The organism is Paenibacillus sp. IHBB 10380 (assembly GCF_000949425.1).
Classification (GTDB): Bacteria; Bacillota; Bacilli; order Paenibacillales; family Paenibacillaceae; genus Paenibacillus_AQ.
Map to the genome: position 1 here is coordinate 2883569 of NZ_CP010976.1, position 57671 is coordinate 2941239.

Genomic DNA, 57671 nt, shown 5'->3' on the forward strand with positions numbered 1-57671 from the left:
CATGTTTAGACCTTTTCCTGTTTTCTCCATGTTGTCAGTAAGAAGCTTTAACTGATTACGAAGCTCGACCAATTCATTCCTGAGTTCAGGCAAGACACCTACTTCAATAATAGTCACTGTAGACATCGTATTTCCAATCGTTCTTGCAACCGCTCTCTCACCAGCCTGAATGCAACCACCCACGATAAGCCCCTTTGTTCCTTTACAAATAACATTTTTACCTGCTCTAATATTGGAATGCATAATGCTTTGAGATACGAGCACATCTTCTCCAGCTATAACATTTCCATCCTGTATAAAGGAACTTTTAACGTTATGGCCTGCCTTCACGTATCCTTTGTGATACCCAATAATGCCACTTGAGATCTCAATAGACCCGTCGGCTTCGAGTTCAGCTCCTTCTACTCCACCGATTACACGAATGTCACCTGCTGCCTTGATCCGAAATCCACTCAAGACATTACCACGGATAACTACAGTTCCTACGAAGTCAATATTCCCTGTACTATAATCTACATCGCCATTAATTTCATATATTGGAAATACATTAATTTTATTTTTGTCTGTTGTTGTAATCATACCATCAATTGCCGCATACATTGCTGTTTGTTCCGCATTAACAAGGACGTTTTTGCCTACTTTGAAGTATACTTCTTTTCCCGGTTTAAAGGGGATCTCTTCATTGTGTACGGACATCCCATTTTTCCCTATCTCCGGTGGTCTACGCTGTGCAATCAACTGTCCTTTGCGCACGTTATTCAGACTAATGATTTCCTTATAATCTACATGTCCTTTTTCATTCTCTAACGGTCGGCGAGTCTTATCTTGTCCAATTTTAAAAGAAAACTCGATGAAACCATCTATTCCAGAAACAGCTGACACGCCAATAGCAATTGGAGTCTTACTATAATAGTATTCACCTGGATGATTAGCAATGCGATCGATCATTTGATATTCAATTCCATATTGAATTTTATGACTACGAATAAATTTTTCCAGCTCTTCTGGGGTGAATTTCAATTCATCATCTAGGCTAGAGAACTGGAGGTATGCCGTAGTTTTGTCATCAGAAAACGTAACATTCAGATATTTATCTAATGCTCCATGTTCTACCAAGCTTACTCCCCCTCTTTTCACGGTACCCACATACGGAACATTTTCACTAAGTAACCTGCTTTAATCCGTTTGCAACAATAGATCCTTATTCTTCTCCAATGTTCCTCTTAATCTCAAAATAGCCTTAGAGTGAAGCTGTGAGATTCGAGACGGAGAAAGTGACATGACCTCTGCAATTTCACTTAGTGATAGATCTTCATAATATAAAAGTGATACAACAATGCGTTCCTTTTCAGTCAACTTTTCAATGCCCTTTACTAGACATTCCTGCATATAGAACTCATTAATCTTATAATCTGGGTTTTTGGCCTTATCATCTATTAACATGCTCAAGCGAGTCTCGGATTCTTCTTCACGGATCGGGTCTTCTAAGGAACATAAAGTCATAACCGCAACTTCCTGTAGCATTTGCTGATATTCCTTTTCAGAGATTTCTAAATATTGACTCATTTCAGAATCACTGACAGAGCGTAAATATTTTTGCTCAAGTTGCTGGTATGCCTCTTCTATTTTTTTGGACTTCTCTCGCACTGAACGAGGAACCCAGTCACCTTGCCGTAATGAGTCTAGGATAGCCCCTCTAACACGCCATGAGCCGTAGGTTTCAAATTGAAGCCCACGTTTATAGTCAAATTTATCAATAGCATCGATCAAGCCCATAACTCCATTGCTCGACAAATCATCCTTCGATACATTTTTAGGAAGCCCAATAGCCAAACGACTAGAAACATAATCCACAATGTGAAGATAGTTCTCAATGAGCTTCTTTTTCGCTTCTGTATTTCCATGTTCTTTCCATTCTTGCCAGAGTTCGATATGATTCAGTAGAGTTACCTTCTGCTCGTTCAATAGCTTTCGCCCTCCTTATTTTTCTGTCAGGTGACGAACGGCCTTGACCAATTGTTCAGTATCTTGGGTAGAAACCAACTTAGGTGGGCTTAGAGGTTCGAATCCATTGTTGTCTTGATCTCTTACTTCAGATGTTGACTTCAAAGAATCATTTCCCCCTTCACTGTCAGCGGGTAGTGTCAAGTCAAACCGTGTTCCGCGCTCTTCCTGCGGTTCTAGTGAATCACCATCATGCCATGTATCTTTAGAAGAACCAGAGCTTATAACACCTAATACCCATCTTCCCGCACATGCAAGAACAAACCATATAACGAATGCAATTAAAGCTCTAGTAAGACTCGTCATCCAAAGATTATTTACTACTGAAGATAGTAAAGTAACAATAAAACCAAGAACACCTATAAGTAGACTAAACCATATATTTCTATTCATCGCTACAATTCCTTTGCACCCATTTGTACACTTCTTATGAATAGTACTCCTGTACTACATTCCAATTCTATCGTACGACCATAGTTCCCACCGGAATCTTCTGCTAAGAGCGGAATACCTAGTTCCAGCAACTTAGCTTTACACGATTCAGTATTTCTTGGGCCAATTCTCATGGTGTCGTTCTTCCCACCAAAAGCAAACATTTGCGATCCACCAGCCATCTTGGCCACTAAACGTGATCTTGAGGCTCCCATTGCCAACAATCTAGCTAACAATTCGGGTATGGCAGTATCCGCATATTTAGCGATATTAAGTTGTCCTTCACGGGCAATATCAGAAGTTGGAAGCATTACATGCGCCATTCCTGCAATTTTAAGTGAAGGTTCATAGAGGGTGACACCTACACAAGATCCTAGACCAGTAGTACGAATCAGGCCAGATTCACTAATAACATTTAAATCTGCCATTCCTACTTTCACAATTTTTTGCTCAATCATTCTCGAGAGGCACTCCTAGAGATTCGAATATTTTTGCGAACGATGCAGGATCTGGAATTAGAAAGAACTGTCCCTCTATTTCCTGAGTTCCTTCTAAAAATTTAGTATCAATCAGTAATGCATCATCTCCCATCTCGCCATATTGCAGGAGACCATAGCTTAAAATAGCCCCTGCCATATCGATCGCTAAGGAAGGTACCGTTGGAGACATAGACAACTTCGTGAAATCAGCAAGTGAGGACAGATACGAACCTGCAAGTATGTTGCCTATTTCGTTCAGAGCTGATATTTCCATTTCATTAAATGAATCATTTTGACCGATATCGATGCCTTTGAGACGTCTCAAAAGATTTTTAGCTGCTTCCGGGTTTAAGATGAAAAACAAGTTTCCTGGAGCCTCTCCTTCAACTCTCAAGAATATAGCAACAACAATTTGCTCTGCTCCACCTACGATATCTGCTACTTGTTCAAAAGGTAGGATTTCCACTTTGGGAACGCCCATATCAATTGGTTTATCAAGCAATCGAGAGAGAGCCGTAGCAGCGTTTCCTGCTCCTATGTTACCAACTTCCTTCAGCACATCCATTTTGAATTCCTTAAAATACCTAAAGGCATCCATAAGCTTATCCCTCTATACTTTCAAGTTGAATAATCTCATTCTTATTGAGCACTTCAACTAGATCTAACATAATTAAAAGCCGCTCATCGCTGATCTTAGCTACACCTTGTAAGTATTTGGCCTTGATGCCTCCCACTACTTCTGGCGGCGACTCAATTTGCCCAATGTTCAAATCAATAACATCATTAGCTGAATCGACAATGAAGCCTACTTCCATATCATTAACGACAACAATAATGATCCTTGTATTCTCTGTATATTCTACTTCCGGAAGGGCAAATCGTCCTCGTAAATCAATAATAGGTATTACTATTCCCCGCAGATTCACAACACCTTTGACAAAAGTATATGTTTTAGGCACACGGGTTACAGGCATCATACGTTCAATCGTCTGAACTTTATCTACTTCAATACCGTATTCTTCTTCTCCTAATTTAAACACGATAACTTTAATATCTTCTTCCATGTCAAAAACCTCCTAATTGATTGCAACTCTATGTCGATTCCATTATTACTTGATAAATGCATTCGGATCGAGAATCAAAGCAACCTGTCCATCTCCAAGAATAGTAGCACCCGAAAAACCCTGTATTTGCGGTAAATACGCACCCAATGACTTTAAGACAATTTCACTTTGCCCAATAAATTCATCAATTGCCAGCGCAGCAAGTCGTTCTCCTTTGCGGATAACAATAATTTCAGTCTCTTGTTCCTGTGACTCATCAAAATCAGGTATGTCAAACAGACGACTTAAGGATATAAGAGGAATGTGAGAACCTCGGAATTCTATCATTTTGTTACCATGAACCGTCCGAACTTGATTGTTCTGAAGAATCGCAGTCTCAACGATAGACGCCAATGGGATTGCATACTTTTCAGATCCGATTTTAACTAGCATTGCAGCAATGATAGATAGAGTTAAAGGTAACTGAACAGAGAAATTAGTTCCTTTACCTGGTGTTGAAATAATCGTTACATGTCCACCAAGTGATGTAATTTTTGCCTTTACTACATCCAGCCCTACACCACGTCCTGAAACGTCTGAAATCTTCTCAGCCGTACTAAATCCTGGGGCGAATAGCAGTTGAAATACTTCTTCATCAGACATGTTCGCAGCCTGCGCCTCAGTCACAACTCCCTTTTTGAAAGCTGATTTAAGCACGTTCTCTCGATAGATCCCACGTCCATCTTCTTCAATTTCTATGAACACATGGTTACCACTATGAAAAGCACGTAGATTGACGACTCCAACTTCTGGTTTACCTGCGGCCAATCGATCTGCAACAGGTTCAATTCCATGGTCCACTGCATTACGAATTAAGTGAACTAGTGGATCCCCAATCTCATCAATTACAGTACGATCAAGCTCTGTATCTGCTCCTGTGATTACTAAATCGATCTTTTTATCTAATGATTTCGCTAAATCACGTACCATGCGTGGGAATCGGTTAAAGACAGTATCTACAGGAACCATTCGAAGCTTCAGGACGATATTTTGCAAATCAGAGCTGACGCGGCTCATATGCTCTACAGTTTCAGTTAATGCTGTATTGCGTGCCTCACTTGCTAACTGTTCCAAACGAACACGGTCAATCAATAATTCGCTAAATAAATTCATGAGCACATCCAAGCGCTCAATATCAACACGAATTGTTCGAGATGGTGTACCAACATTTACTTTACCAGGTTCTTTAGGAGCAGCTGACTTTACATCTGGTGTAGGTGTAGGCATAGGTTTAGGATCTACGGAGACTACTTCAGAAGTTACGGCTACCTCAGCTATACCAGCAGCCATCTCACTCATAAGCTTCAATGACTCTTGATCCATTTCGATTACTTTCACTTTATCCATTTCAGATAAATTCAGTATCCTCTGTCTTAATTCTTCAGGATCCTCTTGTGTTATGTAATAAAGTGAAATGCCTTGTTCAAATTCTCCTTGCTCAATATCTTGAACAGAAGGATTCGACTTTATAATCTCACCTGATCTTTCTAATAGATCAAAAGCCATGTACGCACGTACGGCTTTTAACTGACAATCTTCACGAATGAAAATTTCAATGTAGAGAACACGATGGCCTTCTGCAATAGATTGATCAAGTACAGAATACTGAAATTCATCCAATTGGATATCGTTATTAGCCGTGGCACTAGCTTCAGACTCGCTGGTAGAAGTCACATTAGTAGATAAATTTTCTCCTCGTACAATAGCTTGCAGTGAGGTTACGATAGCAGATACATCTGCTTTACCACTGCCACCATCCGTAATGTCCTGAACCATAGATTCCAGAGCATCCAAACTTTTGAAGAGTGTATCAAATATAAAATCCTGCATTGCTAGCTTCTCGTTGCGTACCAAATCCAGAACATTCTCCATTTGATGGGTCAGTGAGGCAAGATCCTCGTACCCCATAGTTGCTGCCATTCCCTTAAGTGTATGTGCTGATCTAAAAATGACTTGGACAATACTCAGGTCACTTGGGCTAGCTTCTAATTCAAGCATTTTTTCGTTGAGAGATTGCAGATGATCATTCGATTCATCTATAAACATGGATAGGTATTGGTTCATATCCATTAGGGATACACCTCCTTCATAAGTTCACGAAATGTTATTTCAGCATTCGCACAATTTTGTTTGGAATTTCCTTCAGAGGTAAAATATGAGTCACACACTTTAATTCTACTGCAGAACGAGGCATTCCATATACAATGCATGTTTCTTCACTTTCTGCATATGTGTCTATCACACCCGAATCATAGAGTTTCTTCATAGTTCTAGCCCCATCACTTCCCATTCCTGTCAACAGAACAACATGACGCTCAATGTTATGAAGTGGTAGCAATGACTCAAACATCGTATCAACAGACGGTCTATGTCCATTACGTGCCTCTTCACCTGATATTGAAATCTTACATACTCCACTAGATGATCGTCTAACCGTCATATGGAATCCACCTGGGGCAATGTAAGCATATCCTTTTTGTAGAATCATTCCGTGCTCAGCCTCAACCACTTCAATTGCACTAAAAGAGTTAAGTCGCTGAGCTAAAGACTTCGTAAATTTAGGAGGCATGTGCTGCACAATAATTATGGGTGCGGGTATGTCCTCAGGAATTCGTTCCAACAGTTCCTTTAACGCTCTTGGGCCTCCAGTAGAACAACCAATCGCTATTAAATGTTGCCAAGAACCTTCTTCTTGTTTTGCACTAGGTGTAACTTTTATCAGTTCCGGCAATGGTGCAACTACTCTTTTAATGACTTGTTCTGGTTTGACAGGCTTAGTCATCTTCTTCACAGGTTCGTTCAACCTATTATGCTTTGGCTTGGGTACTTCTATTTGGGGTATTTTTCGCGTAGGAGCCTTAACTTCGGGCGTCTTTTCACTTCTAGCTATAAATACCACAGGTTCAGAATTCGTTCTGAAGGTTGTCTTCTCGACTACTTCATTCTTCTTTCTTACTTCTTCTACTCTCCAAGCCGTTCTTCTTTGTTTTGCTTGCATTGCGCTATGCATTTTCTCAAGCAGTATTTCCTTTACCTGAATAATGTCCTGCGAATTACTTGCCGAAGGCTTACGAATGAAATCGAAAGCTCCTGACTCTAACGCCAAGATGGTCTCTCTCATCCCAGATTCATTAATCCCAGACAACATGATCACTGGGATTGGATAGACATCCATCACAGCCCTCAAGGCTTCCAGTCCATTCATTTCAGGCATTTCAACATCCATAGTGACAATATCCGGTTTGAGCTCCGTAATTTTTTGGATTGCTTCACAGCCGTTCACTGCCGTACCTACGACTTGAAATACAGAATCTGTCTCAATTAAATCCGTTATAATTTTGCGCATGAATGCAGAATCATCCACGACTACGACTTTATAAGAATCCATCGCATTTTCACCTCTATCCTTTTTACAGAAGAATCATTAAGTTCGTTGTAGCCACTTTTGCATAAATCCTTTGATTCCTGTCAAGGTGTTCGGTTGTATGGAATTAGGGACTACCATATAACGCCTAGCAAGACGCTGAATATCCCTTGTTGCAGTACAATTAGGAAAGGCAATAGAAAATGGAACTTGTTTTTTTACAGATTGCACCACCCGAGCATCCTCGCTAATATAACCAAGCATTGAAATTTCTAAATCTAAAAATTGCTTCGCAGCTAACATAATCTTGTTACCTGTACGCAAAGCTTCTTTTTCATCTCCAGCCCGGTTAATAATTAACTGGAAGGGTACCTGATCATCTATCCCTCTTATGACTTTGATTAAAGCATAAGCATCGGTGATCGATGTAGGTTCCGGTGTTGTTACAACAAGGCATTCATCAGCAGAAGTTATAAACTGTATATTTTCTTTTGATAATCCTGCTCCTGTATCAAAAAGGATATAATCCATTTCATTTGCCATAAGCTCAATCTGTGAACTGAAGTACTGAAGATCAACATCCGAAAGTGAAATAAGATCAGCCATTCCAGATCCTCCAGAAATGTAGGACAATGCGTTAGGGCCTTTTCCAATGATCTCTTGTATACTTTTTTCACGACTTAGTAGATGATATAGGTTGTACTTCGATGATGTACCCATGAGTACATCAATGTTGGCCATACCAATATCAGCATCAAAGATTAGTACTTTTTTACCGAGAGTCTGTAAAGCTAGCGCGAAGTTTAACGTAAAGTTAGACTTACCTACACCCCCTTTACCACTCGATACGGTAATAAATTTAGCTAACCTTGGGCCCTGCATTTCTCTTGATGACTTGGTATTCTCTCTAATAGAAACTAACTTCCTTAAGGAATGAGCTTGATCACTCATAACCCATCTTCTCCTAGCAACAGTTCACATAGTAAATTCTCATCTAACAGCATCAGATCATCTGGAACATTCTGTCCATTGGTTAGATATGAAAGGTGAAGAGGATAATGATGTAATAGATTCAGAATAGAACCATAACTCGAGGTCTCATCCTGCTTCGTAAAGATAATCTTATCCAATCCATACTTGCTAAAATGCTCAGTTATTTGGATCATGTCTTGACTCTTAGAGGTTAAACTAAGAACCAAATAAGTTTCACTATTTCCAACTGGAGATAATAAGCTTTGAAGTTCTGAGACTAACATTTCATTACGATAGTTTCGCCCCGCAGTATCCATCAATATGAGATCACAATAATCAAGACGCTGCATAGCACGTTGCATATCACCTGGGGATTGCACAACTTCCAGCGGCACATTAAGAATAGATGCATATGTTCTCAATTGCTCTACTGCCGAAATTCGATACGTATCCGAAGTAATGAATCCTACCTTTCGCTGGTACCGAAACAACTGTTCTGCTGCCAGCTTAGCAATGGTTGTCGTTTTACCTACTCCTGTTGGACCCGCAATATATACAATCTTTGTATCTTGCTCAATCCCTCCACCTAAATGATCAGAGAGGAAGGAAGTAAGTTTATCACGTATATATTGCTTGATCTGCTGTTCGTCCATTAATTTACCGCTCTGTTCCCACTTCTCCATAGCCTCTTCCAGCCATTTATCTCTAAGTTCTGGGTCTACTTCTTGTTGGATCAGTTGATCTTCCAAGCTTTGTAGAGGTGCTGGAAGTTGCAGATTCAGTGTCGATTGTCGAGACATTTTGGCCATCCACAGCTTCATCTCCCTAATCTCCTGAAGCAGCTGATCTTCCCCAACAAGTGTCTTATGTGAAGTCTCAGGCTGTTTCTGCAAAGCCTCGATAGGATGTTGAGGCATTTCCGGCACATCTGCAATAGCGATAGCAGCTGCGACGCTCTTTGCTGTTGTGAAATCAACATTATCCTCTTTAGTAACTGGAGCTGGATCACCTTTCATGCCTGCATTAAGCGTATCCGTGGTTCTTCGATAAGCTTCGGGAACAGCTCTCCTCGGAACAGTTAGAGAAGGAACGGTACTAGTTGTAACAGCCATCTCAGAATGAGCGTGATTGGGCACATTCTGTTTAACCGGTCTCGGAAGTTTGGCTGAGTTATTGGGATTAGTCTGTCCTTCATTCTCGACTGCAGCCATGACTTCAATCCTTTTCTTCCGGAACATTCCTAAGAAGCCACCCACTTTGATCTCCTTAGTACTCAGCATGACTGCGTTGCTTCCTAGATCGTTTCGGATCTGAAGCATAGCTTCCGGCATATTATCGACTACGTACCGTTTCACTCTCATAAATTCACCACTCCGACGCTTTGAATTTCAACATTAGGTTCCAGTTCGCTATAAGATAGCACCGGAATGTCCTGCATAGTTCTCTCAATGACTTGCCGTAGATACATACGAATGGTTGGCGAAGTTAGAAAGATAGGCTGTTGTCCTGACTGTAATAAGCGATTAATCTGTTCATTAAGCTTTTGATACACCGTCTGTGTTGAAACAGGGTCCATAGCAAGATAACTTCCCTGTTCTGACTGTTGCACACTTTCAGCAATTTTCTTCTCAAGTGTAGGTCCTACAGTTATGACCTTCAAAGTCTCTCCCTCTTGAGAATACTGCTGGGTAATTTGTCTTGAGAGAGCCTGTCTTACATATTCCGTCAGAACATCAGGGTCTTTTGAATAATTACCATAGTCAGCTAATGTTTCAAAAATAGTTACTAAATCACGCACAGATATCTTTTCTCGAAGTAACTTCGCAAGCACTTTCTGTACATCACCCACGGATAGAACCGATGGAATGAGTTCATCCACAAGCACAGGATAACTGTCTCTTAAATTGTCGATCAGTGTCTTTGTCTCTTGACGACCAATTAATTCGTGTGCATGTTTCTTAATCAACTCGGTTAGATGTGTTGCAACTACCGAGGGTGAGTCCACGACAGTATACCCGGATAATTCCGCACGTTCTTTCGTGGATTCATCAATCCATAAGGCAGGAAGCCCAAAAGCAGGTTCCAATGTCTCAATACCTGATATCGATTCATCTTCATACCCAGGACTCATTGCTAAATAGTGATTTAGTAATAATTCACCACCGCCTACGGCATTTCCTTTAATTTTTATGACATATTCGTTCGGTTTTAGTTGAATATTGTCGCGAATTCGGATAACAGGCACTACAAGTCCTAATTCAAGTGCACACTGCCTACGTATCATAATAATTCTATCTAGTAAATCTCCACCTTGTTGCGTGTCGGCCAGAGGAATTAAACCATAGCCAAATTCAAATTCAATGGGATCTACTTGCAATAAATTGATAACACTTTCTGGACTTCGGACCTCTTCGATTTGCTGCTCCTCCTCCATTTGCACTTCAGCCATTTGTTTTTTCTCCAAGTTCTTCTGCATCTTCCAAGCAGCATAAGCCAAGAGGAGGGCTAACGGTAATGTAGAAATTACATGAATGGGTGTAAAGAATCCCAGAAATGCAATCGTAACAGCAACAATATAAATCAACTTAGGATAAGAGAATAATTGTCCTGTTAAATCATCTGCTAAATTCCCTTCCGAAGAAGCTCTAGTTACAATCAATCCTGCAGCGGTAGATATTAATAGCGCTGGGATCTGACTTACTAATCCATCACCGATCGTTAGGATAGAATAGGTCGAAAGTGCCTCTGAAAAGGGCATACCATGAATGGTCATTCCAATAATGAAGCCACCAACCAAGTTAATTATCAAAATAATGATACTTGCTATAGCGTCCCCTTTAACGAATTTACTGGCACCATCCATAGCACCGTAGAAATCCGCCTCACGTTCCACTTTACTACGACGATCTCTTGCTTGCTTCTCATTGATCAATCCTGCGTTCAAATCAGCGTCGATACTCATTTGCTTACCAGGCATTGCATCCAAAGTAAAGCGTGCTGCAACTTCCGCCACACGCTCAGAACCTTTAGTAATTACAATAAACTGCACTACCACTAGAATTAGAAATACTACAAAACCAATTGCAATTTGGCCACCTGCTATCCAACTACCGAACGTAGCAACTACCGTTCCCGCATCACCATTTGAAAGGATTAGCTTTGTTGTCGAGATATTCAACGATAAACGGAATAACGTAGTAATGAGGAGAAGCGATGGGAAAATAGAAAACTGCAAGGCTTCTGTAGTATTCATGGATACAAGTAAAATCATAAGTGCAATAGAGATGTTAACAACCAACAATACATCGAGCAACCATGACGGGATCGGAAGAATCATCATTAATACGATACCGATGACTCCTACCAGCACTGTAATATCTTTTATTTTCAAGGCTTCCTTCGCCTCCGATCCCACAATTATTTGGCTTTACCTTTAAGTTTATATACATAAGCCAGTACTTCGGCTACTGCTTGAAACAAATCAGCAGGAATGGAGTCTCCGATTTCCGCCCTTTGAAACAACGCTCGAGCCAACGGCTTGTTTTCCATAGTCATAACGCCATGCTCTTTAGCAATTTCCCGGATGCGTAAAGCCATATAGTCCTGACCCTTCGCTATAATAATTGGAGCCTCCATTTGTGTTCCATCATATTGCAATGCGATTGCAAAGTGAGTAGGATTGGTAATAATAACGTCTGCTTTAGGGACTTCCTGCATCATACGCTGCATGGCCATCCTTCGTTGGCGTTCCCGTATTTTACCTTTTATGAGAGGGTCTCCTTCCATCTTCTTATACTCATCCTTAATATCTTGTTTAGACATTCGAATGCCCTTTTCATATTCATAACGCTGATAAATGTAATCGAACACTGCAAGTATGAATAAAGCAGATGCAATTTTAAGTCCAAGTGTAAGTGTTAAACCTGCAGTAAATGACAAGATCGATTCAACATTAATTTCGGCAAGTGAAGCAATATTTGACATTTGTCCCGATAATGTACTGTATACCAGATAACCTATGATCAGTATTTTGAAAATTGATTTCGCGAATTCCACCAATGATCGAATAGAGAAAATATTTTTAAAGCCCTTAATTGGATTGATTTTACTGAATTTTATTTTGAGTGAGTCACCCGTTAACATAAATCCTACTTGAACCAAATTTACGATCAACGCCATAACGATAACTATGATAAAAACAGGTGCCAGGATAAGTAGAATTTGTATACTATACTGCGTCAATAGGTCCATTACATTTTCAATCGTAATGTCCATAGACATTCTATTCATGAACACATCTTTATATAGGTCAACAACTCGTTCTTTAATGTAGCCACTAAACACAAGGAGACTTAGAAAACATGTAAGAAGAATAACAGAGGTTGAGAGCTCTGCACTCTTTGCAACTTGACCCTTTTTACGCGTATCCTGACGTTTCTTAGGCGTTGCCTTTTCTGTCTTTTCTCCAGAGAATAATTGCAAATCTAACGGATACCTAGAAGTTATCCTTCGTTTCTCCACCTTACTCATGTCGGCCGACTCCCAATAACCCCTAACAGATTCTGCAAGGATTTAAACAATATTTCAAATAAATTACTGAATACATAAGTGAAACTAGGAACAAGTATTAGCAACATGGTCAAACCTAAAAATATTTTGAGTGGAACACCGATCACAAATATATTAAATTGTGGTGCTGTTTTAGCTAAAAATCCAAGTCCAACATCAGCCAAGAACATAGCTACTACAATCGGTGCTGACATCTGAAAGGCCAAAATAAAAGCTTCACTAAAAGTTCTAATTAAGAGCTCTGAAATATTTCCAGTAAAAAGCCTCAAATAAAAATCATTAGACAATGGAATCCATTCATAGCTATAAAAAATAGCATCTAACAAATAATGATGTCCATTCATACTCAAAAACAACAATACCGAAATCATATATTTAAAACTCCCAAGTATAGGAACTGACGCTCCTGTCATGGGATCCAGTACATTCGCAATACCGAATCCTACTTGAATATCAATAAATGAACCCGCTGTTTGTATAACAGTAAACATCAAGTAAGCGATAAACCCCAGTAATAGTCCTATTAACACTTCACTAAAGATGAGCAAGACATAGGTCATATCAGCAGGCACTTTTTGGTTTAAACCACTCGTAAGATATACCACCATACTAATGAAGAATGAGATACCAATTTTAAAAATATTCGGAACACCTTTAGAAGAATAGATAGGTGCTACGACAAAAAAAGATGTAATTCGACAAAAAATAAGCAAAAAAGCAGGATAACTTTGCAATAATATTTCCATGGACATTCAGCCTAACCGATGTATTTATACAAATTATCTAGAATATTGAAAGTAAAATCTACCATCGTTGTTAGTATCCATGGACCAAATATGATAAGTGATACTAACACAGCAACGATTTTAGGTACAAAGGCTAGAGTTTGTTCTTGAATTTGAGTTGTAGCTTGAAAAATACTAATAATCAAACCGACCACCAAACCCATTAACAACATCGGAGCACTTACCTTAAGTACAGTATAAACGGCCTGTCCAGCCAAACCTATGATGAAATCCGAACTCATGATCGACCTCCCCCATACCTGTATACGTTTCTATGTAAAGCTTTGTAGTAACGACTTGACGACTAAATACCATCCATCAACAAGGACAAATAACAGTATTTTGAATGGAAGAGAAATCATAACAGGCGGTAACATCATCATCCCCATGGCCATTAGGGTACTTGCAACCACAATATCAATCACTAAGAAAGGAATAAATATCATAAATCCCATTTGAAAAGCCGTTTTCAGCTCGCTTATAGCAAACGCCGGAACCATAACTGTTAATGAAATATCAGAATAATTGTCCGGCTTTTCTGCTTTGGTATACTTCATGAACAACAATAGATCCTTTTCCCTAGTATGAGAAAACATAAATTTTTTGATAGGATCGGTTGCTTTTGTTAAAGCTTCCGTTTGCGTAATGTCTCCTTTTAAATAGGGCTGAAGTGCTACATCATTCATAGTTGAAAACGTAGGTGCCATAACAAATAAGGTTAAAAATAATGCCAGTCCCACCAACACTTGGTTAGGAGGCATTTGTTGTGTTCCTAGTGCCGTTCTAACAAATCCAAGTACAATCACAATACGAGTGAAACTCGTCATTAGCATCAAGATTGCAGGTGCAATACTAATTACAGTGATAAGAAGTAATATAGATAAGGAACTTGTAGCTGGAGCTCCACTGGAATCCCCAATCGAAATATCAATGTTAGGTATAGGCTCAGCAAAAGCAGAAGTAGCTGATAATAAACTGATGAGCCCCAATAACAAATAGATTAACGCGACCTTTTTTTTCATGAATCCCTCAACCGATCTGTAGTATTGTCCTCCTGCATCATTTCTTCCATTTTTTCTTTGCGGTTTGACATACGACGCAGCTTGGAGTCAAATACTTCGTGAAAGGAAGTCCCTTCTTCAAGCTCTATTTCTTGTGACTGATCTTTTTTGCGGAACTTATCAACGATGCTCATGATGCCCGGAATCAACATATTCTGCTGTCGAGTTGATTCTTCTTCAAACGCTGATATTATGTAAGCAACTTCCTCAGGATCAGATATTTTGTCAACGAGGCGAATATCTTCGCCTACACCGACCAAATAAACACTTGTACCGATCTCAATAATTTGCAATGTTTTGTTTGCTCCGAGACCTACACCACCAAGGATTCGAACAGATCGGTTGTTAAACCAAGATCTGTTCTTCTTACCTAAGAAACGAATTAACAAAATAATAAGTGCCACAATAATTGCCAAAACAATAATAACGTAAAATATAGATAGAAAGGGACTTGTAGCACTAGGAAATCCAGCGGGCTTATCTAAACCACTCATTAGATATACCTACACTCCTAATGTTTTGTTAATAGCTTCTACAACACGGTCAGACTGAAAAGGCTTAACGATAAAATCTTTAGCACCTGCTTGAATAGCGTCGATTACCATAGCTTGTTGTCCCATTGCGGAACACATAATAACCTTGGCACTAGGATCTATTTTTTTAATTTCCTTTAGCGCTGCGATTCCGTCCATTTCAGGCATCGTAATGTCCATTGTAATCAAATCTGGACGGACTTCCTTAAATTTCTCAATAGCTTGAGCACCATCCTGTGCCTCTCCTACTACCTCAAAACCATTTTTAGTCAAAATATCGCGAATCATCATTCTCATAAATGCAGCATCATCAACAATTAAAATGCGGTTTGCCATTGGTTAAAAATCCTCCCTAACTATTGCTTATTGTATTTTTTGTATTCGGTCCCACTGGCTAACAATATCTATCACACGTACACCGAAATTCTCGTCGATAACAACCACTTCACCTTTAGCGATTAGCTTGTTGTTCACCAGAATATCAACTGGTTCACCCGCAAGCTTGTCCAATTCAACGATAGAACCTTGTGACAATTCTAGAATATCCTTAATTTGCTTATGGGTCCTACCTAATTCTACGGTGACTTTAAGAGGAATGTCCATCAATAAATTTAAATTATTCGGATCCACTTGAATTTGTGGATTATTTTGGAAATTAGAAAACTGTATAGGTTGCACATTAATGTTCCTATTAGGCATCCCACCAAAGTGTTGCGGAGGGGCTGCATATTGCATTTGTTGATTTGGATCATACCCACCCTGCATCGGCATGCCTGGATAAGGCATTTCAGGTTGCATTCCATATGCTGCTTGCGGTGGCATCGTATTAGATGGCGCCTGATGCATGTTTGGAGCATCCGTATTAACAGCTTGTGAAGGTGCTCCTAACGTCGCTGCAGCTTCAATAGGTACTTGTTCAGGCTCTTCTGTCCCATTAATCAATAAATTCACCATGTCTTTAGAGAATTTAACAGTTAAGAGTTGCATAATAGTGGAGTCTATTAAATCGCCAATCGTTAATCTGAAAGAAATTTTAACTAGATTTTCTTCAGATGGGAGACTATTAACTCCATCGCCACTAGACATATCCAGAATATTAATTCCCGGAGGAGAAATATTGACGAAACGATTAAAAATCGTAGACATTGAAGTTGCTGATGAACCCATCATTTGATTCATAGCTTCCTGTACAGCACTAACATGTATTTCATTTAACTCTTCGTCTTTGGGATCACCTTCGCCACCTAGCATCAAATCTGCAATGACTTGGGCATCTCTAGTCTTGATTACGAGAGAGTTAATCCCTTCGAATCCATCCACATAAGTTACATGAACAGCAACATGAGGTTTGGGGAACTCATCATTAAATTGTGATCGTGTAATCATGGATACTGTTGGTGTAGTGATGTCGACCTTCTTACCTAATAATGTTGAAAGAGCCGTTGCCGCACTTCCAAATGTAATATTACCAATTTCCCCTAGAGCATCTTGTTCAAGTGGAGTCAAATAATCATCGATATGAGACCCACCGCCACTTATGTCACTATCTTCAGATTGCCTTAACAGTGCATCGATTTCCTCTTGAGATAAATAATCTTTACTCGTCATGTTCTTCAACTCCTTCGGTGACAATCTCATCAATCTGTACAGCAACTCGATCTTTTAAAGTACCTGGACTGCCAATAAATTTTAGTCTATCTCCAACCTTGATCGACAGTCCAGAATGAACCGGCTTATTCAAACTGATGACATCTCCTGCACACAATCCCAAAAATTCTGATATGGATATTTTTGATTCACCAAGTTCTGCTACAATGTCCAAGTTGGCATTTCTTACACGTTGCTTCAAAGATTCAACTTCGAGAGGCTGACTGGTTTTCTTTTCTGATACGAACCACTGATGTGCTGATAATTTGGACATAATAGGTTCCAAGACTACATGGGGTATACAGAGGTTAATCATTCCTGTTGTATCACCTATTTTGGTACTTAGAGAAATCAATGCAATCGTTTCATTAGGCGATACGATTTGCATGAATTGTGGATTCGTCTCCATCGCTTCCATTCTGGGAGAGATGTCCAAAACAGTCTTCCACGCTTCCTGTAAACTTTCGAATGCTCTTCCAAATATACGTTCCATAATGGTCGTCTCTATTTCAGTCAGCGAATTGATCTTGGAAGGTGCATTCCCTAACCCCCCTAGCAACCGATCCAGCATAGCATATGCCACATTCGGATGGACTTCCATAACCATTCTACCTTTTAATGGCTCAGCCTCAAAGATATTAAGGATTGTCATCTTAGGGATAGAGCGAATGAACTCATCGTAGGGTAATTGTTCAACCTGCACAACACTTATTTGAACAAACGTTCTAAGTTGCGCTGAAAAGTAAGTTGTTAGGTACCGGGCGAAATTTTCATGGATTCGAGTTAAGCTACGAATATGATCTTTGGAAAAGCGTACAGCTCTCTTAAAATCATACGAGCGAACTTTCTTCTGAGTTTCTTCCTTTTTAAGCTCTTCCGCATCCATTTCCCCTGAAGAAAGTGCAGCGAGCAGGGCGTCAATCTCATTCTGTGATAATACATCAACCAATCATCTCACCCCCTTACATGATTGCAGTCAGTTAATTATAGTGTGGTTAGAATAAAGTTGGTGATATCAATTTGAGTCAATTTTCCTGTGGTCAAAGTTTTATTGATCAAATTGATCAATTTTGCGCTAAATTGATCTTTACCATTAGCCCCTTTAAGATCCTCTGGCTTTGTATCAGCAAGTGTTTTGAGGATAATTGGCTTGATTTTAATTTCTTTAATCTTGTCAAACTCTTCTTTTGACTTCGCTGTATCCAATTGGAACGCAAAATTCATCAATACGATATACTCAAGATCAACTAGATTAGTCTTAATATCGGTAATCTCCGATGTTACTTCTACAATTTCATCAGCTGACATATGTCTTGTATCTACTGATTGAACAGCAGCTGGGACATTATTCTTATCATTACCGAACACACCCGGCAGTAACAAGAATGCAGCTACTACAATAAGCGTTATGGCTAGCAAAATCGTGATTAGCCAGGGCAGCATCTTCTTCATGAGGTTTCCTCCGTTTGTTGCACTTTAATAGTAGCATTATTAACGCCAATTTCTAGGTTGTATTGTTTCACTAACAAGATGATATCGACAGCCTTCTCAAGAACAATTAATCTTTTACCTGTCACTAATGTGATGTACGTGTCAGGTGTTTCCTCTACGGTCTCAATAAGTAGAGCATTTAACCACATTTGAGTACCATTTAATCTAGTAACTGAAATCATAGTAAGCCTCCTCCTATGAATATTCGGGAGGAGAGATCCCTCCTCCCATCACCTCATTAACGTTTCAGGTTGACAACTTCTTGGAGGATTTCATCTGATGTAGTTATAATACGTGAATTTGCTTGGAAACCGCGTTGTGCAACGATCATTTCTGTAAATTCACCTGTTAATTCTACGTTAGACATTTCGAGCTGACCTGCAACGATAGCTCCTGATCCTGCTTCAGCGTTATTAGCAGCTACTGCCTCAAGTTCACCCTCTGGATTAGCATTCAGAGTCATTCGATACAGATTCCCTCCTATTTTCTCAAGACCCTCAGGGTTTACCACTATGCCAATCCCAATCTGAGCCCCCGGCTCTGTCGTTCCATCCGCCATCTTCTGATTGATGATACCGTCAGCACCAATAGTAAATGCTGTGACTTCTTCATCAATAGTAATAAATCCACCGTCAAGATCCGTAACAAACATTCCATCGGCAGTAACCAGATTTCGATTACCGTCTATTTTGAAGTTACCTGCACGCGTTAAGAAAGGAACCTCTTGATCTTCAGATAACTTCACCAAGAAGAATCCATCCCCATCAATCCGCAAATCCGTAGGGACATTGGTCGTCATTGCACTTCCCGCTAAATGTATCGTATCGATCGAGCCTATGGTTACACCCAGACCGATTTGTTTAGCGTTCATCCCCCCTGCTTCACCTTCTATGGGTGCAGTCACACCCGCCGTAGTCTGACTCATGATGTCTTTAAACATAACACGACTTGATTTAAATCCAGTCGTATTAACGTTCGCGATATTATTACCAATTACATCAAGCTTAGTTTGAAACCCGCGCATACCTGAAACGCCTGAATACATAGATCTTAACATTTATATTATTCCTCCTTGTTAAGTACATGGACTGCATCAATCGATCCGCAAGTCCACTGGCTCTCCTATTCGGGCCAGCCAGTTATGAAATAATGACAGCACTATCAATCTGAGTAAACACGTTATCTTTCATAGAGTTTCCATCCATAGCAGTTACAACAGTCCGATTAGGAACGTTTACAATTAGAGCCATATCCTTAAACAAAATTAATGATTCCTTACTTCCTTTAGCTGCTGCTTGATTAACTGCGTTGGATATGCTTGCCATTTGTTCTTGCTTAATCTCAATTCCCCGCTGCTCAAGTCTTTTCATAGCATGGTTACTAAATTTAAGCATGTTATCCTGTAATAGTTGCTCAAAGGAGCCACTTTTCTGTTCGCCTTGAGATACTCTCTGACTAGAAGATTTAGAAACTGGATATATTTTGGAGGGATAAAGTTGACCAATGGTCATCCGATCACTCATATTGCTACCTCATTTGCCTCTGGTTCTTGATCAGTTTCAAGTTCAGAAGAAGTACTATCATTCTGAGTTGTAGTATTCGCAAGATTAACAGCACTATCTGAATCAGGATTACTTGGTATTGTGTTATTCTCATCGGGGCTACCTATTTCAATAATCTTAGAAACAGGAATAGCTAGATCTCCTACAGCAGCATATTGAATACCATCGCGAATAATAATGGAGGTCACAATTCCACTCTTAATTTGTGAGTTAGTTCCGGTACTTTGGTTGGCATCCTCAACCCAGCTGACTTTAGAACCGATTAAACCTGATACACTACCTAGAGATTGGTTTGAAGCAGATAGTTGAGTCGATATATTCATCAGTTGTTCAACAGATGTAAATTGAGCCATCTGAGCAATGAATTCTTTGTCTTGCAGGGGCTGAGTAGGGTCTTGATTCTGTAATTGCGTGATCATGATTTTCAAGAACTGATCCTTACCCATCGTTTGTGTATCCTTCTTACTTGCAGTTGCTACATTAGCAGCTGAGTAGTTGGGCCACATATTTTTTGTCGATATAATATCTGAAGCCATCTTTTCACCTCCATCTCTATGCTTTAGCTGTAAATGTACTACCCTCACCTGATCCTTCTTGTCTACTCAACCACTCATTTATTTCTTCAGTGAGTTCTGCAACTACTAAGGAATCATCAGTCTGGCCCTCACGCTCTTTCGATCTGCGATTCGATTGCTGCTGTCCTGAATTGGGTTGGCGACCGTCATGATACATTTGAGATTGAAGAGATTGGTTCTGTGTAACTTCCAACTTTTCAACATTTAGCCCTTGTGATTGTAGAGCGGATCGCAGTTGTGACATTTGCTGCTCGAGCAATTCCTTAGCTCCTGCATGTTCTGTCATAAAACTAGCAACCATTTGCCCGTTTAACATCGTAATTTTGATATCAACTTGGCCTAAGTGCTCTGGATAGAGAGAGATTCTAGCTTCTGTCATTGCATTGGTCTTTACAATATCCAACTTATTAATGATAAATTTTGAAATTTCACTAGCAAATTGTTCTACAGGTACAGGAGCTGCCGCTACCACTAATGGGGTCTTTAATCCATCTCTCATAACAAGCTGTCCAGCTGTAACGGTACTTTGTCCTGGCAGATTAGATTCTTCATTGGTTACAGTTTCATTGGCTTCATCTGTTACTAAAGCGTTTATAACCGTAGCTTGAAGAGTTGATTGTTCAAGTCCTGATCTAAGTTGATTCAATGGAGTGGCAAGTGGTGTTGCTACCTTCACATTCACTATTGAATCTGTTGTTAAATGGTTTGTATTCTTATTCGTTAGGTCTATCGAACTACTTAATTGTACGTTATTGGATAGCGAAGCTTTGGATTGTTGTGCCTCTGCCACTGAAACTTCCTGTACTAGACTTTGAAAAGAACTTAATAATTTTACTGCCTCAGTAATTCCATTAACCGATGTTTCTGGACTTTGCAGCTTCGTTACTAACTGCGCTAGAGCATCCTGGATAGCAAATCTGATCGTAGAAGGATGTTCTGCTAACAGTGGCAGGGAAGTTCCCTCTCCTTGATCAGCTTCCTGAGTAGCACTACCATTCTCATTTATTGCTGTATTAACCTGTTGTAACCAAGCTTGCAATACTAACATCAGTGACGGATTTTCTTCTATTACATCATCTAGTTTTTCCGTTTCACTAAGAAGGCCTTCTAGCATTTGAGTGAGTGACGTAGTTACTTCCTCTTCCTCAGCACTACCGACCAACACGTTTTGTAACAATCCTTCTAGCAATGTGGCAGTTCCTGAAGTGGAAGCTTGAAGATCCGCTACTTCACCTTGCATTAGCTGTGACAATGCCTGATTGAAATCAAGTGATAATCCACCAGCTGTAACAGCACTGTCACCCGCCGCCTTCGAGCTAGCTGTTCCACCTTTACTTGTTGCAGAAGTATTCATGTTCATACTTTGAGATATTAACGTCATCGTATTTTCACCTCCTCCCGAGTATCTTGAAATACAAGATAAAATAACTCTACTTAGAACTCATAAGCTTGTTCAGAATTTTTGCTGTTGTTGCCGAATCATCAGTAGACATTTTCCCAAGGATCGCTGATCGGGTTACATTGTCCACTGAATTCAATATGGTTAATACTTTATCAGGACTGATCTTGTATGTTTGAAATAAGAGATCCGCAGCACTCTTTGGTGTCATCGTAGCAAAAGTTTGACTTAGCTGGGTCTCATTTAGTTTTGTTGATGCTGGAGTTGAAGTTGCTGCTGTCTGATTTTTCTTTAACCTAGACTGTAGCGCGGCTACCTGTAGATCCGTCGAAGATTTAGCTTCTTTCATCAAAGTTGTCACTTCGGCAGCCACTTTCGGATCCATTTTCTCCAAGATTGCCACTCTGTTGGGTGTCTTCATGGCTTCAAACAATAGTACAATTTCCTCTTGCGTGAGATTCTGAATAATAGGTGCTGATTTTCTAGGATTCATATCAGCATACATTTTAGCAAGATCATTGATTTGCTGCTGATAGCTACTAATTTCAGTTTCTCCACCCGCTGCAGCCACTGTTGCTTTATCAGCTATCTCCTGCTTCATTGTATCTATTTGCGTTTGAAGCTCTTGGACCTTGTTCTCTTGCTCAACCTTGCCCTCAGTAGCCTTAACTAATGCAGCTTCTTGCTCACTAAGCTTATTTTTAAGCTCTTCATTAGTAGCTTCGGTACTTTTGAGCTGATCCTTCGTTTTATCTAATTTGCTCTTCTCCGGATCAAGACTCGGATCTGGAACCCACTTCTCAACAATAGGAACCTTGTTAGCAAGTTCAAGAAAAGTATTTCGTATATTTGTATTAAATAGAGCTAGTAGAACACCAAGAAGAACAATAGTAAAAACAATAGGAATCATAAATAACAAGAACCGTTCGAATCCTCCTGATGTTTCATTCTCTACTTCAAAATCATTTTGAGCCACTCTTATTCCTCCCTAAGGGGCAAAACATTTAGTGCACCCTCCGATGATGTTTCTATCGGCTGTTCATAGCAAATCTTACAGTCGCTATTTCATCCAGTTCGTTTTGTTCCTTGAGGAGCATTTCATGCTGAAATTTATCCTTTTCCTTATCACGTGATTTCATCCATACCTTTTCATCCAACATCTTGTTCGTTAAATGATCTTTACTTTTAATGACAACAACGTTTGCTCTATGAACATCAGATTGTTTTCTCTTAATACATTGATCTAAATGTTCAACGTAAGTTTGAATCACTCTAATTTCAGCAACAGAGGCCGCATTCTCAACATCCGATTGAAGTTGGTCTGTCATTTGCTTACGATTAGTTTGAAATTCATGCAACGTTCTTTCTTCATCCTGAAGTTTACCGATCGCAGTTGACAGCATCCACTCTGCTTGACTTTTCTCATTGCTTTTCAAATCCACAATATTCTGAAACGCATAATGAAATCTCATTCTTCAACGGTCATCTCCTCGAAAATTCGGAAATCAAACGCTCTTGTACTTCTGCCAGTGTGACCTTCTCATCTACTTTTTGCTTACTAAAGTCCCAAATACTCTCTATGAAATCCATAGACTCATCAATCCCTGCATTTGAGCCCCTCTGATATGCACCAATATTAATTAAATCCTCAGATTCTTTATAGACTGCGAGCAATCTTTTAAAGTTCTCAGCAGCTGCATTTTGCTCATCTGTCGAAATGTCCTTCATCACCCGGGAAATACTCGCCAAAATATCGATTGCAGGAAAATGCCCCTTATTTGCGATATTTCGATTCAACACGATATGTCCATCTAATATACCGCGTACGGCATCTGCAATAGGTTCATTCATATCATCGCCATCTACCAGGACTGTATAGAAGGCTGTAATAGACCCTGTAGGTCCCGTCCCAGCTCTCTCTAGCAACTTCGGCAGATTGGCAAAAACAGACGGTGTATAACCTCTCATCGCTGGTGGTTCACCAACTGCAAGTCCAACCTCACGCTGTGCCATCGCATAACGAGTGACCGAATCCATCATCAACATGACATTCATACCCCGATCACGGAAATACTCCGCTATAGTTGTTGCTATAAGCGCACCCTTGATGCGAATTAAGGCTGGTTGATCCGAAGTAGCAACGATAACTACTGAACGCTTCAAACCTTCTGGACCTAGATCACGTTCAATGAAATCTAATACTTCGCGCCCACGCTCACCGATAAGCGCTATGACATTGACATCGGCTGATGTGTTTCTAGCAATCATACCCATCAAAGTACTTTTACCTACACCAGACCCCGCAAAAATCCCTACCCGTTGCCCCTTACCAATGCTTAACAAGCCATCTATAGCCCTCACACCTATGCTTATAGGTTCAAGTACCCTCGGGCGATTAAGAGGGTTAGAGGGCGCTCTGAAGGTAGAGCTGAACGCCATTCGAGTTGGGATCATCGACCCATCCAAAGGCTGACCTAAACCATCTAGTACTTTTCCCAAGAGCTCTGAGCCCACTTGGATACTAAGCGGCTTGCCTGTCCCTACGACATCGCAACCAGGACCTATTGACTGCAGTTCGCCCAGTGGCATCAAGAGTACTTTATTATCACGAAAACCTACTACCTCTGCTTGAAGTGGCTTTGAGCTTTTACTTGGATAGATTAAACATACATCACCAATGTTGGCATCAGGGCCTTCCGACTCTACCATTAGACCAATGACCTGTGTCACTTTTCCATTTACTCGCACAGGATCAAGCGGACCTAAATGATCAATATATCGCTGGCTATCAAGCACCTTCATCCTGATTACCTCGCTCCTCATTATCAAGTGCTATACGGACAAGTTCTTTTTTAATTTCAGTAAGCTGAGTATCAATTCGAGCATCTACACTACCAAAGGAAGATCTGATAACGCATCCGCGATCCTTCACTGTAGCATCAGGTATAATTTTAAGTTCAGCCTGAGAATCAACAGCCAGACTGAGTTCTTCTCTCGCTGCTTCTACAAAAGAATAGTGAGAAGGTGACACACATAACGTAATGACGCCTTGCTCCCTCTTGCGTGATAAACTTCTCCTGATTAGATCAATCATATAATCAGATTCGAGCGTCAATTGTTTATCAATCACTTTCTCAGCGATGGATGTACTTAGCTCTACCAAAAAAGGTTCAGCTTCTTGAATGATTTGATTCTTGGTCTGATAAGCCTCTTCAAGCACACTCTGAGCCTCGTCCATCATTACTTCCACTTTTAAACGAAGCTCTTCCTCAGCCTTAACTCGGCCTTCGTTATAGCCCTGCTCGAACCCCTCTGACTTAAGAGCTTCAATTAGATGCTCGTCTTGTTCTCTGCGCTCTACCCACCATTGTTCAATGGTTTCTTTAGCTGCAGATAATACTCGTTCCGCTTCATCTGATGACTCACGAATTTGTCGTTCTGCAAATTCCTGTGCATCTTGAAGCATCTCTCGCTTCAATCGTTCTGTCTCAACATCTACCTGTATAACTGTCGGCTCGACTTCCTCTTCTATTTCTTCTTGAGGCTCAGCTTCTGACGTAATATACTGTCTGGCTAGATCTAATTCCTTTAGCACTTCTATAGGCACATATTGGGAATTCTTGATCAAATTAGACAATAATATCATCTCCCCCACCGCGAGCAATAATGATCTCACCGGCTTCTTCCAGTCTACGAATCGTGCCTACAATACGTGTCTGAGCTTCCTCAACATCACGCAGCCTCACAGGACCCATATACTCCATTTCTTCCTTGAACGATTCTGACATACGTTTCGACATATTCCGGAATACGACATCACGGACTTCTTCGCTAGCCACTTTAAGCGCAAGCTGTAGATCTGCGTTCTCAATATCACGAATAATTCGTTGTATGGAACGATCATCCACATTAACAATATCTTCAAATACAAACATACGTTTCTTAATTTCTTCTGCCAATTCAGGATCTTGAATTTCCAGAGCATCGAGAATGGTCCGTTCAGTACCTCGGTCTACACCATTTAGTATTTGAACAATGGATTCAATCCCGCCTGCATTGGTGAAATCTTGCGTTACCGTTGACGATAACTTTTGTTCCAATACTCGTTCAACTTGGTACAGGACTTCAGGTGATGTACTGTCCATAACAGCAATTCTACGTGCAACATCAGCCTGTTTTTCCTGAGGTAACGAAGAAAGAATAGCAGAAGATTGATCGAATTGTAGATAAGATAACACCAACGCAATCGTCTGCGAATTTTCGTTCTGAATAAAGTTTAAAATCTGATTAGGATCTGCTTTACGAGCAAAGTCAAAGGGTCTAACTTGAAGATTTGCCGTTAAGCGATTAATGACTTCAAGCGCTTTTTGAGGACCCAGAGCTTTCTCGAGAATCTCTTTAGCGTAATTGATACCACCTTGAGAGATATATTCTTGAGCGAGACAAATTTGATGAAACTCTGCAAGAATCATTTCCTTTTCTTCAATATCCACTTGACGTACGTTAGCAATTTCGAGTGTTAATTGTTCAATTTCCTCATCACGTAAATGTTTAAAAATTTGAGCAGATACTTCTGGTCCCAAGGTGATGAGCAGTAAGGCAGCCTTCTGACGACCGCTCAACCCCTGATTAGTTGATTTTGCCAATAAACCCACCTCTATTCATCAGCCAGCCATGTCCGCAGCAAGTTGACGAATTCATCCGGTTTCTTTTTCGCCAATGTTTCGAGCTGTTTACGCACTTGACTTTCGTTGGTCATACTTTCCATAGTAATGGAAGGGAATTCTGTAGGAACTTGAAGAGGGACATCTTCTTCGAGCTCTTCTTTATTTTTACGACGTCGATAAATTAGGTATCCACCAAGCGCTAAGAGTGCTATAGCACCAATACCAATCCCCCACAGTACAGCTGGTGAGAGCCTTACTCCAGTCGTTTCTGCAACATTGCCACCAAAAGTTTGTGAGAAGACCGAAACTTTTTTAGCTAAATCATCGTCTGTATATGTAACACCCGAATCGGCAATGGATGCTCTAACAATATTCACTAAAATGTTCTCAATAGCATCTTGGGTTGCTTGGTCCAAAGTTGTTTGACCCGTAGGTGGTTCAACTGCCACATTAATGGTTAAATCTTTAACAGTGTAAGGACTAGATATAATATCTCTAGTGATTCTGTTCACTTCAGAGTTTACCGTTTTGGATAATTCTTCAGAACTTGTGGTCCCCGTACTTGAAGTACTTGGATATGTTGGAACCTCCTGATCTCCTGTGCCAGCCACACCGCTATCAGGACTGCCTGTTCCCGTGTAGTTCTTCGATATTTCTTGAACACTGATCTCGATTCCCTTCATGTTCTCAACATCGACTGGAGTGACCAGTTTCTCATTACTTTGTACTTTATCGAAGTTAAGCTTGGAGACGACTAGTACATCTACTTTGTCCGGCCCCATGAACTTGGATAGAAATTTCTTTACATTCACACGAACATCATTCTCGAATCTCTTCTGAAGAGCAAAGTTCGCTTCTACTGCAGTTGTCAATCCACCTTGTCCACCCTTAGTTGTTGAGAGCAGTTCAGTTTCATCATCTGAAATTGTAATATTCTCTATGGGTAGATTAGGAATCGCTGTTTTTACGAGATTATAATAACCATCTATTGCTTCTTGACTAGGGCTATACGTAGGTTTGAATTTCAAAACAACAGATGTTGATGCTTTATTTTGTTCGTCCGTACTAGCGAAAACACTTTCTTCCGGCAGATTAATCAGGACCTTTGCATCTTGTATGCCATTCATACGTTTCAATAATTGCTCAACTTCACCATTCAATGCGTTGTTGTACTTCACATTGAATTCACTATCTGTCATACCAATGGCCGAAGAACTTTCTTCAAAAATCTTATAACCAATAGAACCATTTTCTACGATACCTTTTGAACCAATATCTACCTTAACACGAGATGATTCAGTGCTAGGTACTGAGATGCTTTTTCCATCCGAACTCAACTTGTAAGGAGTACCACTTCCATCTAGTGAAGCCATAATCCCTGCTGCATCTGTAGAGTTCAGATCCGTAAATGCAACCTCATACTCTGTCTTAGAGAACACCATCGTTAGAATAACTGCTGTCACTATAATTAAAGCTATTGTTGATATAAATAATGTCTTTTGAATTCTACTAAATTTACCCCAATATTGGACAATCTTATCCCTATATTGGCTCATTCTTTCATTCACAATGTCACCCCACCCAAATCTCAGCTAGTTACAATTATATTTGTGTTCGCATAATTTCTTGATAGGCTTCAATCGCCTTGTTTCGAACCTGTGTCGTAAACTGTAAACTTAGCAAAGCCTGTTCAGCGGTGATCATAGCTTGATCAACATTGACTTCACCTAGCATCAACTTTTCAGTCATATTACTAGCACTTTTTTCTTGTTCTGACACTTGATTAATCGCATCCTTCAAGTAATCACCGAAATTCTGTAATGATTCTGAAGGTGACGAAGATACCTGAGCCGTTTTAGTATCAAGCTGTAATGGTTTAATCACTTGGGTGTTGAACATCGTGTTTTGTATCATTAAATTCCCTCCTCTATGTCTAGGATTTATCGTTTACAGGAACTCATTACTAGCGACCAATTTCTAAAGCTTTCATAATCATAGACTTAGATGCATTTAGTGCCGTCACATTCGCTTCGTATGATCGTGATGCAGAAATCATATCCACCATCTCTTTAGTAATGTCAACGTTAGGCATTAATACATAACCGTCAGCATCAGCATCAGGATGTGTTGGATTAAATACTGGTTTTAAGGGTGCGCTATCTTCCTCAATCGACTTAACTCTAACACCATTACCTACTGTTTCTTTACCATTCATTTGTGACTGTAGCATACTTGAGAAATCAGTTTGATTAGGCGTAAGAACAACCATCTTTCGACGATAAGGTACCGCTTTCCCATCTACGACACTTGCTCTAGTCGTCTGGGCATTTGCAATATTGGATGATACGACATCCATCCGAACACGTTGCGCAGTTAGCGCTGAAGCACTAATTCCAAAACTACTGCTCAAAGTCATTTATCTTATCTCCCCTCAACAGCTGTGCGCATCATTTTAATTTTTTCATTCACTTGTGTAATGTAGGCATTATAACGAAGCTGATTATCAGCCAAGAGGGACATTTCATGCTCAATATCTACGTTATTTAAATTATTATTCATAGCCGTAGATGTATCCTCACTTACAACTGGCAAAGGGACCGATGACGTTGGCCCAATAACAAAATGGCGTTCGTCGGTCCTATTTCCTTTGAGTGCTGGCATACCACCATCCATTGTTTGCTGAAGCAGACTCTCAAAGGACACTTCTGAACGTTTAAAATAAGGTGTATCTACATTAGCAATGTTATTAGAAATGACCTGTTGTCTTTTATTTGCCGCTTGAATGGCACCTTCTAATTTTTGGAAACTTGTTCCATTCAACAAATTCAATTCTGTTCACCCTCTTTCCAAAAATCATTCAAACATCTTATAAAATATTATTCTTGTGAAATACCATAAACCTAATATTACCACATTCAAAACGTAATTCCTCTTTTGTTTCGACAAAATATGTAATTATAAGCGAAGTTTATATAGGACTAGAGTAGAAATTTTTACAATTTTGTCGTAACCTAAGTTTCTTACTGATTGGGATTTTTTACAATGAGAAAAAAGCCCTATCTTTTGTGTAAAAAGAGGGCTTTTTTCTCATTTTTAATTAAATTTTCTCAAAATCATATTTAAATAGGTCTTTCTAGGAAATTAGCCGGATTTTTCATATTCTTAATATCAAAATTCTAGAATTTATTGTTAATTAGTGTTAAAACATTCTTGAAAATCCCATTTTTAGTTATAAAATATACTGACTCAGGTCTCGATCCTGTGCAATATCCGCTAATTTCTCTTTTACGTATTCTGGGGTAATAGTCATACGTTCTAATGTCAATTCCGGTGCTTCAAAAGACAAATCCTCTAATAATTTCTCAAGGATCGTATGAAGTCTACGTGCACCAATATTCTCCGTATTCTGATTCACTGTCGCAGCCATTTGTGCGATCACACGAATAGCTTCTGGTTCGAATTCAAGTTCAATATCTTCCGTCCTAAGCAGATTAACATATTGTTTCGTCAAAGCATTCTGCGGCTCAGTTAATATAGACACAAAATCTTCCAGAGTTAGACTGTTTAGCTCCACACGAATAGGAAATCTTCCTTGAAGTTCAGGAATTAAATCCGATGGTTTGGCAATATGAAAGGCACCTGCCGCTATAAATAGTACATAGTCTGTCTTCACAGGCCCATACTTCGTCATGACCGTAGATCCTTCTACAATCGGAAGAATGTCACGCTGAACACCTTCTCGTGAGACATCCGGACCCGTACCTTTACCCTGGCTCGCTACTTTATCAAGTTCATCAATAAATATAATCCCAGATTGTTCTGCTCTATGAATAGATTCCGTAATCACATCGTCCATATCAATCAACTTCGTAGCTTCCTCTTGAATGAGAACCTCACGAGCTTCTTTGATACTTAATTTACGCTTTTTCGTCTTACGAGGCAAAAGATTACCGAACATTTCTTGCATGTTCATGCCCATTTGCTCATTCCCTTGACTTGAGAACATATCCATCATGGAGGAATGAGTATCTTCGACATCTATTTCAATGATATCATCTTCTAATTTACCAGACAAAAGATTAAACTTCACTTGTCTACGACGCTCTTTCACCCCAGTATCAGGTTCTTTCTCTTCAGGAGGGTTCTGTTCATTATTGTTACCTCCAAAGAGCATCTCAAATGGATTCTTCTGCGTTTTAGAGCCTGCGAAAGAAGGTACCAGTATTTGTACGATTCGATCATTCGCCATCTCCACAGCGCGCTCCTGTACCTTTTCACTGCGCTCCATCTTGACCATCCGAATCGCTGTCTCTACCAAATCTCTTACCATCGATTCAACATCGCGTCCCACATATCCAACCTCAGTAAATTTGGTTGCTTCAACTTTGATAAATGGCGCATTGACCAACTTGGCGAGACGTCTTGCAATTTCAGTCTTCCCTACCCCCGTAGGACCGATCATCAGAATGTTCTTAGGCACAATCTCATCCCGCGAATCCTCAGGAAGCAGATTACGTCGATAACGATTACGAAGAGCTACAGCCACCGACTTCTTAGCTTGTTTCTGTCCAACAATATATTTATCTAGTTCACTTACGATCTGTCTGGGCGTCAACGATTGATTATCCATCATGTATTCCTCCACCCCTCTAAGCTTAGATTACTCTACCTTATAGCTCTTCAACGATAATATTATTATTCGTGTACACACAAATTTCAGATGCAATCTGAAGAGCTTCTCTCGCAATGTCCTTCGCTTCAAGATCATGACTATGACGTTTTAATGCACGCCCTGCCGCTAAGGCAAAGTTCCCGCCCGATCCGATAGCAATCACATCATCATCAGGTTCAATAATTTCACCACCACCTGAAATAAGAAGCATCCCCTCTTTATCCATGACGATCATGAGTGCTTCTAATTTACGGAGGATACGATCTTGACGCCAGTCTTTGGCTAATTCAACAGCTGCACGCTGTAAGTTACCATGGTGTTCTTCTAGTTTACCTTCAAATTTCTCAAACAAAGTAATCGCATCTGCAACAGAGCCTGCAAATCCAGCGATCACTTGCCCACGGTACAGTCGTCTTACTTTCTTAGCTGTAGTCTTCATTATAACACTGTTCCCAAAGGTAACCTGTCCGTCACCTGCAATTGCTGATTTGCCTTGATGTCGTACTGCACAGATCGTTGTTGCATGAAATGTTAAATCCATCTCTATGACCTCCTTTGTTGTTCTTTAATCGAGCTTGGCCAAGCCAGCCTCCCCAATAAAGGACGTGATACTCTCTAAGGCTCTCGCCGCAAGAAGCTCATTCTTTTCCTTCTTATTACGCATTCTTTTCTCGAGATTAGGTAGAAGTCCGAAGTTAGCATTCATCGGTTGGAAATTATCAGAATCCGCCGTAGTAATGTATTTAGCCATACTCCCAATCGTACTTAAGTGAGGGAAAACTATACACTCTTCATTACGAGCTAATTTTGCAGCATTAATACCCGCTATAAGACCTGATGCTGCTGATTCCACATACCCTTCTACCCCTGTCATCTGCCCTGCAAAAAAGAGCCTTTCATTGTTTTTAAGCTGATAGGTAGGCTCAAGAAGTTTGGGTGAATTAATAAATGTATTGCGGTGCATAACTCCGTAACGAACGAATTCAGCGTTCTCAAGTCCCGGAATTAATCCAAATACACGTTTTTGCTCACCCCACTTAAGATGAGTCTGGAACCCTACAAGATTATATAATGTCCCCGCAGCATTATCTTGACGCAATTGCACAACTGCAAAGGGAAGTGTTCCTGTATGTGGATTAACTAACCCAACGGGCTTCATGGGCCCAAAAAGTGCTGTCTGCTTACCACGCTTCATCATGACTTCAATCGGCATACAGCCTTCAAAATATATTTCTTTTTCAAAATCCTTAAGTTGAGCGACCTCTGCAGCAATAAGCGCCTCATAAAAGACATCAAATTCCTCTTCATTCATAGGACAATTCAAATATGCAGCCTCTCCTTTATCATAACGAGAAGCCAAATATACTTTAGTCATATCAATAGAGTCTTTTTCAACAATTGGAGCTGCTGCATCATAGAAATAGAAGTACTCTTGGCCCATCTTCTCACGAATATCTGCTGATAAGGAGGGAGATGTGAGTGGGCCTGTTGCAATAACAACAATCTCATCATTAGGAATATGTGTGATTTCTTCATTAATGACTTCAATCAATGGATGGTTATGTAGAGTGTTTGTAATTTCTCCAGAGAATCCATCACGATCGACCGCTAATGCTCCCCCGGCTGGAACAGCATGTCGATCAGCTGCTCCAAGAACGAGTGAATCCAGCATCCGCATTTCTTCTTTTAATACACCTACTGCGTTGGTTAATCCATTAGCACGTAGTGAATTGCTGCATACTAATTCAGCAAACTGATCTGTATGATGAGCGGGTGTCTTGACGACAGGGCGCATTTCATATAATTTCACAGGAACTCCCCGACTTGCTATTTGCCAAGCGGCTTCGCTGCCAGCAAGTCCCGCACCAATAACGGTTACTTTTTGTGGTTCATTCAACTTCATTACCTCCTGCAATGACTATTCTGCACTATCGTCGGTGTCGTTATCTTCAACCATCTCTACATGATCACACGATGTACATTGTAATTTAACTCCCTGTTTGTTACGCTTCTCAACCATTAAAGAATCACATTTAGGACATGGTTTGAGCGATGGGCGATCCCATGAAACAAATTCACATTCAGGATAACGATTACACCCAAAGAAAATTCTGCCTTTCTTACTACGACGCTCAACCACATGGCCTTCTTTACATGCTGGACAAGTTACGCCAATATCTTTGATGATAGGTTTCGTGTTACGGCAATCTGGAAATCCTGAGCATGCCAAAAACTTACCGAATCTACCCAATTTATATACTAAATGCTTCCCGCACTTTTCACAAATTTCATCAGAAACTTCATCTTCAATTTCTATTTCCTTCATTTCTTCTTCAGCAACTTCCAGTCGCTTCTTGAAAGTTTCATAGAATTCAGCAAGCACCTTTACCCAGTCTTCTGATCCTTCACCCACGTGGTCAAGGTCTTCTTCCATATGTGCAGTAAATTCAACATTCAGAATTTCTGGAAAGAACTGTTCCATCTGTTCAATAACGAGCTCGCCTAATTCCGTTGGCATAAATTTCTTTTCTTCCATTGCAATATAACCACGCTTTTGAATTGTCTCAAGCGTTGGAGCATACGTACTGGGACGACCTATGCCTAGTTCTTCTAGAGTCTTCACCAGTCTTGCCTCTGTATATCGTGGTGGTGGCTGCGTAAAGTGCTGCTTCGGTTCAACCTCTTGTTTGCTCAAAGTATCACCTGATTGAAGCGCTGGGAGAAATTTATCATCATCCGTTGTCCCACCGTCGTCATTTCCCTCAACATACACCTTCATGAAACCAGGAAAACGAACCTTGGAACCAACAGCACGAAACGTTACAGATGCAGCGGTAATATCTACCGAAAGCGTATCCAGCACCGCAGACGACATTTGACTAGCTACAAGACGTTCCCAGATTAATTTATAAAGGCGAAATTGATCACGACTCATAAATGCTTTTACCGTATCAGGTTCCCGAAGGACTGATGTAGGTCTAATCGCCTCATGGGCCTCTTGAGCATTTGCTGCTTTCTTAGTGTACTGACGTGGCGTCTCTGGTGCAAAAGCTTCACCGTATTTCGTCTCAATAAACGCTTTGATCTCTTCTTGTGCAGATACCGCTACTCTCGTCGAGTCTGTACGCATATAAGTAATAAGACCAACTGTACCTTCTTTTCCCAACTCAACACCTTCATACAACTGTTGAGCTACGGACATTGTCTTTGCTGCACGAAAATTGAGTTTACGAGCTGCCTCTTGCTGAAGTGAACTTGTCGTAAAAGGAGCCGAAGGATGTCTTTGGCGTTCTTTCTCTTTCACTTCACTAACGGAATAAGAGGCTCCCTCAATTGCTTTCAAGACTTCTTGTACATCCTCTTCGCGAGAAAGATCCTTCTTCTCTCCGTTCATCCGATGGAATTTAGCTTCAAATTCAGAATCACCCTTGGATAACCGAGCTGTAATACTCCAATATTCTTCCGGAACGAAATCATCAATATCATTTTCCCGGTCCATGATGATTTTAACCGCTACTGATTGTACGCGTCCCGCAGAAAGTCCTTTTTTAACTTTCTTCCATAAAAGAGGACTAATTTTATACCCCACAAGTCGATCTAGAATTCTTCGTGCTTGCTGAGCTTTAACTAGATCCATATTAATTTTACGTGGTGTTTTGAAAGCGTCCTTCACAGCCTGCTTCGTAATTTCATTAAAGACCACTCTACAGCTTTGTGTCTGATCAAGCTCAAGCGCCGTTGCCAAATGCCAAGCAATTGCTTCTCCTTCGCGGTCCGGGTCAGCTGCTAGATAGACATTCTTAACTTTTTTACTAGCACTTTTTAATTCCTTCAAGATCGAACCTTTACCCCGAATTGTAATATACTTAGGATCGAAATCATTCTCAACGTCGACGCCAATTTGGCTTTTCGGTAAATCCCGTATATGACCCATTGAAGCTTTGACAATATACTTACTACCTAGATATTTGCCTATCGTCTTCGCCTTTGAAGGCGACTCTACGATGACGAGTGAATCTGCCATAGATAATCTCCTCTCTTACAATAAACCATTAAAATCCGTCAAACCCACATTATATGATCTTATATATAGCACCAGCTAATTGGGTAATTTGCTTTTTTATGATTAAAGATAACAGAACTGAATGCAAATGTCCAAAATCCCATTGACTTTTCAGCAACAATTGATCCAGTGTGCATGGTCCCTGCTCGAGTATATGGTATAGTTGAATCTCCTCTGTTGTCAAATCCTCTTTTTGTGAACATAGCCTTTCTTCTATTCTGAGCTTCTTCAAATCCTCTTGGTTATTGCCCACTTCTAGCAAATGAGACTCGTACTCTTCCAATACATCTTGCGTACATGTTACCATCTTTGCCCCCTGTTTAATAAGCTCAAGTGTCCCTCGACTTTTAGGAGATGTAATAGGCCCGGGAACTGCATACACATCACGCCCAGCCTCCATGGCTAAATCCGCAGTAATTAAGGAACCACTTCGGGCATCTGCTTCTACTACTAATGTACCCAAACTAAGCCCTGCGATAATCCGATTACGCTGTGGGAAGAGTCCAGGGTGTGACGGTGTCCCTAAAGCATATTCTGTTACAATAAGTCCCTTAGCTGCTATTCGTTCATATAATGTACGATTCTCCGCAGGGTATATAACATCCATCCCCGTTGCCATCACTGCGATTGTATTTCCACCGCATATTAATGAAGCTTCATGACATACACTGTCAATCCCTCTAGCCAAGCCACTAATGACCGTCATTCCCGCTTTGCACAATCCCTCCGCCAATACAGCCCCGACCTTCCTACCATAAGCTGTTGGTATACGAGTACCTACCATTGAAATGGCGGTCGATTGAAGCAAATCAACATTTCCAAGACAATACAAAACCCATGGAGGCTGATGAGCTTCTTTTAAAAGAGCAGGATATTCCTCGTCCAGAATCGTTATCACTTTAATTTTTCTATTCATTAGTTCTAGACTTCTCTGCTCAATCCGATCCAATGACAATTGCCTCATCACCGATCCTACCTTATCCCGTGGCAAACCTGCCTGCTCCCAATCTTGTTCATTAAAATGTAACATATGAGCCGACAATGCTCCCTTATTTATTAATCTCTCAATACTTTTGGACCCGATTCCGTCTAATTCATGAAGTGCAATAAGTATTTCTCGTTCACCTATATAGTTCATAATACCCTCCTCAATGTCGAGAATACCATTCTCGAAATAGTTCTATAGAACTAAATAAACGCAAAGAAGCAACCTTTTCCTCATATAAGAGAAAAAAGGTTGCTTACCTTGTTATTGATTACACAAAAATCATTAGATTATTGTGCAGTACACTTTTCCAAAATCCCTTGTTCTTCTAGAACGCTAACTAATGTAGATCCCATTTCCGATGGCGTAGGAGCGACTTTGATACCACACTCTTCGAGTTTGGCAATCTTCTCTTTCGCTGTCCCTTTTCCTCCAGAAATAATGGCACCTGCGTGTCCCATTCTCTTACCAGGAGGAGCAGTTACACCTCCGATAAATCCTACGACCGGCTTCGTCATATGATCACGAATCCATTCAGCTGCCTCTTCTTCAGCAGTTCCGCCAATCTCACCGATCATAATAACGGCATAGGTCTCCGGATCTTCGTTGAAAAGGTTTAGAATATCGATAAATTCTGATCCCTTAACAGGGTCTCCACCGATACCTATAGCTGAAGATTGACCGATTCCGCGAGTTGTCAATTGATGAACAGCTTCATACGTCAACGTTCCACTTCGAGAAACGACACCGACGTGTCCCTTCATATGAATATAACCTGGCATAATGCCAATTTTACATTCCCCTGGCGTAATAACACCCGGGCAGTTCGGTCCAATCAGTGTTGTTTTCTTACCTTCAAGATACCGCGATACTTTGATCATATCAAGTACAGGTATACCCTCAGTAATACAAATCACTAGATCCAATTCCGCATCCACCGCTTCCATGATGGAATCTGCAGCAAAAGCTGGCGGAACATAAATTACACTTGCTGTTGCACCTGTAACAGCCTTAGCTTCTACAACAGTGTTAAATACAGGTAAGCTAACGCTTTCCCCATTCTCTAACGTAATTTCAACCTCCGTGCCACCTTTACCTGGCGTTACCCCACCCACCATTTGAGTTCCGTAATCCAGAGCTCCTTTGGTATGGAATAGACCTGTAGCACCCGTAATCCCTTGGGTGATAACTTTTGTGTTTTTATCGACTAAAATGCTCACGATTACTTCACATCCCCTATCGATTTAAAAGTAATTATTTTACGAGCGAGACAATTTTCTGTGCACCATCAGCCATAGAATCCGCAGCAACGATATTAAGTCCCGACTCAGCCAAAATTTTCTTACCCAAATCTACATTCGTACCTTCGAGACGGACGACTAATGGACGTGTTAAACCGAGTTGTTTTGCGGCTTCAACGACACCATTCGCAATAACATCACAACGCATAATACCACCAAAGATATTGATAAATATTCCTTTGACTTGCTCATCAGATAAAATAATTTTAAAAGCTTCCGTTACTTTCTCCGTAGTAGCGCCGCCCCCTACATCCAGGAAGTTCGCCGGATCTCCACCATAATATTTAATAATGTCCATCGTTGCCATTGCAAGTCCAGCACCATTAACCATACATCCAATATTGCCATCTAACGCAATATAGCTAAGATCGTATTTAGAGGCTTCAATTTCTTTCAGATCCTCTTCATCTAGATCTCTAAGCTCTTGGATGTCCTTATGACGAAATAGTGCATTAGAGTCGAAGTTAAGCTTGGCATCTAGTGCTATAACTTGTCCGTCTCCTGTAATAACTAATGGATTAATTTCTGCAATAGAACAATCCTTATCAACAAAAGCTCGATATAATGCCATCATAAACTGAGCCGCTTTGTTTACAAGTTCGTTAGGAATATGGATAGCATATGCTAGCTTACGAGCTTGAAATGATTGAAGACCAACCGCTGGATCCACGATCTCTTTAAAGATTTTCTCAGGTGTCTCAGCTGCCACTTCCTCAATCTCTGTGCCACCTTCTTCAGATGCCATCATTACGACACGTCCAGTTGCACGGTCTACAACGACTCCGACGTAATACTCTTTGCGGATATCACAGCCTTCTTCAATTAAAAGACGTTTGACCTCTTTACCTGCAGGTCCTGTCTGGTGAGTCACTAGTACTTTACCAAGAATCTCTTCTGCATAAGTACGAACTTCATCCAAGCTTTTTGCCACTTTAACGCCGCCAGCTTTTCCTCGTCCACCTGCATGAATTTGCGCTTTCACTACCGTCACCGGACTTCCCAGCGATTTCGCAGCTTCTACAGCTTCTTCCACCGTATAAGCAACCTTGCCGTTAGGAACGACAACTCCATACTGTTTTAATACTTGCTTTCCTTGATATTCATGGATATTCATTTACGAGATCCTCCTATCAACATGACTGCAACAAGACGAGACAATGACATCGAATAATTAATTGGAAAAAAATATAAACCCAACTTATTGTAACATGATTATAAAACGCTTACCTTAATTATTACACTTTAATACACACTCTTTTGATATCGTTTTCATTCCTAATTGCGAATGGTTGGGAATATATGTAAAAAAGGAATGATGGACATTACTATATAATGCCTTCACCCTCTACTTATTTGTACGATTATTTATGACCTGTCCGCACATTAGACTCATGAACTCGATCTAGTAAATTCTTGAATTGGGAGAGTAGATTTTGGAACTCATCTCCTGAGACACACCCGTGTTGAAATATAGCTTCAGGTATATGCACCGCTTGCTCTTGCAGATTCCAACCTTTATCTGTCAAAGTAATGTTCACTTTACGCTCATCCTCTGTGGATCGAACACGATGAACAAGTCCTGCAGCCTGCATTCTCTTCAGAAGGGGTGTTAAAGTGCCCGAATCCAGATAGAGCGCTTCACCCAACTCTTTAACCGTACGCTCCTTATGTTCCCATAACACTAGCAGTACTAGATACTGAGAATAGGTTACCCCCAATTTCTCTAGCGTGGGTTGGTACAATTTTGTAATTTCCCTAGAGCATGCATAGATCGTGAAACAAAGCTGGTTATCCAGTAACAAGTGCGGATCGGGTTCAGGGATATGATTCATTGTTAATTCATCTTTCATAACTTGATATCACCTACCTCTTCTTCATTAATTCTAGCATATTCATGCCAATGTTTCATGTTAATTGTTATAAATATACCCATAACACATTATATTTACGTAATTTAAATTGTGTAAAATACAAATAAAATAACTCACTTGACAACATCATACAATGGTTCTACAATTTGTCTAATATTATCATTTCCGAAAAAATGGAAGCACCTTTTTTCTAATGCGACATGATGCCCTAATCTATGTCATAAACAGAAAAGAGGTTTTTTGTTATGTACGGTAAAATGCATAGTGCGTGTCTATATGGAATTGACGGGGTTATTATCGAAGTAGAGGTAGATTTGTCCAATGGTCTTCCACAGACTTCTATCATTGGCCTACCCGATTCAGCCATCCGAGAAGCTGTCGAACGCGTACGAGCTGCCATTAAAAATTGTGGGTTTCGTTTCCCCATGCAAAGAGTTACGATCAACCTTGCTCCTGCAGATTTACGAAAAGAAGGATCGGCCTTTGATCTTGCTATTGCCCTTGGGATTCTTGTCACGAGTAATCAACTTATTCTTCCAACAGAGATCAAATTGTTAATCATTGGTGAGCTTGCCCTAGATGGAAGTCTAAGACCTGTAACAGGTGTCTTATCTATGGTGGATCGAGCTAAGCGAGAAGGATTCCATGGTGTACTTCTTCCCCACGAGAATGCAGCAGAAGCGGCACTTATCGCGGGGATACATATATATAGCCTTACGCATCTACAGCAATTACTTTACCAGAGCGCACCTAGACCTAAAGGATCAAGAAAAGAAAGCGACGACCCTATGGTTCTATCCTCGTTAAGTTTTCTAGAAGTTACCCCCAGTCTATCTTACTCCGCCGCCAATATTAACAACGGTCTCAACAAATATGAAGATTACTCCGACGTCTTAGGCCAACAACATGTTAAACGCGCGCTAACGATTGCTGCTGCTGGGATGCATAATATATTGTTAATCGGTCCTCCGGGTACAGGAAAGACGATGCTCATCAAGCGTTTACCGACTATACTCCCTTCTTTAACAGAACAAGAAGCATTGGATACAACCAAAATATTCAGTGCTGCCGGTAAGTTAAAGGAAACGGATACCGGACTGCTCCATCGGCGTTCCTTTCGCTCTCCACACCATACGATTTCTCCAGGTGGATTAATTGGAGGTGGCACCATTCCGAAGCCAGGTGAAGTTAGTCTCGCTCACCGCGGTATTCTATTTCTAGATGAATTACCAGAATTTTCACGCAACGTACTTGAAGTATTACGACAACCTTTAGAAGATCGATCTGTAACGATTAGCAGGGCCAAAGCTGTCATCACATTCCCTGCACATTTTCTGCTTGCTGCGTCGATGAATCCTTGTCCGTGCAGATAACACCTCAGGCATGAGTGTAATGAAGAAGACATCACTGAATATATTGGGCTCAGGAGCCAAAGTCAACAAGACTCCTGGTGATCGTATTCGTTATGCACGTAAATCAGAGTACTTAACTATCAGGGAATTAGCTACTAAAACAGGATTAACACCTGAAGCCATTAGCATGATGGAAAGGAATACCCATCCCCCATCCCTAAGCAGTCTACGAAAGATATCTATTGTATTGAAAAAGCCTATCCATTTTTTGGGCTGCTATGAAGATATGAATGAAGAAACATTGGGAGATCAAATCAAAAAGGCCAGATATTATAAAGGTCTGACCTTGGAAGAGGCTGGAGAGCACTTTGGTGCCGATGTAAAGACAATTAGAAGCTGGGAGACAAATAGAAGAAGACCATCCAATAGACATATTAATGAAGTAAAATTATTTGTTGATATAATAGTGATATTAAAACTGTAATCTTTAGATTGAATGTGTACTGCTGATGTTTCTTTTTTGTTATATAGCACAAAAAAATCGCCCCTTCACAGATCATGCGTAGGGGCGATTTTTTTGTTTTCTATATTATATAGCGGTAAAAGTCTTTTTAATAAACGCTCCAGATGGGTCCATGGCATATCCAGTTCCGTAACATGGAGACGCTGGATTTCCTTGAATACCATAATAAACGCTGTACCATACCTTATGATATGTTGTATAGAGTTCAGCGTGCAGTCTTTGCTTAGCAGGAACAGGTGTATTACTCTCCCAAGTCGATGTATCTTTTCTGCCAATCGTAAATTTAACAGCTGCACTTATAATAGAAATATTAGCTCCAAAACTACCATCATATGAACCAGAAACCTCTTGGCTCACAGTTTGCTTAAAAGTATCAGGTCCATCAATAACGTAATCTCTAAATAATGTAGCTGAGGAATAATGGCCATGACCCAAGTCGTTTGTCTTAACCCAATAAACACTAGCAGCTAGTGGAGATAGGGAATCCGTAATTGGAAACAGGGAAGGAACAGGTGTATTTGGTATATATTCATATTCTATTCTTAGTGGAACTTCATCCAATCCCTCGTCTTCTGCAATTTGTTTTAATTGCGCTTCGTCAGTAATAGAATATGTACTGCCAGTGTCTTTCAAATTTGATTGAATTGAGCTAGGAATTGGCACTCGAAGAGGATAGGGATCTGGTGTGGATGCCATTAGAGATTTTGTTTGGTCATCGGTGGACGTTCCTGGTGATGCAAAGGCAACTGAACTAACTGTCAAGCAAAGTGCTAGAGACAAAATACCAGAAGATAATGCTTTTTTAATTTTCATTCTATCAACCTCCATATTTTTCCTATTTATAACAATGTTTAGTATATATCATAAAAATATTCCTGTATATACCAAAATAATAGAATATAATTACATTATTGTCTTATACTAATAGAAGGAGGGAATTGAGATACCTAATTATAAAATAATTGAAGGGTGGGAATTTATCTCCTTGAATATTAAAAAAATATTACTTTCTATCTATTTGATTTTAGTATCTATAGTTGGAGTATTACGTGTTCCAGTAATCTTAAGATGGGGGCCAGACCAAAAAATTGATCAAGAAAAATATGCTCCATTATGGCAACTACAAGATGAATACCTTACAATAAGTAACTATACACCACGATATCAACTAGATCTCATAAGACTGATTTATGAATTAGGTATTATAACATTAATCCTCTTTGTGGTTTATTTAATATTGCAAAATAAAAATAGTAAGAATTAAATACCTGGTCGTTATTGATCAAAAGCCTAGTATCCAAATGATTGACAATGTGCCAGCATGGGGTCAAATCCAATTTTAAGAAGGGCATTCCTGATGTAATTTGGGAATGCCCTTCTTTCATACCTAATTTAAATTTATCCGGATATATTCTCGGGTTTATCCGATGTCTATTATAAGGGGCGCACTTCATAGAGACCGCTCGCTTTAATGTTCCATCCAGTAGTTGGTGTTCTCATTTGAAGATGGAGAAGGAGCTGCAGGTCTGCTCTCCTCTCTCTCCCATCCTTCAATGATCAGAATCGTACTCATTGAAGCTTTGTCTTCCCAAAAGATGTAGTTCAGGCTCTCCAACTCTGTCAGGCTTTCCCGTATGCTGTTCATATTCCTGCCTGTCAGTCGTTCCAAATCTCCCATTGTCGGATTTACATTGTGCCGTCTAGAATAGTTATATAGCACCCTTAATAGCTTACGCTCTGCATCAGCAAGCATTAGACCGCCTCCCGTACTGCTGTTCTTGGGGCTTGCCACGCTAATATGTTATCGATACGGAATGTGCGTGGTGATCCAGTCATTAGACAGGTGGCTCTTATCAATCCGTTACGGATACTATTTACTTCGATGCGCCGCTGCGTGATCTTTCCTGATTGGTCCATATACATGATTTCGATGATTTTCCCAAGATACTTCACTGGCATGTTATTCACTCCTAATAAGAACATTTGTTTGTATTATATGCGAACGAGTGTTCTTTATTCAAGTGAATTGTTTTTCCAAGGAAGAAGGGTTTATTCTTGATTTGAGAGAATATTGAATGTATGAACGGAGTGATTGAATGAACTTTAGAGAAGAATTACATATAGCTGCATCTAGTAATCAAAGGGTAACTATAAAGCTCACTAGCGGCGAGGTAATCAGCGGAGTAGCAGAAGTATCAACCTATCCTGAACGCGCTAAGATAAGAACGTCAGAAGGTCCAACGTGGATTCCTTACAAGGATATTACTAACATAGAACGGATTGTTCAGATACTACATTAATAGACACAAAAATAGAGACCACATTGGCGTTATGCCTTTGTGGTCTCTTATATCGTATGAGGTTATTTAAGAATACACATTAGTTTAGAAACAGAACGCACTGGTAATGATAACCAACAAAATGAACAGAACTAAAATTGCCCCTGTGCTTCCACCAACACCGCAACCTCTGCCGTATCCTCCAAGAACTTCACTCATGAGTACAACCTCCTTTGGTTTAAGGTACCTCATATCTTATGTAGTAATTAGGGATTAGTAAGGGCTACACGGTAAATAAATGACCCTGCAACACACTCCAGCAGGCATATTCCCAAGCGCTTGGGAATTTCATTTTGATGACCACATTGGCGTTATGCCTTTGTGGTCTTATTTATGATGCTGTTCTTTTATTAATTATACTTTAGTATAATAATTAATTTACTTTAGTATAATAATATGTTATAATTAATTTAGAAAGGAGGAAGAAAAATTGAGACAAAAAAGGAGAAGTAAACGTAACCCCCTAGAAGTCAAAGATGTCGTCCAGTTCTTGACGGTCCTGATGACACTCGTGACAGCAATCATTAGCCTCATAACAGTAATACTTCAACTACTTAAGAAGTAAAACAGTTGAGGGTTACGATTCACCCCGAAAGGGGTGGATTGTAACGGGGGTTATGTTCTTCTCCAAATAAATTATATCATATATCAGGAGGATACATGTTATGAGTAAACTTAATAAGGCAAGTTTCATAATGAGTTTTGCTGGATTAATCATTAGTGTTATCGCTCTAATCCTTGTATTGAAAGGTTGACTGTAATGAACATCGCTGAAATGCTTGTGGACGAAATAGATAAGCAGGGACGAACAAATAAATGGGTGGCTGAACAGGTGGATATAAAGCCAGTCACCTTCTCTTTAAAAGTAACTAAAAATCGTTTCAATTCCACTGAATTAGTACGGATTGCCGTTTTGCTAGATCTAGACTTAAATATATTTAAAGCATGTATAGGTGATGAAGAGGATGAGAAATTATGAAATTCGAAATGCGCCTGGTATGGAGCGTGAAAAATAAAAAAATGTGAGGAGCTTTGAATAAATATGGACTTTACGCAAAGAATGGAATCTAAGTGGGAAGAGATTACTGTAACAAAAAATGAAAGAGAACTTCTCTTTGATAATTTCGAAGCTAATAAAGAGTGCATTGCCGAGCTACATTACGAAGTTGAAATTAAGCAGCTACAGTACCTATTTTTAAAACGTGAACAGCTTGCTGGATTGAAAGAAGTCTTAAATACACCAGACCTTATGGCAGATATCGAGAAAATTAATGAAACTTGCATCAGTATTGCACAAAAACACCTTGTTGAAGCTGGGTTAAAAGAACGACTTGTGCTAGAATCTCTCATTTAACATAATGCCATAAATAAAAAAATAGCCCTACCGACCGAAGTCAGCAGGGCTCAAAATCTACAAATTATATCCACCACTATTCGGCTTAGTAGGGTTTGATAAAATACCCAACGTAGCCAGCAACCCAAGGAACACATTCAGAACAGTAAGAAGATCCTGTTTCATAATATCTGTCAAATCAAATACACCAGTTAAATGTCCAATTAACTGAAGCAATAGGACAACTTGTGAACCCACGCTAATCCACAAAGCATAATTACGCCATCTTTTCTTTTGCATATTATTTGTCCTCCTTATTAAACAAACCAAGATTGTACATCATCTGAATAGTTACAATCTCTGCGTAACTCTTATCATTCGTCTTTGTGATTGCCCCAGCTTTCTTGGCAGCTACCAGAGCTTCATGCGCCCAATCAGGAGGCGTTTGATTTCCAATGATATTAACACGCTTCTCTAGTGCCAACATACGCTTCTCCTGTGCTTCAATTGCTTCAGCTTGAGTTTGCACCTTTGTTTCTAATTCTTTGTTCGTAGCCATATCTGAATCATCCTCCAATGCATTTATTTTTTTGATAGTATCATCTATTTGCGCCTGAGTTGGTCGTATGCCTTTTAATAACTGCTTCGTGACACCTAGACCAAAAGCCATCTGAATATGAGGGCGATCCTTGAAGCTGATCCAATCCCCACCCCATTCAAATCCTAGCAACTTCGCTTGTGTGACAACTTCCAACCAATCAGATACGCCATTATGATTGCTATCTGCAGTTAGGTCATAGCCATTTTTGGTTAAGACAAAATCGCCGGCTAAACCGTAGTTATGCATGGAGTATCCAGGTTGAGCATTAGATACTATCTTTTCTCCTTTAGCTTTACTTGCCGTAGTACGACCTTGATCATAAATAGCCTGTTGTTGAGCCGCGGAACGATAACCTGATGTAATACGGATCTCTACGCCTCTTGCATAGCAACGTTCAACAAGCTTTTCCAGCCCAAGTTTCACGGCCGGATTAAGCCTGTCCGTTATCTCTGCAGCAGACTTCTTTTTCAATTCTTCAAGTGTGGCCAATTTATAGCCCCCCTAATTTAATTGCAGTCACTAAAGCAGCCATCACAATAGCGATAGCAGAGCCGCCAATTGTGCGCCACAACCACTTCTGATTTCCTTCAATCTCATCAAGCCGCCGGTGGGCTGATTTAGTAGACTGTAACGCTTCTTGAGCAATATCTTTAGCGTACAGTTGAGCGTCCAACTTTGTTTCTACTCGAGTCAACCGTTGTAAAATTTCTGTAGTTTCATCCATATCATTTCCCCGCTTTCATATATAAAAATAGCCCCCATAGTTATGAGGGCATAAAAAATACACCATCTAAGGTGCTGTTGATGTGCTTTCTATTTACTCTGGCAAAAAAAACGTGTCATACCCTCCTTAGAGTAAGTTATTAAAACAATGAATATTTTCTGGGTCGGAGTCTATAATGGCTTGTCTAACAAAGTCTTTATCGGTACTGATATCTAAAGCCGAATCTGTTACATCACCAAAAAGTTTTAGAAAAGTAAATAGACTTGTTGTCATGCCCGTTCCTTCCCAATGTATCCCCTCACCATTACCAACACCATGAATTTCTTCCCATATATGTTGTGCGTCTGTAGTGATTTTATAGTTTTGTTTGACCCATTCTTTTGCATTCATTGAGCTACCCTCATTTCATTATGTGAATACTATATGTCCTCCGATACTAGTCCCATATCTAGTGTTATTAAATATGGTTAAGTAATGGGGACCCATAGTCATACTAATCACTCCGTTATCAGAGCTTCGATTATATATAGAACCGTAATCCCCACTACTTAGGAGAGAAGCGGCGGCATAATAAACCGCTCCTGAAACCGCCATTGCTGAAATCATTTTGGTACCCCCGAGATCACTCACCATCATCTGATGATAGGTATCGTCTGGTATCTCAGGTGTTGTAAAACTCCTAGAGTTAACTCTTGTTGCATTTACCTTACCTGTCCCAGGGTGAAAGCCCTTGGGGATATATTGAATAGAGCTCGACGGATTAATCGTTATCTCCCCAACATTAGGCATAGTACCCGTTACAAGCCCCGCCTCTGTTCCAATGGTCTGCCCTACTAGTACCTGTGCCGCTTCCGCTGTTCCATATTCACCTCCTTCACCCTGTAAGAAAAAATTTCCATCAACAAACCTTGCAGTATACAATGTATCCACTTTTAAAGCCCCTGGCTTTAAAAGAACATCTTTAGCCTTAAGTAGGTTGACCGCTTTCATCCCATTAACCTTTAAGTCTACATAAGATGTATTTTGGACTTTATTCTTAAATGTTACACACAAACCATTCGTGTATGTGGTAACTAAAGGGTCTATTGATACCACCTTATTGTTTGCGGTTCCGGAATCTTCCCCATAATACACATGAGACGTAACATCCGCCTTATGTGTAACTAGAGCATCGTTAACTGTCTTGACCGCTTTAGGCGTAGCTGCTAGCGTCTCAGACGTGCTATTTACAGCGCTTGATAACTGAGAGATACCCTTTTGTGTAAGAGATGATTCAGGGATATCTACGTCAATGTTCTCAATTTTTTTAAGGATTTCAGCCATGTTTACCGTACTTCGTTTATCTGTAGAGGTGATAACTCCACTGGTGTCAGTGGCTACATACCAAAGTAAAAGAGCAGTTGCCGCAGTTGCTTCAGATGTTGTCTTCTTTATCGTACCGTCCAAGTCCAAATACAAATATTGTCCTTGAGTTGGATTTAATTCCATGCTACCCGCTGGAACTTCAAACCTCTTCCCACCAACGTAAGCCACACCCTGGGTCCAACTAGCTGTAAGACCTTGGGCACTACATTGTAATCCCATGACTCCATCCACATCAGCAACAAAGTTACCCCCGATTTCTTTGGCCAACTTCTCCACCAGCATGTACGCCCCTTCAATCCCGCCCTCCATCGTATTAAGTCGATTTGAAGTAATACGGGTCCCTGCCTGAACCAATTCAAACAGCGGGCGCCCGGTCTGTGGATCAGTCTGCTGTTTGCCTGATGCGTCCTTAATCGGACGGGTCATGTCCGGAATTTCGTCCTTCCATTCCTGTTTGTTATACAATTGCCTTCACCTCCAGCTTGATACTAAATTCAAATCCGATTAGAAATCCCTGATCGTTCTTCACTACATTCATGGTCTGGTTCGCAAGCGTCCGACCTTCAGAGTCCATTAAAGACGCTCCAAGGATCTGCTTTCCGACGACCTCAGTGTCCTGCAGAAATACATATTTCCGTACTGATCGTCCTGATATAACGGTGTTATGGATCGGATATTGAACCAACTCACCGCTGAGGTTAACTAGTGCATGGTCAAAATGCGAATCCACATCAGCAACCACGTAGTCGAGCAACAGCGGCTGAATAATATCTGCCATTATGGCGTTCCTCCTTGCATCGGTAATTCAAATCCTGTAATTGGGCTATCTATTCTGGCACGTGTCGATGCAGCGCCCACTGTAATGCTCTGAGCTGCCAAGACACCGCTTGTTCCCGGCTCCTGCGGCATTTCAAATCCACAGATCGGGAAATCAATACTGTACTGGTAAGCCTGACCGCTCAACACGATTGCCGGGGTTGTGGTTTTGGCCACCGGCACGGATCTGTTAATGTGAACGGGGCGAATGTACTCAAAATCAGCAAACAACCCCGCCACATCAATGGGGGAGTTGGCTGCGAATTCAAAATGAATCTCCTTCTCTTCAAATGCCTCAATGACGTTCAACAATTTCCCATGCTGTGCGCCAAGTAACCTCAGTGCCGAAAGCTTAAAGGGTCTCTTGGCCCATCTTTTGCGGCGTATGCCCTCTCGGCGCTGTTCCAATGTCTCTTCCGACTCCTGCCGGAAATATATCCATTCCCAAGCAGATAACGCCCATGTGGCGCGCTGTAAAATAAATTGATCCCCTATGTCATCAATCTTTTTTTCCCGTTCATCTATTTCCTGTTCCATAACCATAAAGTGCCGCTCTACCATGTCTATTTCATACATGTACGGTGGCAACATCTCCCTATAACGCAGAGGAATCATGTTAGAATCACCTCAACTTGCAACACGGAATTGTTCTTCACCACCACGTCCTCCGTATTATCATTTAGCTTGAATTGACTATAGTCCTCCACACCCTTGACCAGCAGCAGTGCTCCCACATAGTTGTACATCAGCTTGTTACGTCCCGCGGCATATTCCATGATACGCTTGCGGATTGGCTCCTTCAGACTCACTAAGTCCACTGTAGTCGTTAGCTTTGCCTCTATGTGTAGAGTAAACACAGGTGCAGGATGTACCTGCAGGTCATGACCAGCGATCCGACGTTCTTCCCACATCCATGCTCGGACCGTTTCAGAAAACTCTTCCGTGATCGGCTGACCTTGTAGATCGGTCAGATATAGATCAATGCTATTATCATGTCGCTCCTTTTCACGGGCAATCGCACCTCCAACCCCCTCCATTTCCTTCGCCCACGCCTCATAATCCTTCTGACGCCCGCTCCCCTCCTCAGCAAAGGCACGGTCAAGCAGTCTCATACGGTACGTGTCATCGTCCTCCCCTTCCTTCCGGGGTATTCCGTCTGACCAACCGTGACCATCCAAAAACTCATTGTCTGCCCAAATCGGGAAAGCTTGGATAAAGGCGTAGGTTAGAAGTTCCTGCTGCTCAGAGATTTCCATAGCAATTGGATACCATAGATCATAAAAGTATTCTCCGTCGTCCGTGGGCGGCGGGGGCATACCTCTTTCTTTTGCCAGTGTGATGGCCCTGTTCACCCACCGACGGTAAATATCCTCAGGTGTTTCTTCTAATATTGCCATCGGTGGGAGAGCTGGCAGATCTGTTAATTTCACATTCATAGTGTAATCTCCTCCTCCAGCAATGCAATTCCTACTAGGCCAGTCAATGAGATCTGCAAGTGCATGTCTCTGCCTACTCGCTGCATGGACAATACCTCTGCCTGTTCGATTTCGATATGAGCGGTCAGAGCTTCCTCAATGTCACGCTTTATTTCAGCATCTTCCCAACTCGGCCACTCCGATTTCTCGACGCCAATATCCTCTCCATATACGACGTACTGAAACCGTTCTGTATTAAGTATTTTCATGGCCGTTTGTACCAGGTATTCTTCATACGATTTTGTCTTTCTGGGACGACCATCATCGGTAAAGGCTGCTCTTCGATTTCGATAGTCTATGACGTAGGTCCATTTCGTGGCGGAGTCGATAGACTCTGTTAACTCAATCTCATCCACCTCAGACAAGTCTAGTTCAGGAAAAAAATCTTCATCAACCAACGCTTGTCACTTCCTTTCCAAGCACGTAATAACGCTGCCCAGTCATGCGAGATACGATCAATCGATCACCAACCTGCAGAGGGCTCGGTGTGACCAGAACGCCCTTCAGTACAGAGAACGATGGCTGCTCAACCTCAAAGGTCACTTCTGTACGCTTCTCCTGCAGGTAATCTGCAAAGATTAGTTTATCTGCTTCATAAGGATATGGGTCCCCATCTACTTCAATTCTTGGGACCGGCCAGCTTAGCAGCGTGGCCCGCTCTGTATCTTTGGCATCGATGTGACCCGTTGTTTTATCCCGTAACAGCTTCAATGCTTCGTTCAGCACTAGGCTTCCCTCCTCTCAAGCACCAACTGCAACGTGTAAATCCCGTTTTTAAAGCTTGAGTCTGCACTCTCCACAATCCATTTAGATACATGATCGGTCTTGATCAGCACTAGCCAACCGGCCCGCAGTCCGGAAAGTGTGTGGTCCTCATGTTTTACGGTGATTTTTTTGATCTGTTTAGGAACAGATAAAGCCTTTAGTCGCTGAGCTGCGACCGTTGCCGGAGTCTCGTCCTCCTCCACCTCAATGATTTCTTCCATCCGTCCCATCGCCTTAACTGCTCCTGCTGCCGTCTTTGTAACGGAAGAAACCAGCTTATCATCCTTATATTTTTGCGCAGTAACGACCGTATACGTGTCCTCGATCGTATATCCCGCTGTACTGGACGTATGTTGCTCCGGAACAAAAATAGGGACCCGGCTATTGGTCCCTTCCCTCCTAACCTGTAAATAAAAACTCTGTTCTGTACGAACCACATCCACATGGTAACGGTAGCCGCTACGCTCATATGCCTTTTGCAACACGTCCAATATCACCTCTGAATGTGCCATTGTCCCGTAGCGCTCATCCAAGGTAAATCCCAGGGTAGGGCATCGAAAGTCAATGCCGGTTGTTTTGATGTAACGTTGCAGCTCCGCGCCCGCCTCTCCCTTCAAGTACGGACGCGTCCCTTTGTTCTTAGCAAGGTACCATCCGATCTCACGAGCCTCAATTTCCCAAGCGTTTGTAAACTCATCCTGCTCATACTTGATAATCGGTCCATGGAAAAATTGGTTATTGGCGTTCGTCAGCGAACCTTTCACTTGCTGCGAAAAGCACATTAGCATACCAGCTACCTTTATACCCGTGGCATTGCGTAACCGTACCGTCGCGCTGCGGGCGATCTCATCCCGGCCAGAAGACCATGACAGCTCCTCAATCGCATCCGTTAAGACGTGGCGATTGTTATCTTTTCCATACAAAACTGCGAAACCATTCACACTAATCACTTCCCTTTAACGCTAGCATTTTTACTAGATATGCGGCTCTTTTGGTTTGAGTAATCGAAAGAGCCCTTCGCGTTATCATTAGCCTTAGACTTATCCTTAGCCTTCTTACTCTTATCCTTTGCTTTTTTTCCTTTTTTGCTTGTCTTTTTCTTATTTTTTTTGTCCGTTTTTCCGGTCGTATTGGGTCGGCTTTTTGATGACTTCGTAATAATCACACCGGGCTTGAGTAACTGCTTCGAGTTGGAGTAGGACACGATCTTAACCGGCTTACTCTCGACAAATGAAAAAGTACCATGCAGATTGCCCTGTCCGTCTTTATAGGTTTTCTCCATATTTTCAATGATCATTGTCTGACTAAACAGGTTCTCGAAATTAAGCACAACCGGCTTCGCCTTCCATTTCTCCAACAGCTTCCACGTTGTTTCCGGGGTTTTATAAGTGACCGTTTGCTTACTATCTTTCTCCCATATATCCTCCCATTTACGTGGCAAAATGGTCGAAAAAGAAACCCGCTTCGCTTTGGAAACGGGTTTACCTGTTCGCTCTTGTCCGGTAATAACAGTAAACACTTCAACCTCATTACCGGATATAATCTGAACCTCAGCTGGGGTAATCGGAAACGTAAGTCGTATTTTCCCTTGCGATAATGCCAACATGGCTTACCCTCCATTCTCCAGAACTTTGTACAACTCTTCACCGAACACTTGCCGGATCAGCGCACGACCCTGTGGGCTAGCCATCATCTTCGCAAATTGAGTGAAGTCTGTAACACCTTTGGCTAGCTCTCCAAAATCGATGTTAATGTTCTGAATGGTGACAGTCTTATTAGTCGCAGGCGATGCCTGATTAAGTGTTTGGGCAATGGGAACGCCACTACTACTCTGTGGTCCCTGGATACCCTGAACACCACTACGCAAAGTTCCAGCTATCGAATTCATTCTTTCTCGTATGGAATCCGACTTTAACCCACCTGCGAACATTGATACAAAGTTTCCTGCCCATTTGTCGGATTTACTTGCTGGACCCTCTTTGGTTGGCGAGTGGAAACCGAGAAAATTCTTAATGACTCCTGCAGCATCAGAAACAGCTGAAGATAACGATGGGAATTTACTCCGTATTCCGGATGTCATCATAGAAATTAAATTACTTCCCCAGCTACTACCCTGACTGCTGATATTCTGCAAGGACATCAAATGCGATCGTGTCTCACTTGCTGCAGACTTTGCTGCACTACTAATTCCTCCAAAGCTCTTCCCAGCCCGACCTGCCCCCTGTACGATCTCCTGCATACCGCTCTTAGAAGTTTGTCCGAGTTGCTTTGTCTGGACACCTGTTTTCTGAGATGCCGTTCCCACACTGCGTATGTTGTCTTGAGCCTTTTTTGAATCCGTGCTCTTAAGCATTCCTATAAAGCGATCCTTTATCTTATCCACTGTCTTGGTAACACCGCTTTGATCCATTGCGCTGTTCAAAGCCTGCTTTATGCCATTCTTAGACATGTCCGAACGGAACGACTCAAAGGTCTTTTGGAGCTTCTTCTGTCGCTCTGGTGTCATATTTCCGAAAGTAACCTTAGATTCAGGTGGTGTGGCTGGAGCCGCTGCAGGCGCTTCTTTCTTCTTGCCTGTGATCCAGTCACCGATGGAGTAGATACCGTCTACTGCTTTTTTGGTCCATCCAGCATTATCAGCCATTGAACCAAGTTTTTCACCGACCCAACCCCCAACACCTGCACCGACAGCCGTACCAATGGGACCAACTAGAGAACCAACCAATCCTCCAACGATTCCTCCCGTGGTACCACCTACCAAGGAACCGCCTGTTGAAGATATACCCGCTTTAAGACCATCCTCTTTTGTAGCCTGGTATAAGTCATAGCCGCTTAGTACAACTCCTGCCACAACACCAGCAGCACCCGCTGCCTTAACAGCCTTCTTTCCGCCTTTAAATAATCCTTTCATGCCACCTCTAGGCGCATCAGGAATTACATCGGGGATAGGTGATGGCCTTGGAAATATTCTGGAGTTTCGATAGGTAACCGTGCCTCTTCTAGGTGTTGCATCAGGAATCACATCCGTATCAGGTGGTAAGGTCCTTCGTCGAGCACTGATAGAGCCGTCTGCATTGCGGCCACTCCTGGTATTGCTGTTATTTGTTCCTCTGTTGCCGTTTCGCCCACGTCCGCCTCGTTTGCTTCCTCGACCTCCTCTACGTTTCCTATTTCCACCATTGCCACCAAGACCACCACCGGCCTCGTTCAAATGTACAACACCAGCATTGATGGTCATTGAGGATACTGAGCTTAGACCGCCCATCCCTCCATTGTTACCGCCTATGCCTCCTCGTCTAAGCGAGAACCGTTTTTTTGTAGGCGTGCCAACTTCTTCGATTGGGCCAGGTCTTTTATTGGTACGTCTCCCGAACATTCCCTGTGCAGTAGAAACTACACCCCTACCAGTATTCCAAATCTTCTTACCTGTTTTCACCGTCTTCACAGCTACTACAGTTCCAAGAAGAACCGCTAGACCTGTGTTAATTGCAGTAAAGTGTTCGCTATAAGTGCTCGTTAATCCGCTAACAAAACCTACAATTTTGGAGCCTAGTTCCTGTATGTTGTCCTTATTTCCACTCAACAGAGTATTGAATTCTTCAAGAGCAGGGAGAACGGCTGTAGAGAGATTTGCGCCTAATTCATGCATCTGCTGATCAATCTGAGCTCGGGTCTGGATAATATCCTGCATAGGGTTTGCCTCTTGCTGGGCTTTGACCATCGCCTCCATAGTACCAGGTATCACAGAAGGTGCCGGCTGAAATGGGACCGGAAACGTCTTTATGATAGCATTGCCGTTATCCTCTGCAGCTGCTGCTCCTAAGGAAACAAGCGATTGTTTCAATTCACTCCGTGTTTGACTAGACAAATCCCCGACCAGCGCCATAAGGGCACCTTTGGCCCGCTGTTCGTCACCTGAATTGATATCATCGGTAAAAGCAGCAGCTTGCCGGGGCGCCTCTTCTTTGCCAGCACCCCGAAGCTTAAAGTATTTCTCCATATCCCCTGCATCCAAAGCTTTGACTCCAAACGTCTCCTTAATGAAATCCGCTGGCTTGTCAAAATTAAAGGCTCCCTCTTCTACGCTTTTTTTCAAGTAATTTGCCATCTGTCCAGAACTCGAACCGGTATTTTTGAAGTAACCAGCATACTCCCAAAAAGTATCGAATAAATCTTGTTGCCGATCCCCAACCTCTTTATACGCATACATCATGCTGTCTGCAATTTGCGTAGGTGTTTCTTTAAAAGTATTAGATGCCTGTGCCAATGCTCGATTCACTTCTTCAGCACCCGCATCAGGAATAATATACTGTATTTTGGAAGAAGCATTTATGAACTCGTTGACTTTGGATTTGTCAGGTACCAGCGGCGCTACATTTGCTACTTGGCGGGCACCAGCCGCCCGGTCGGAAATAATACCTTGCTTATACAAGTTGTCTACAGTTTGCAAACTCTCTCCACGCACATCAGCTGGTAACAGGGCTGCACTACGAGAAGCCTCTGAATAATAGTCCATCACATTACCAAACATGGCGTCTTTAATCCCACCGCCCAGCAGCATGGCACCTGCTGTTGCAGCAATGGTTGTTATCTTCGATGATATGCCATCCAAGACAGGGCTAACATCATCCTTTGCTCGTAGATGCACACGGGAGTCACTCATCCCTCTTATTTCCGCGTCTGCACGGGATGCAGAGTGCCGTAGATCATCTGCTCCGCTCCGAGCACGCCGGAATAAATCGTCAACATTTGCTCTACCTAACCTACGTGTTTCGTCTGTTGCATCGTTAATACGGCTCCCTAAGTCATCCGCAGCGCTCCGAGAACGTCTGAGGTTAGAAACCAAGTCGTCCCCCATTTGTCCGGATGCGCGTCGAAAATCTAATAGATCATCGGTAGCACCGCGAAGTACCGTCCGTATATTCCTGACAGCACCAGAAATAAAATCCTGGGCTTCAAACGGAACCGTTACTTTTGATGTAGCTGCTATTGTCTTTCACCTCCCCCCTACTATTTCTTAGCCATCCGCTTTGCTTCTTCTTCCGCGATCATGCCTGCAGCCAAACAAAAATAATATTGGCGTTGTCGGTCAACATCGTAAGGCAAGACTTCTGCTGGCAACCTCTTTTGATTTACCCAAAAGGAAGCTACCCAGCTTGCTTCTCCGTCTTGCCGGATGAGTTTTTTGCTTCTTTGAGCAATGCATCCTTCGTTTCTTGAAAATTCCGTACTGCCTGACTAAGGGCAGAATAATCATTAGGATTTTCCAGCAAGCGAGGAGGTAATTCAAATTTAGTTGTGCAATGGAAAGCCTTCAATAGCTCAGTGTCATTCCAGTTAAAGTCGTTCTCCGTAGCCTTTACGATCATAACGTCGATCTCATTGAACATTGTTTTTGCAGTACCATCTTCCTCGTACGCAAGTTCGTAAGCACGACGAACTTCCATTGTCGTCAAACGGCGTACAGCCCAATCCTCGCCATCAGCAGACACCGTAATGATGTCATCCTTGCGGCCAGCTTTTCCTTTTTCCAAATACTTTTGCAATTTGTCTTGGTTACTCATTCATAATTCCTCCTAATAGGTTGTGGTTTATTTGAGATAAAAAAATAAAGAAGAGGACGGGTATCCGTCCTCCTACGCCATATAATCCGGAAATTTTTCCACGAAGTCGAAATCCGTCGCAGTACCGGACAATGTAATATCGATACCGTTATTGTCATCTATCTTTGCAACCATAATGTCCATCTCGTCATGGATGTGAATACCTGTGATCAACACCCGCTCAGTATTCCCTGTCATCTTATCTTCGAGTGCCCCCGTGATTCGGGGCAAGAACAATGTCTTGCCTGCCTTAAAGTCTTCCAGTAATCTGTAACGCAGTCGTGATTCCAGCTTTGACATGACCAACTTAACGGTAATCTCATAACCCGTGAGCTGCTTTGTCTTCGTCATGCGCCGTGCTCTAACAATATCAAGGTTCTCCGGCTTCAATATAACTTCAATTTCCTTGATAGTTTGGATATCATCGCCGTTGTCATCCTGAACAGACAGGTTACGGCCAATTAGTTCGCGTTCCATTGATTACGCCACCTCCCAAGTGATATAAAATGCTTCGATAGCGTCTAATGGTTTAGCAAACAGTTTGAAGAAAGCATAATCGAAGTCGCTCGTTTTTGAGCCGTCTTCTGTAAATGTGAAGTTATCAGCAATCGCCTTTTGCTGGCCGCGGATTTTAAGGTACTCAAGAACGGCAGCAATAAACATTCCACGGCCATCTTTATCGTTGTCTAGCTTTGCCTTTTGCTTTTTGGCAGTTGCATAAATATCATTAAGCACTTGGTCAATCGTCATAGACACTCTGATCTTTCCGAAGTCCTCACGCTCTCCCGTTCCAAGTGTGGTCAGCGTATTAATTGCTGATTCGATGATATAGTCGTAGCCATCTCGGGTAGCCATTAGCGTACCTTCAGCCAAGCCCTTAATAACTTCGCTATGACTCCAGTCCACCTTAGCCAATTTCATAGGCACCTTCACACCTGTAAATGATTTGTTGGCAGGCGTACCAGCTACAAGCCCCGCGATCCATGCGGCCCACTGAATTGAGTCATAGGTCTTACCATTGATGTGTTCGCCGGCCAAAGTGCAGTTAATGATGTAACGTGCATTCATCGCACGAGAACGCTCGTTGTGTGCCTCGATATCACCATCCTTAGATGCATCCCCTGCAACAACCAACTGTGCAAGCTTTCGGGCCTTTACGCGGCGATCTAGCAGCCATTGTTTGCAAGCGGCTTGGACAGCTTTGTCAGTGGATGGCAAATAGAACACATCAAAAGTTAGA

68 protein-coding genes and 1 pseudogene (2 of these 69 running past the window's edge) are annotated in these 57671 nt (G+C 41.3%); 7 read left to right on the plus strand and 62 right to left on the minus strand.

Going from position 1 to position 57671, the window contains the following annotated elements; genetic code table 11:
• The 42 genes from UB51_RS12485 to UB51_RS12690 all read right to left on the minus strand — a co-directional run.
• On the minus strand, positions 1-1116 hold the 5' portion of the coding sequence (locus UB51_RS12485) for a flagellar assembly protein A (protein ID WP_044877567.1). 294 nt of this gene lie to the left of the window's left edge; the window shows 1116 of its 1410 coding nt (coding positions 1-1116); its start codon is at positions 1114-1116; its stop codon lies beyond the left edge, outside the window.
• A gap of 60 nt (positions 1117-1176) precedes the next feature.
• On the minus strand, positions 1177-1965 hold the full coding sequence (locus UB51_RS12490) for a FliA/WhiG family RNA polymerase sigma factor (RefSeq protein ID WP_044877568.1): 789 nt from the start codon (positions 1963-1965) through the stop codon (positions 1177-1179).
• Between the two features lie 15 nt (positions 1966-1980).
• Positions 1981-2397 carry a hypothetical protein gene (locus UB51_RS12495; RefSeq protein WP_044877569.1) on the minus strand — a complete coding sequence of 139 codons (417 nt, stop codon included), beginning with the start codon at positions 2395-2397 and terminating at the stop codon, positions 1981-1983.
• A 2-nt stretch (positions 2398-2399) separates the two neighbouring features.
• Positions 2400-2894, minus strand: coding sequence for a chemotaxis protein CheD (locus UB51_RS12500; RefSeq protein WP_044877570.1), 495 nt, complete (start codon positions 2892-2894; stop codon positions 2400-2402).
• On the minus strand, positions 2887-3513 hold the full coding sequence (locus UB51_RS12505) for a chemotaxis protein CheC (protein WP_044877571.1): 627 nt from the start codon (positions 3511-3513) through the stop codon (positions 2887-2889). The genes UB51_RS12500 and UB51_RS12505 overlap by 8 nt, the downstream gene beginning before the upstream one ends.
• 4 nt (positions 3514-3517) lie before the next feature.
• Positions 3518-3979 (minus strand): chemotaxis protein CheW, encoded by a 462-nt coding sequence (locus tag UB51_RS12510; protein WP_044877572.1) that lies wholly within the window; start codon positions 3977-3979, stop codon positions 3518-3520.
• Positions 3980-4024: 45 nt separating this feature from the next.
• Positions 4025-6088, minus strand: coding sequence for a chemotaxis protein CheA (locus tag UB51_RS12515; protein ID WP_044877573.1), 2064 nt, complete (start codon positions 6086-6088; stop codon positions 4025-4027).
• A 34-nt stretch (positions 6089-6122) separates the two neighbouring features.
• A complete protein-coding gene (locus tag UB51_RS12520) occupies positions 6123-7406 on the minus strand; it encodes a protein-glutamate methylesterase/protein-glutamine glutaminase (RefSeq protein WP_044877574.1) in 1284 nt (427 codons plus the stop codon).
• A gap of 36 nt (positions 7407-7442) precedes the next feature.
• Positions 7443-8333, minus strand: a complete 891-nt coding sequence (locus UB51_RS12525) for a MinD/ParA family protein (protein ID WP_044877575.1) — start codon at positions 8331-8333, stop codon at positions 7443-7445.
• On the minus strand, positions 8330-9715 hold the full coding sequence (gene flhF, locus UB51_RS12530; protein WP_044877576.1) for a flagellar biosynthesis GTPase FlhF: 1386 nt from the start codon (positions 9713-9715) through the stop codon (positions 8330-8332). The genes UB51_RS12525 and flhF overlap by 4 nt, the downstream gene beginning before the upstream one ends.
• The gene (gene flhA / locus UB51_RS12535) at positions 9712-11745 is read right to left on the minus strand and encodes a flagellar biosynthesis protein FlhA (RefSeq protein ID WP_044877577.1); all 2034 of its coding nucleotides are present in this window, start codon (positions 11743-11745) and stop codon (positions 9712-9714) included. The genes flhF and flhA overlap by 4 nt, the downstream gene beginning before the upstream one ends.
• Positions 11746-11771: 26 nt before the next feature.
• Complete coding sequence (gene flhB, locus UB51_RS12540) at positions 11772-12884, minus strand: flagellar biosynthesis protein FlhB (RefSeq protein ID WP_044877578.1); 1113 nt, start codon at positions 12882-12884, stop codon at positions 11772-11774.
• On the minus strand, positions 12881-13669 hold the full coding sequence (gene fliR, locus UB51_RS12545) for a flagellar biosynthetic protein FliR (protein ID WP_044877579.1): 789 nt from the start codon (positions 13667-13669) through the stop codon (positions 12881-12883). The genes flhB and fliR overlap by 4 nt, the downstream gene beginning before the upstream one ends.
• An 11-nt stretch (positions 13670-13680) precedes the next feature.
• Positions 13681-13950 carry a flagellar biosynthesis protein FliQ gene (gene fliQ / locus UB51_RS12550; RefSeq protein WP_044877580.1) on the minus strand — a complete coding sequence of 90 codons (270 nt, stop codon included), beginning with the start codon at positions 13948-13950 and terminating at the stop codon, positions 13681-13683.
• Between the two features lie 30 nt (positions 13951-13980).
• On the minus strand, positions 13981-14730 hold the full coding sequence (fliP, locus tag UB51_RS12555) for a flagellar type III secretion system pore protein FliP (protein WP_044877581.1): 750 nt from the start codon (positions 14728-14730) through the stop codon (positions 13981-13983).
• A complete protein-coding gene (locus UB51_RS12560) occupies positions 14727-15263 on the minus strand; it encodes a flagellar biosynthetic protein FliO (RefSeq protein WP_044877582.1) in 537 nt (178 codons plus the stop codon). The genes fliP and UB51_RS12560 overlap by 4 nt, the downstream gene beginning before the upstream one ends.
• A gap of 9 nt (positions 15264-15272) precedes the next feature.
• Positions 15273-15638, minus strand: a complete 366-nt coding sequence (locus UB51_RS12565) for a response regulator (RefSeq protein ID WP_044877583.1) — start codon at positions 15636-15638, stop codon at positions 15273-15275.
• Positions 15639-15665: 27 nt separating this feature from the next.
• Entirely contained in the window at positions 15666-16910 is a 1245-nt protein-coding gene (gene fliY / locus UB51_RS12570; RefSeq protein WP_044877584.1) for a flagellar motor switch phosphatase FliY, read from the minus strand.
• A complete protein-coding gene (gene fliM, locus UB51_RS12575) occupies positions 16900-17898 on the minus strand; it encodes a flagellar motor switch protein FliM (RefSeq protein ID WP_044877585.1) in 999 nt (332 codons plus the stop codon). Before fliM ends, fliY begins: the two co-directional genes overlap by 11 nt.
• Before the next feature lie 35 nt (positions 17899-17933).
• Positions 17934-18401, minus strand: a complete 468-nt coding sequence (locus UB51_RS12580) for a flagellar basal body-associated FliL family protein (RefSeq protein WP_044877586.1) — start codon at positions 18399-18401, stop codon at positions 17934-17936.
• On the minus strand, positions 18398-18622 hold the full coding sequence (locus UB51_RS12585; RefSeq protein ID WP_044877587.1) for a flagellar FlbD family protein: 225 nt from the start codon (positions 18620-18622) through the stop codon (positions 18398-18400). The genes UB51_RS12580 and UB51_RS12585 overlap by 4 nt, the downstream gene beginning before the upstream one ends.
• A gap of 56 nt (positions 18623-18678) precedes the next feature.
• Positions 18679-19497, minus strand: coding sequence for a flagellar basal body rod protein FlgG (flgG, locus tag UB51_RS12590; protein WP_044877588.1), 819 nt, complete (start codon positions 19495-19497; stop codon positions 18679-18681).
• 82 nt (positions 19498-19579) lie between these two features.
• Entirely contained in the window at positions 19580-19963 is a 384-nt protein-coding gene (locus UB51_RS12595; protein ID WP_044877589.1) for a TIGR02530 family flagellar biosynthesis protein, read from the minus strand.
• Complete coding sequence (locus tag UB51_RS12600; protein WP_044877590.1) at positions 19960-20538, minus strand: flagellar hook capping FlgD N-terminal domain-containing protein; 579 nt, start codon at positions 20536-20538, stop codon at positions 19960-19962. The genes UB51_RS12595 and UB51_RS12600 overlap by 4 nt, the downstream gene beginning before the upstream one ends.
• Positions 20539-20554: 16 nt before the next feature.
• On the minus strand, positions 20555-21958 hold the full coding sequence (locus UB51_RS12605) for a flagellar hook-length control protein FliK (protein ID WP_044877591.1): 1404 nt from the start codon (positions 21956-21958) through the stop codon (positions 20555-20557).
• 49 nt (positions 21959-22007) lie between these two features.
• Complete coding sequence (locus tag UB51_RS12610; protein ID WP_052675907.1) at positions 22008-22952, minus strand: MotE family protein; 945 nt, start codon at positions 22950-22952, stop codon at positions 22008-22010.
• 52 nt (positions 22953-23004) lie between these two features.
• Positions 23005-23448 carry a flagellar export protein FliJ gene (fliJ, locus tag UB51_RS12615; RefSeq protein WP_044877593.1) on the minus strand — a complete coding sequence of 148 codons (444 nt, stop codon included), beginning with the start codon at positions 23446-23448 and terminating at the stop codon, positions 23005-23007.
• Between the two features lie 10 nt (positions 23449-23458).
• Entirely contained in the window at positions 23459-24778 is a 1320-nt protein-coding gene (gene fliI / locus UB51_RS12620; protein ID WP_044877594.1) for a flagellar protein export ATPase FliI, read from the minus strand.
• A complete protein-coding gene (locus UB51_RS12625; protein WP_044877595.1) occupies positions 24765-25613 on the minus strand; it encodes a FliH/SctL family protein in 849 nt (282 codons plus the stop codon). Before UB51_RS12625 ends, fliI begins: the two co-directional genes overlap by 14 nt.
• The gene (fliG, locus tag UB51_RS12630; protein ID WP_044877596.1) at positions 25606-26622 is read right to left on the minus strand and encodes a flagellar motor switch protein FliG; all 1017 of its coding nucleotides are present in this window, start codon (positions 26620-26622) and stop codon (positions 25606-25608) included. Before fliG ends, UB51_RS12625 begins: the two co-directional genes overlap by 8 nt.
• Positions 26623-26633: 11 nt before the next feature.
• Complete coding sequence (fliF, locus tag UB51_RS12635) at positions 26634-28211, minus strand: flagellar basal-body MS-ring/collar protein FliF (RefSeq protein WP_044877597.1); 1578 nt, start codon at positions 28209-28211, stop codon at positions 26634-26636.
• A 34-nt stretch (positions 28212-28245) separates the two neighbouring features.
• On the minus strand, positions 28246-28557 hold the full coding sequence (gene fliE, locus UB51_RS12640) for a flagellar hook-basal body complex protein FliE (protein WP_044877598.1): 312 nt from the start codon (positions 28555-28557) through the stop codon (positions 28246-28248).
• Positions 28558-28606: 49 nt separating this feature from the next.
• On the minus strand, positions 28607-29059 hold the full coding sequence (gene flgC / locus UB51_RS12645; protein WP_044877599.1) for a flagellar basal body rod protein FlgC: 453 nt from the start codon (positions 29057-29059) through the stop codon (positions 28607-28609).
• A gap of 5 nt (positions 29060-29064) precedes the next feature.
• Positions 29065-29472 (minus strand): flagellar basal body rod protein FlgB, encoded by a 408-nt coding sequence (flgB, locus tag UB51_RS12650; RefSeq protein ID WP_044877600.1) that lies wholly within the window; start codon positions 29470-29472, stop codon positions 29065-29067.
• A 400-nt stretch (positions 29473-29872) separates the two neighbouring features.
• Entirely contained in the window at positions 29873-31273 is a 1401-nt protein-coding gene (hslU, locus tag UB51_RS12655; protein ID WP_044877601.1) for an ATP-dependent protease ATPase subunit HslU, read from the minus strand.
• Between the two features lie 40 nt (positions 31274-31313).
• Positions 31314-31856, minus strand: a complete 543-nt coding sequence (gene hslV, locus UB51_RS12660; RefSeq protein ID WP_044877602.1) for an ATP-dependent protease subunit HslV — start codon at positions 31854-31856, stop codon at positions 31314-31316.
• A gap of 24 nt (positions 31857-31880) precedes the next feature.
• Complete coding sequence (gene trmFO, locus UB51_RS12665) at positions 31881-33212, minus strand: FADH(2)-oxidizing methylenetetrahydrofolate--tRNA-(uracil(54)-C(5))-methyltransferase TrmFO (RefSeq protein ID WP_044877603.1); 1332 nt, start codon at positions 33210-33212, stop codon at positions 31881-31883.
• A gap of 21 nt (positions 33213-33233) precedes the next feature.
• Positions 33234-35339 (minus strand): type I DNA topoisomerase, encoded by a 2106-nt coding sequence (gene topA / locus UB51_RS12670; protein WP_044877604.1) that lies wholly within the window; start codon positions 35337-35339, stop codon positions 33234-33236.
• A gap of 49 nt (positions 35340-35388) precedes the next feature.
• Positions 35389-36507, minus strand: a complete 1119-nt coding sequence (gene dprA / locus UB51_RS12675) for a DNA-processing protein DprA (RefSeq protein ID WP_199925032.1) — start codon at positions 36505-36507, stop codon at positions 35389-35391.
• A gap of 146 nt (positions 36508-36653) precedes the next feature.
• Positions 36654-37583: a succinate--CoA ligase subunit alpha gene (sucD, locus tag UB51_RS12680; RefSeq protein ID WP_044877606.1), complete on the minus strand. Its 930-nt coding sequence runs from the start codon at positions 37581-37583 to the stop codon at positions 36654-36656.
• Positions 37584-37617: 34 nt separating this feature from the next.
• Positions 37618-38778, minus strand: coding sequence for an ADP-forming succinate--CoA ligase subunit beta (gene sucC / locus UB51_RS12685; protein WP_044877607.1), 1161 nt, complete (start codon positions 38776-38778; stop codon positions 37618-37620).
• A gap of 247 nt (positions 38779-39025) precedes the next feature.
• On the minus strand, positions 39026-39496 hold the full coding sequence (locus tag UB51_RS12690) for a MarR family winged helix-turn-helix transcriptional regulator (protein ID WP_044880113.1): 471 nt from the start codon (positions 39494-39496) through the stop codon (positions 39026-39028).
• Between the two features lie 284 nt (positions 39497-39780).
• On the opposite strand from UB51_RS12690, the pseudogene UB51_RS12695 reads away from it, so the two are divergent.
• Both UB51_RS12695 and UB51_RS12700 read left to right on the plus strand, forming a co-directional pair.
• Positions 39781-40902 (plus strand): annotated as a pseudogene (locus UB51_RS12695) (YifB family Mg chelatase-like AAA ATPase); the annotation flags it as partial.
• A 25-nt stretch (positions 40903-40927) separates the two neighbouring features.
• The gene (locus UB51_RS12700; protein WP_052675908.1) at positions 40928-41371 is read left to right on the plus strand and encodes a helix-turn-helix transcriptional regulator; all 444 of its coding nucleotides are present in this window, start codon (positions 40928-40930) and stop codon (positions 41369-41371) included.
• Between the two features lie 105 nt (positions 41372-41476).
• Here UB51_RS12700 and UB51_RS12705 read toward each other — a convergent pair whose 3' ends face one another.
• The gene (locus UB51_RS12705; RefSeq protein ID WP_044877608.1) at positions 41477-42223 is read right to left on the minus strand and encodes a hypothetical protein; all 747 of its coding nucleotides are present in this window, start codon (positions 42221-42223) and stop codon (positions 41477-41479) included.
• A gap of 172 nt (positions 42224-42395) precedes the next feature.
• Here UB51_RS12705 and UB51_RS12710 point away from each other — a divergent pair, with 172 nt between their 5' ends.
• Positions 42396-42674 carry a hypothetical protein gene (locus UB51_RS12710; protein ID WP_044877609.1) on the plus strand — a complete coding sequence of 93 codons (279 nt, stop codon included), beginning with the start codon at positions 42396-42398 and terminating at the stop codon, positions 42672-42674.
• 204 nt (positions 42675-42878) lie between these two features.
• On the opposite strand, the gene UB51_RS12715 is transcribed toward UB51_RS12710, so the two are convergent.
• Both UB51_RS12715 and UB51_RS12720 read right to left on the minus strand, forming a co-directional pair.
• Positions 42879-43163, minus strand: a complete 285-nt coding sequence (locus UB51_RS12715; protein ID WP_044877610.1) for a LexA family transcriptional regulator — start codon at positions 43161-43163, stop codon at positions 42879-42881.
• The gene (locus UB51_RS12720) at positions 43163-43369 is read right to left on the minus strand and encodes a hypothetical protein (protein ID WP_044877611.1); all 207 of its coding nucleotides are present in this window, start codon (positions 43367-43369) and stop codon (positions 43163-43165) included. The genes UB51_RS12715 and UB51_RS12720 overlap by 1 nt, the downstream gene beginning before the upstream one ends.
• A 137-nt stretch (positions 43370-43506) precedes the next feature.
• Between UB51_RS12720 and UB51_RS12725 the strand changes: the two genes are divergently transcribed.
• Entirely contained in the window at positions 43507-43710 is a 204-nt protein-coding gene (locus UB51_RS12725) for a hypothetical protein (protein ID WP_044877612.1), read from the plus strand.
• 84 nt (positions 43711-43794) lie between these two features.
• On the opposite strand, the gene yjcZ is transcribed toward UB51_RS12725, so the two are convergent.
• Complete coding sequence (yjcZ, locus tag UB51_RS27845; protein ID WP_044877613.1) at positions 43795-43908, minus strand: sporulation protein YjcZ; 114 nt, start codon at positions 43906-43908, stop codon at positions 43795-43797.
• Positions 43909-44179: 271 nt separating this feature from the next.
• On the opposite strand from yjcZ, the gene UB51_RS29295 reads away from it, so the two are divergent.
• The 3 genes from UB51_RS29295 to UB51_RS12740 all read left to right on the plus strand — a co-directional run bounded on the left by UB51_RS29295 (position 44180) and on the right by UB51_RS12740 (position 45103).
• Complete coding sequence (locus tag UB51_RS29295; protein WP_267884702.1) at positions 44180-44314, plus strand: hypothetical protein; 135 nt, start codon at positions 44180-44182, stop codon at positions 44312-44314.
• A gap of 195 nt (positions 44315-44509) precedes the next feature.
• Positions 44510-44728, plus strand: a complete 219-nt coding sequence (locus tag UB51_RS12735; protein WP_044877614.1) for a hypothetical protein — start codon at positions 44510-44512, stop codon at positions 44726-44728.
• Positions 44729-44791: 63 nt separating this feature from the next.
• Positions 44792-45103, plus strand: coding sequence for a hypothetical protein (locus tag UB51_RS12740; RefSeq protein WP_044877615.1), 312 nt, complete (start codon positions 44792-44794; stop codon positions 45101-45103).
• A gap of 57 nt (positions 45104-45160) precedes the next feature.
• On the opposite strand, the gene UB51_RS12745 is transcribed toward UB51_RS12740, so the two are convergent.
• The 16 genes from UB51_RS12745 to UB51_RS12820 form a co-directional block, all read right to left on the minus strand.
• Positions 45161-45382, minus strand: coding sequence for a phage holin (locus UB51_RS12745; protein ID WP_044877616.1), 222 nt, complete (start codon positions 45380-45382; stop codon positions 45161-45163).
• Position 45383: 1 nt separating this feature from the next.
• Complete coding sequence (locus UB51_RS12750) at positions 45384-46172, minus strand: M15 family metallopeptidase (RefSeq protein ID WP_044877617.1); 789 nt, start codon at positions 46170-46172, stop codon at positions 45384-45386.
• Position 46173: 1 nt separating this feature from the next.
• Complete coding sequence (locus UB51_RS12755) at positions 46174-46407, minus strand: hemolysin XhlA family protein (RefSeq protein ID WP_044877618.1); 234 nt, start codon at positions 46405-46407, stop codon at positions 46174-46176.
• Between the two features lie 126 nt (positions 46408-46533).
• Positions 46534-46797: a hypothetical protein gene (locus tag UB51_RS12760; protein ID WP_044877619.1), complete on the minus strand. Its 264-nt coding sequence runs from the start codon at positions 46795-46797 to the stop codon at positions 46534-46536.
• A gap of 18 nt (positions 46798-46815) precedes the next feature.
• The gene (locus tag UB51_RS28535; protein ID WP_052675909.1) at positions 46816-48237 is read right to left on the minus strand and encodes a phage tail protein; all 1422 of its coding nucleotides are present in this window, start codon (positions 48235-48237) and stop codon (positions 46816-46818) included.
• A complete protein-coding gene (locus UB51_RS12770) occupies positions 48230-48550 on the minus strand; it encodes a hypothetical protein (RefSeq protein ID WP_044877620.1) in 321 nt (106 codons plus the stop codon). Before UB51_RS12770 ends, UB51_RS28535 begins: the two co-directional genes overlap by 8 nt.
• On the minus strand, positions 48550-49203 hold the full coding sequence (locus UB51_RS12775; protein ID WP_052675910.1) for a putative phage tail protein: 654 nt from the start codon (positions 49201-49203) through the stop codon (positions 48550-48552). The genes UB51_RS12770 and UB51_RS12775 overlap by 1 nt, the downstream gene beginning before the upstream one ends.
• A complete protein-coding gene (locus tag UB51_RS12780; protein ID WP_044877621.1) occupies positions 49200-50024 on the minus strand; it encodes a baseplate J/gp47 family protein in 825 nt (274 codons plus the stop codon). Before UB51_RS12780 ends, UB51_RS12775 begins: the two co-directional genes overlap by 4 nt.
• Positions 50021-50461 (minus strand): DUF2634 domain-containing protein, encoded by a 441-nt coding sequence (locus UB51_RS12785; protein ID WP_234405432.1) that lies wholly within the window; start codon positions 50459-50461, stop codon positions 50021-50023. The genes UB51_RS12780 and UB51_RS12785 overlap by 4 nt, the downstream gene beginning before the upstream one ends.
• A complete protein-coding gene (locus UB51_RS12790; protein ID WP_044877622.1) occupies positions 50454-50789 on the minus strand; it encodes a hypothetical protein in 336 nt (111 codons plus the stop codon). Before UB51_RS12790 ends, UB51_RS12785 begins: the two co-directional genes overlap by 8 nt.
• Positions 50789-51769 carry an XkdQ/YqbQ family protein gene (locus tag UB51_RS12795; protein ID WP_044877623.1) on the minus strand — a complete coding sequence of 327 codons (981 nt, stop codon included), beginning with the start codon at positions 51767-51769 and terminating at the stop codon, positions 50789-50791. Before UB51_RS12795 ends, UB51_RS12790 begins: the two co-directional genes overlap by 1 nt.
• Before the next feature lie 5 nt (positions 51770-51774).
• Positions 51775-52434: a hypothetical protein gene (locus UB51_RS12800; RefSeq protein WP_044877624.1), complete on the minus strand. Its 660-nt coding sequence runs from the start codon at positions 52432-52434 to the stop codon at positions 51775-51777.
• A 3-nt stretch (positions 52435-52437) separates the two neighbouring features.
• Entirely contained in the window at positions 52438-55674 is a 3237-nt protein-coding gene (locus tag UB51_RS12805) for a hypothetical protein (protein WP_052675911.1), read from the minus strand.
• Between the two features lie 301 nt (positions 55675-55975).
• Positions 55976-56392, minus strand: coding sequence for a hypothetical protein (locus UB51_RS12810; protein WP_044877626.1), 417 nt, complete (start codon positions 56390-56392; stop codon positions 55976-55978).
• A gap of 72 nt (positions 56393-56464) precedes the next feature.
• A complete protein-coding gene (locus tag UB51_RS12815) occupies positions 56465-56908 on the minus strand; it encodes a phage tail tube protein (RefSeq protein ID WP_044877627.1) in 444 nt (147 codons plus the stop codon).
• 3 nt (positions 56909-56911) lie between these two features.
• Positions 56912-57671, minus strand: partial view of a phage tail sheath subtilisin-like domain-containing protein gene (locus UB51_RS12820; protein WP_044877628.1) — the 3' portion only. The gene runs 593 nt beyond the window's last position; only the last 760 of its 1353 coding nucleotides appear in the window; its start codon lies beyond the right edge, outside the window; the stop codon is at positions 56912-56914.

What these genes read in the sequence shown, in the direction of transcription:
- UB51_RS12495 (WP_044877569.1), bottom strand. Translation starts at nt 2,397, where the DNA reads ATGAATAGAAATATATGGTTTAGTCTACTTATAGGTGTTCTTGGTTTT.
- UB51_RS12500 (WP_044877570.1), bottom strand. Translation starts at nt 2,894, where the DNA reads ATGATTGAGCAAAAAATTGTGAAAGTAGGAATGGCAGATTTAAATGTT.
- UB51_RS12505 (WP_044877571.1), bottom strand. Translation starts at nt 3,513, where the DNA reads ATGGATGCCTTTAGGTATTTTAAGGAATTCAAAATGGATGTGCTGAAG.
- UB51_RS12510 (WP_044877572.1), bottom strand. Translation starts at nt 3,979, where the DNA reads ATGGAAGAAGATATTAAAGTTATCGTGTTTAAATTAGGAGAAGAAGAA.
- UB51_RS12515 (WP_044877573.1), bottom strand. Translation starts at nt 6,088, where the DNA reads ATGGATATGAACCAATACCTATCCATGTTTATAGATGAATCGAATGAT.
- UB51_RS12520 (WP_044877574.1), bottom strand. Translation starts at nt 7,406, where the DNA reads ATGGATTCTTATAAAGTCGTAGTCGTGGATGATTCTGCATTCATGCGC.
- UB51_RS12525 (WP_044877575.1), bottom strand. Translation starts at nt 8,333, where the DNA reads ATGAGTGATCAAGCTCATTCCTTAAGGAAGTTAGTTTCTATTAGAGAG.
- flhF (WP_044877576.1), bottom strand. Translation starts at nt 9,715, where the DNA reads ATGAGAGTGAAACGGTACGTAGTCGATAATATGCCGGAAGCTATGCTT.
- flhB (WP_044877578.1), bottom strand. Translation starts at nt 12,884, where the DNA reads ATGAGTAAGGTGGAGAAACGAAGGATAACTTCTAGGTATCCGTTAGAT.
- fliR (WP_044877579.1), bottom strand. Translation starts at nt 13,669, where the DNA reads ATGGAAATATTATTGCAAAGTTATCCTGCTTTTTTGCTTATTTTTTGT.
- fliQ (WP_044877580.1), bottom strand. Translation starts at nt 13,950, where the DNA reads ATGAGTTCGGATTTCATCATAGGTTTGGCTGGACAGGCCGTTTATACT.
- fliP (WP_044877581.1), bottom strand. Translation starts at nt 14,730, where the DNA reads ATGAAAAAAAAGGTCGCGTTAATCTATTTGTTATTGGGGCTCATCAGT.
- UB51_RS12560 (WP_044877582.1), bottom strand. Translation starts at nt 15,263, where the DNA reads ATGAGTGGTTTAGATAAGCCCGCTGGATTTCCTAGTGCTACAAGTCCC.
- UB51_RS12565 (WP_044877583.1), bottom strand. Translation starts at nt 15,638, where the DNA reads ATGGCAAACCGCATTTTAATTGTTGATGATGCTGCATTTATGAGAATG.
- fliY (WP_044877584.1), bottom strand. Translation starts at nt 16,910, where the DNA reads ATGACGAGTAAAGATTATTTATCTCAAGAGGAAATCGATGCACTGTTA.
- UB51_RS12580 (WP_044877586.1), bottom strand. Translation starts at nt 18,401, where the DNA reads ATGAAGAAGATGCTGCCCTGGCTAATCACGATTTTGCTAGCCATAACG.
- UB51_RS12585 (WP_044877587.1), bottom strand. Translation starts at nt 18,622, where the DNA reads ATGATTTCAGTTACTAGATTAAATGGTACTCAAATGTGGTTAAATGCT.
- flgG (WP_044877588.1), bottom strand. Translation starts at nt 19,497, where the DNA reads ATGTTAAGATCTATGTATTCAGGCGTTTCAGGTATGCGCGGGTTTCAA.
- UB51_RS12595 (WP_044877589.1), bottom strand. Translation starts at nt 19,963, where the DNA reads ATGAGTGATCGGATGACCATTGGTCAACTTTATCCCTCCAAAATATAT.
- UB51_RS12600 (WP_044877590.1), bottom strand. Translation starts at nt 20,538, where the DNA reads ATGGCTTCAGATATTATATCGACAAAAAATATGTGGCCCAACTACTCA.
- UB51_RS12605 (WP_044877591.1), bottom strand. Translation starts at nt 21,958, where the DNA reads ATGACGTTAATATCTCAAAGTATGAACATGAATACTTCTGCAACAAGT.
- fliJ (WP_044877593.1), bottom strand. Translation starts at nt 23,448, where the DNA reads ATGAGATTTCATTATGCGTTTCAGAATATTGTGGATTTGAAAAGCAAT.
- fliI (WP_044877594.1), bottom strand. Translation starts at nt 24,778, where the DNA reads ATGAAGGTGCTTGATAGCCAGCGATATATTGATCATTTAGGTCCGCTT.
- fliE (WP_044877598.1), bottom strand. Translation starts at nt 28,557, where the DNA reads ATGATACAAAACACGATGTTCAACACCCAAGTGATTAAACCATTACAG.
- flgC (WP_044877599.1), bottom strand. Translation starts at nt 29,059, where the DNA reads ATGACTTTGAGCAGTAGTTTTGGAATTAGTGCTTCAGCGCTAACTGCG.
- hslU (WP_044877601.1), bottom strand. Translation starts at nt 31,273, where the DNA reads ATGGATAATCAATCGTTGACGCCCAGACAGATCGTAAGTGAACTAGAT.
- hslV (WP_044877602.1), bottom strand. Translation starts at nt 31,856, where the DNA reads ATGGATTTAACATTTCATGCAACAACGATCTGTGCAGTACGACATCAA.
- topA (WP_044877604.1), bottom strand. Translation starts at nt 35,339, where the DNA reads ATGGCAGATTCACTCGTCATCGTAGAGTCGCCTTCAAAGGCGAAGACG.
- sucC (WP_044877607.1), bottom strand. Translation starts at nt 38,778, where the DNA reads ATGAATATCCATGAATATCAAGGAAAGCAAGTATTAAAACAGTATGGA.
- UB51_RS12690 (WP_044880113.1), bottom strand. Translation starts at nt 39,496, where the DNA reads ATGAATCATATCCCTGAACCCGATCCGCACTTGTTACTGGATAACCAG.
- UB51_RS12700 (WP_052675908.1), top strand. Translation starts at nt 40,928, where the DNA reads ATGAAGAAGACATCACTGAATATATTGGGCTCAGGAGCCAAAGTCAAC.
- UB51_RS12705 (WP_044877608.1), bottom strand. Translation starts at nt 42,223, where the DNA reads ATGAAAATTAAAAAAGCATTATCTTCTGGTATTTTGTCTCTAGCACTT.
- UB51_RS12715 (WP_044877610.1), bottom strand. Translation starts at nt 43,163, where the DNA reads ATGCTTGCTGATGCAGAGCGTAAGCTATTAAGGGTGCTATATAACTAT.
- UB51_RS12720 (WP_044877611.1), bottom strand. Translation starts at nt 43,369, where the DNA reads ATGCCAGTGAAGTATCTTGGGAAAATCATCGAAATCATGTATATGGAC.
- UB51_RS12725 (WP_044877612.1), top strand. Translation starts at nt 43,507, where the DNA reads ATGAACTTTAGAGAAGAATTACATATAGCTGCATCTAGTAATCAAAGG.
- yjcZ (WP_044877613.1), bottom strand. Translation starts at nt 43,908, where the DNA reads ATGAGTGAAGTTCTTGGAGGATACGGCAGAGGTTGCGGTGTTGGTGGA.
- UB51_RS12735 (WP_044877614.1), top strand. Translation starts at nt 44,510, where the DNA reads ATGAACATCGCTGAAATGCTTGTGGACGAAATAGATAAGCAGGGACGA.
- UB51_RS12740 (WP_044877615.1), top strand. Translation starts at nt 44,792, where the DNA reads ATGGACTTTACGCAAAGAATGGAATCTAAGTGGGAAGAGATTACTGTA.
- UB51_RS12745 (WP_044877616.1), bottom strand. Translation starts at nt 45,382, where the DNA reads ATGCAAAAGAAAAGATGGCGTAATTATGCTTTGTGGATTAGCGTGGGT.
- UB51_RS12755 (WP_044877618.1), bottom strand. Translation starts at nt 46,407, where the DNA reads ATGGATGAAACTACAGAAATTTTACAACGGTTGACTCGAGTAGAAACA.
- UB51_RS12760 (WP_044877619.1), bottom strand. Translation starts at nt 46,797, where the DNA reads ATGAATGCAAAAGAATGGGTCAAACAAAACTATAAAATCACTACAGAC.
- UB51_RS12770 (WP_044877620.1), bottom strand. Translation starts at nt 48,550, where the DNA reads ATGGCAGATATTATTCAGCCGCTGTTGCTCGACTACGTGGTTGCTGAT.
- UB51_RS12775 (WP_052675910.1), bottom strand. Translation starts at nt 49,203, where the DNA reads ATGATTCCTCTGCGTTATAGGGAGATGTTGCCACCGTACATGTATGAA.
- UB51_RS12780 (WP_044877621.1), bottom strand. Translation starts at nt 50,024, where the DNA reads ATGAATGTGAAATTAACAGATCTGCCAGCTCTCCCACCGATGGCAATA.
- UB51_RS12800 (WP_044877624.1), bottom strand. Translation starts at nt 52,434, where the DNA reads ATGTTGGCATTATCGCAAGGGAAAATACGACTTACGTTTCCGATTACC.
- UB51_RS12810 (WP_044877626.1), bottom strand. Translation starts at nt 56,392, where the DNA reads ATGAGTAACCAAGACAAATTGCAAAAGTATTTGGAAAAAGGAAAAGCT.
- UB51_RS12815 (WP_044877627.1), bottom strand. Translation starts at nt 56,908, where the DNA reads ATGGAACGCGAACTAATTGGCCGTAACCTGTCTGTTCAGGATGACAAC.